We start from the raw sequence: 57671 nt of genomic DNA on the forward strand, positions 1-57671 counted from the left end.
CGATGGGATCAGTGCGATGCAAATGCTACGTCAGTTAGGCTACGACAGGCCTATAATCGCCATGTCTGCCGAAGAAGTTACAGAGACAGGTTTTGATGTTTTGCTAAAAAAACCACTGCAATGGCAGGAAGTACAACAGCAACTGACAAAGTTTAAAGCTATTCCCTCATTAGAATTAGAACTGCCCCAAGAGCTGAAAGAGGCTTATCTGGCTCATGCTAAACAGTTATTGCAGCAACTGGTCATACTTGCAGAGCAGCAGAATTGGATTGATTTTATGGCCATTGTGCATCAACTTAAAGGCAGTGCCGCCAGCTTTGATTTAGTCGCTCTGAGTCAACTGGCCGATCAGTTACAAAATGAATGGAAGACTATCCCTGCAGAACAAAGGACAGAGCGCGCCATCTATTTTCTGGAGCAGTGCAAGGCATGCAAACTAAAGTAAAAGTACGGGAACAAAAAATATTGTTGGTTGACGATCTGGATTACAACCGACAATTGTTACGCAACAATCTGACAGCATTGTTTTCCCAACAAAACTTAAAATACAAAGCTTTTAGTTATTTCCAGGCACATAACGCATCTTCTGCTCTACTAACGTTCAGCCAGCAGAATCCAGATTTAGTGTTTCTGGATATAGAATTGCCCGATGGCTCAGGCCTTGAGTTACTCAAGCGTTTTAAAGAACAAAAACCCGATTGTTTTGTCGTGATGGTCAGCGGAGTAAGCACTTTGGATAATGTTAAAACCAGCATAGCTTCTGGTGCTGCTTCTTTTATCGTTAAGCCTTTTACCGCAGATAAAATTTTGGCAGTATTAAAACAATTTGACCGCTATTACGACAAGTTACTAAAGACAGCAGGCTAAATCAGTGGAAAAGAAAACCCTGAATAATCAGGGTTTTTCCATTTGAATCACCACACGACGGTTTTTGGCGCGGCCTAATGAGCTTTCATTCGAAGCCACATGACGTTTTTCTCCCAAACCTTCAGTGCGTATTCTGGTTTCTTCCAGACCAAAACTGACCAGTTTGGTTTTGATGGCTTCAGCGCGTTTTATCGACAACTGCTCGTTCATCCAACGACCACCAAAAGAATCACTGTAGGCCTGAATATCAATACTCTCGATGCTCTGGTCATACTTTAAATACTGAGCTATTTGCTCCAGACGCTTTTTAGAGGCTTTGGTCAGCTCATCGCCACCCGATTCATAGGTCAATACGGTAAAGGCAATATCGTCAAAGGTGTAGGGTAATAAGGCGCTGACACACTGGCTAAACTGATCCATCGCTTCGATAAAATGCACAGGATTCAAAGACACACTGACTCTGTCATAGGGGCTATACCAATCGGAGAAATAAAAGGTTGGGCTATAACCTTGTTCCAGCTCCGTCAGCATAATCCAGCTTTCCGCTTTGCCTAAATCACCATCAAACTGTTTCAGCATTTTCATGCTGCTAATGGCTTTCGCCTGCTCGCCCGGACGCCAGACCGGTGGCACTGACAGCACTTCTGCCAGAGCATAGTGATCAGGTAAACGCAGCATATTCAGCTCGAACTGCATATTCAGCTCTTTGCCGGCCATGCTTCTGAAAAAAGCTTCGCCAAAATGAGGAATAGGGTGACTCAATTCACACAACAGAGGCGAATTTTGCTTTAAAGCCCAGGTGGACTGGTCCAATGTAGCCGAATACTGACGCAATCCTGCTTCTACCTGAGTGGCAGAAAGCAAAAACAGCACCAGCCAAAGCTTATATCGCATAGGTTTCCCTTTTTTCATCTCAACACCCGTTGTTTTTCAACTTCAACCAGGACAAACAAGGTACTCAAACAAGACGCTTCGCAATTTATTTGGCATAATACCTGCCAATCTTATCAGGACACAGGTCTTATGACTCAAGCTTTACATCCGTTAGCACAACGTTTTCGTGGCTACTTCCCTGTTGTTATCGACGTAGAAACCGCAGGCTTTAATGCAAAAACAGATGCATTGTTAGAAATCGCTGCAACTTTGTTGACTATAGACGAAAAAGGCATGCTTGTTCCAAGCCAAACTTTGCATTTTCATATTGAACCTTTTGAGGGTGCCAACATGGAAGCAAGCTCCCTGGCTTTTAATGGTATAGACCCCTACAACCCGCTTCGTGGCGCGGTTTCAGAGCGGGAAGCCCTGACTGAAATTTGCCGTGCAGTACGTAAAGCGCAGAAGGATGCCGACTGCCAGCGTGCTGTCGTAGTCGCTCATAATGCTGCTTTTGATCAGGGCTTTTTAAATGCAGCTATTGATCGAATTAAATTAAAACGCTCACCTTTTCACGCTTTTGTGTCTTTTGATACCACCACTTTGTCAGCCCTGGCTTTAGGTCAGACCGTTCTGGCAAAAGCTTGTAAACAAGCAGGTATTGATTTTGACAACAAAGAAGCGCACAGCGCTTTGTATGACACTGAACGTACCGCTGAGCTGTTTTGCTACATAGTCAACCGCTGGCATCAACTCGGGGGTTGGCCGCCACCTATGCTGATGGATGATTGTGAAACTGAAGAAAGTACGGAATCTGACCCGGCTTAATCCACTTTCCTCTTTAGAAAAACAAAAGGCAGCCTGGGCTGCCTTTTTGCTTCAAACGCCAAGTTATTCAGCGCTTTCGCTATTGTACTTAGCTGCAGTTTCATTAATGAGCGGCTGTAATTCACCACGCTGGAACATTTCCAGAATAATGTCACAACCACCAATCAACTCACCTTCAACCCATAACTGTGGGAAAGTAGGCCAGTTGGCGTATTTTGGTAACTCAGCACGGATATCCGGGTTTTGCAGGATGTCGACAAACGCAAAAGGTTGGCCACAAGCAATCAGGGCTTGAGACGCCTGAGCTGAAAAACCGCAACTCGGGAATTTTGGCGATCCTTTCATAAAAAGGATGATTGGGTTATCAGCCAACTGTTGTTTAATTTTCTCAATGGTTTCCATCTTCAGCCTCTGGCACTACTGGGTTTAAAAATTTGTCTTATTTTACGCTTTGTTCGTTCATTTCGCACTTGAGTTTTTACAATATGCCCCAAGAATATGGGGAGCAGACACTTGTATTGCAATGAGTTCAGGCTACGAAATTTACGACTAAAACTTGAGTAATTTAGTCGGGTTTTGTAGTCTACGCGATGCAGACTTCATAAACAACGCCTACGGAGAACTACAATGGCTTTCGAATTACCAGCATTACCTTTCGCAAAAGACGCATTATTACCTCACATCTCTCCTGAAACTCTGGATTATCACCATGGCAAACACCATAACGCCTATGTTGTGAAGCTGAATTCATTAGTTGAAGGTACTGAATTTGCAGGCAAGTCTTTAGAAGATATCATCCGCACTTCTCAGGGTCCGGTATTTAACAACGCAGCCCAGATTTGGAACCACACCTTTTACTGGAACTGCTTATCACCAAATGGTGGCGGTGAACCAACTGGCGCTTTAGCTGCTGCAATTACTGCACAGTGGGGCTCTTTTGCTGCATTCCAGACTGCTTTTAATGACAAAGCCGTCAACAACTTCGGTTCAAGCTGGACCTGGTTAGTGAAAAAAGCAGACGGTTCTTTAGATATCGTCAACACCAGCAACGCTGGCACGCCACTGACTGATAGCTCAGTGACAGCACTGATGACTGTGGATCTGTGGGAACATGCTTACTACATCGATTTCCGCAATGCACGTCCAACTTACTTAAATGCTTTCTGGGCATTAATCAACTGGGAATTTGCTGCGAAAAACTTCGCTGCTTAATTTGCTGTTGCTGTAAATCTTTAAGCCCGGTTCGCCGGGCTTTTTATTTGTCCCCAATTGAAAACCAAACTATATCCAGGCTCAACTCTGCTGTTCTGTTCACTCATCGCTACAAAAAAAATTCATATTTTTCTGTGAATTAGTTGAGCGAAGCGCTTTTTTACTGTCTAACCTTACATCAGTGGCTTTATTTGCATTCAGTTCCCACAGACCAGTTTCGGAGGTGCACTATGGGCATTTTTGAGCACTACAAATCTAGATACGAAGCAGCCAAAGAAGAGGAATACAGCATCCAGGAATATCTGGAGCTCTGTAAAAAAGACAAAAGTTGTTATGCAAGCGCTGCCGAGCGTTTGTTAATGGCCATAGGTCAGCCTGAGTTAATTGACACAGCACAGGACTCTAAACTCAGCCGCCTGTTTTCCAATCGCGTCATTGGCCGTTATCCGGCTTTTGCCGAGTTTTATGGCATGGAAGATGCGATAGAGCAAATTGTCTCCTACCTGAAACACTCGGCTCAGGGCCTGGAAGAGCGTAAACAAATTTTATACCTGTTAGGCCCAGTGGGTGGCGGTAAGTCGTCCTTAGCTGAAAAGCTAAAATCACTGATGCAGCAGGTTCCTGTGTATTACATCAAAGGCTCACCTGTTTACGACAGCCCTTTGTGTCTGTTTGATGTCAACGAAGATGGCAATATCCTGGAGCAGGAATACGGCATTCCCAAACGTTACCTGAAAACCATTATGTCGCCATGGGCCAGTAAACGCCTGCATGAATTCAACGGTGATATCAGCCAGTTTAAAGTGGTAAAAAAATACCCTTCGATTCTGGATCAAATCTGTATTGCGAAAACTGAGCCTGGTGATGAAAACAATCAGGACATCGCGTCTTTAGTAGGTAAAGTGGATATCCGTCAGTTGGAGCACTTTGCCCAAAACGACCCGGATGCCTACAGCTACTCAGGCGCCTTATGCCGCGCCAATCAGGGCCTGATGGAGTTTGTTGAGATGTTTAAAGCACCTATTAAAGTGCTGCATCCACTGTTAACTGCAACTCAGGAAGGCAATTACAACGGCACCGAAGGCCTGGCAGCTCTGCCCTTTGAAGGCATTATTCTGGCGCACAGCAACGAGTCGGAATGGCAGACCTTTCGCAACAACAAAAACAACGAGGCCTTTTTAGACAGGGTTTATATTGTCAAAGTGCCTTATTGCCTGCGGGTGTCTGAAGAAGTCAAAATTTACGAAAAACTGCTGGAGCACAGTGAATTAAAAGTCGCACCTTGCTCTCCTGCGACCTTAACTTCTCTGGCACAGTTCGCCGTATTGTCGCGTTTAAAAGCGCCGGAGAACTCCAGTTTGTATTCCAAAATGCGGGTTTATGACGGCGAAAGCTTAAAAGATACAGACCCTAAAGCTAAGTCTTATCAGGAGTACCGTGATTACGCTGGTGTGGATGAAGGAATGTCGGGTTTATCCACCCGTTTTGCTTTCAAAATTTTATCCCGTGTTTTTAACTTTGACTCCACCGAAGTGGCCGCTAACCCTGTGCATTTGTTTTATGTGCTGGAACAGCAAATAGAACGGGAGCAATTCCCGTCCGATGTGTCAGAGCGTTATCTGGAGCATTTAAAAGGCTATTTAATTCCGAAATACATAGAGTTTATCGGCAAAGAAATTCAGACTGCCTATTTAGAGTCTTACTCTGAATATGGCCAGAATATTTTTGACCGTTATGTCATTTATGCTGACTTCTGGATCCAGGATCAGGAATACCGTGACCCGGAAACCGGTCAGCTATTTGACAGAGCTGCGCTGAATGCTGAGCTTGAGAAAATTGAAAAGCCTGCAGGGATCAGCAATCCAAAAGATTTCCGCAATGAAATCGTCAATTTTGTGCTGCGGGCCAAAGCCAAAAATAATGGCAAAAACCCAACCTGGACCAGCTATGAAAAACTTCGCACTGTGATAGAGAAAAAGATGTTCTCCAGCACCGAAGAGCTGTTGCCTGTGATTTCCTTTAATGCCAAAACCTCCACAGACGATCAGAAAAAACATGATGATTTTGTCGACCGGATGATGGAGAAAGGCTATACCCGTAAACAAGTGCGCTTACTCAGCGAGTGGTATTTACGGGTTCGCAAATCGCAGTAAGGTCAGAGCCTTGGAGGTTGTATGGCGCATTTTATTGACCGACGCTTAAATGGCAAAAACAAAAGTGCTGTCAACCGACAGCGCTTTATTCGCCGCTACAAGCAGCAAATTAAACAAGCTGTGTCCGATGCCATCAGCAAACGCAGTGTCACTGATATCAACAACGGTGAAAAAGTCTCTATTCCCGGCAAAGACATTACCGAACCTTTTTTCCATCAGGGTCAGGGCGGCCACAGAGCACGTGTACACCCGGGTAATGACCAATTCAGCCCTGGCGATAAAATCAAACGACCTCAAGGTGGACAAGGAGGTGGTTCAGGTCAAGGCGATGCCAGTGCAGATGGTGAAGGCGAAGACGAATTTGTATTTTCGATTTCCAAAGACGAATACCTGGATTTATTATTTGAAGATTTAGAACTGCCCAATCTGAAAAAAAATCAGTTGGATAAGCTGGTGCAGTACAAAAATGTGCGGGCTGGTTTTCGCTCTGAAGGCGTGCCCACCAATATAGATATAGTGCGATCCTTACAAGGCTCTCTAGCCCGTCGTGTCGCTATGACGGCCGGTAAAAAACGCGAATTGCATGAACTGGAGGCAAAATTAGCCTTAGTCGAAGCAGAACCAGTGCCGGATCAGCATCAACTAATGGCACTGCGCGAACAAATTGAGCTGCTTGAAAAACGCATAGGCGCAGTACCTTTTATCGACAGCTTTGATTTACGCTTTCGCAATTTTCAGAAGCGCCCTGAACCTACTAGTAAGGCGGTGATGTTTTGCCTGATGGATGTATCGGGTTCAATGGATCAGGCGACGAAAGACATGGCCAAACGTTTTTATATCCTGCTCTATATGTTTTTAAGCCGCAGCTATAAAAATGTCGAAGTGGTGTATATCCGCCACCATACACAAGCGAAGGAAGTCGACGAACAAGAGTTTTTTTACTCGCAGGAAACAGGCGGCACTATAGTGTCCAGTGCACTCAAAATGATGGCTGATATTGTCAAAGACAGGTATAACCCGGCCGAGTGGAATATCTACGCAGCGCAAGCCTCAGACGGCGATAACTGGGCTGATGACAGTCCGCAATGTGCCGATTTATTGGCGCAGCAGATATTGCCTTTTGTGCGTTATTACGCCTATATCGAAATTACCCCACGGCCCCACCAAAGCCTGTGGCTGGAGTACGAAAAATTGCAGCAAAGTTTTGATAACTTTGCCATTCAGCCGATACGGCAAGTAGCAGACATCTATCCTGTATTTCGCGAACTTTTCAAAAAACAGGCCGCTTAGCTACTGACTTCAGGGAGTTGCTTATGTCTTCTGTTGAACAAAAACAACCTTTATCCGACGGCCCGGACTGGAGCTTTGAATTATTAGGCCAGTATCAGGCAGAAATTGAACGGGTTGCCAAACTCTATAAGCTGGACACCTACCCCAACCAGATTGAGGTTATTACCGCCGAACAAATGATGGACGCTTATTCCAGTGTCGGCATGCCTATTGGTTATAACCACTGGTCGTACGGCAAAAAATTTATCCAAACCGAACAGAACTACAAACGTGGTTTTATGGGGCTGGCGTATGAGATTGTGATTAACTCCAATCCTTGTATTGCGTATCTGATGGAAGAAAACACTATGACAATGCAGGCGCTGGTGATGGCGCATGCCTGTTATGGTCATAACTCTTTTTTTAAAAACAATTACTTATTTCGTACCTGGACTGATGCGTCGTCCATTATCGATTATCTGGTGTTCGCCAAACAGTATTTAAGTCACTGTGAAGAAAAATACGGTATCAGTGAAGTGGAAGATATGCTGGATTCTTGCCATGCGCTGATGAATTACGGTGTCGACAGATACAAAAGACCACAAAAAATCTCGATGGACGAAGAGCAAAAACGCCAGAAAGACCGTGAAGCTTATCTACAGTCACAGGTGAATCAGCTGTGGAAAACCATTCCGAATAAAGGCGATTTATCTGCAGAGCATGAGTACCGTTTTCCATCTGAACCACAGGAAAACATTTTGTACTTTATTGAAAAAAATGCCCCACTGCTCAAACCCTGGCAACGTGAGGTAGTGCGTATAGTACGGAAAATTTCGCAGTATTTTTACCCGCAAAAACAAACACAAGTCATGAATGAAGGCTGGGCAACCTTCTGGCACTACACCATATTGCAGCATATGTATCAGGAGAACTTAGTCACCGACAAGTTTATTCTGGAAGTGCTGCATAACCACACCAATGTAGTGTTTCAACCTGAATACCACAGCAAATATTATTCAGGTATTAACCCTTATGCGCTGGGCTATGCCATGTTTACCGACTTGCGCCGTATTTGCGAGCACCCAACCGAAGAAGACAAAGAATGGTTTCCGGATATTGCAGGCTCAGACTGGTTGGAAACTTTGCATTTTGCCATGCAAAACTTTAAAGATGAGAGTTTTATCAGCCAGTATTTATCACCCAAAATTATCCGGGACTTTCATTTATTCGCCATTACAGACGATGACAAAGAAAGCACATTGGAAGTGGCCGCTATCCATAACGCTGAAGGCTACCAGCAAATCCGCCAGACCTTGTCAGCTCAGTATAACTTAAGCAATATTGAACCCAATATTCAGGTGTACAGTGCGGATATCACAGGGGATCGTAGCCTAACCTTACGATTTATTCCGAATCAGCGTATTCCGCTGTCAGACAATTTCCAGCAGGTACTGAAGCATGTGCACCGGTTGTGGGGCTTTAATGTGCAACTGGAGCAATTAAACGAAGATGGTAGCGTGAAACTATTAGGGAGCTGCCCGCTTAGATTGTAAAGATGCAGGGCAGCTGTGGTTTTATTCAGCTTTGGTAATACAGTTGCGGCCAGCGGCTTTGGACTGATACAAAGCTTTATCCGCGGCTTCCAGCCAATCACGATACTCGCCCATGTCTTCGCGGTATTCTGCCACGCCTATACTGACGGTCACCCTCAATATTTGCTGATTATATTCCACCGCCATCGCTTCAACATTTTTGCGCAGACGTTCAGCAAAAAACATCGCCTGCTCAACAGTGGTATCGAGCAGCAATACGGCAAACTCTTCGCCACCATAACGACCAGCCACATCAGTGCTACGCAGATTTTTTTTCACAGCAGCTGCCACATGTTGGATCACCGCATCACCAGCGGCATGACCAAAGGTATCGTTCACCCGCTTAAAGTGGTCAATGTCGCACATCAGTAAAGTGCTGTGATGGCCGCTGCGTTTTATGCGTTTGTATTCATTGATCAGCGCTTCTTCCCAGAAGCCTCTGTTATTTAAACTGGTCAGGAAATCTGTTTTGGACAAAGTACGTAATTGCCCATTCATCGACTCCAATTCTATGCGACTGACAGCAACATCAGTCACATCATAAATAATCAGACAAAGGTGGGTCACTCTGCCCATAGTATCGGTTAGCGGGAATATGGTGCTGTTTTGATACATATATTCAGCAGAACCAGTAATAGGCCGGTAGTTACGGAATTTGAAAATATAGGGCCTCTGCTCCCAGATGGTAAAAGCACGGTTTTTCAATAAAATCACCGGATCGCATTTGCGTCGCAACCAGTCTTCATCAATTTCGGAAAATAAATCAAACAGGTATCTGTCACGCACCTGACGAGGCGTCAGACCGCTATGGTTCTCCATAAAGCCGTTCCACACCTGAATGCGGTAATCAGCAGATAACACCACCAGACCAACGTCAACCGTCTGGAACATGTCCATCAACCAGTGGATTTCGGATACATCTACGTTGTTTTGTGACATTTAATCTTCCAGAAGGAATTCGACTTTATAATTCAGCGTTTTAATACTGTCTTCGGTAAATAACAGTAATAAATCGCAGCTGATATTATAGTTTTCAATACCATAGCTGATTTCTATCGCTAAAGTACGACGCCAGCGTCTGGCATTGGCTTTAATCAGTTCACTGACAGGGGCATGCTGCCCTAATACCACAGGGTGGCCCTGACTAAAGGTCATATCAATTTGTTCGGCTAGTCCTTTTAATACAGCACCAATCAGAATATTGGCGATGTCCATTAATAGCTCCAGCTCTACCTTAGTGGTCAGCTCGCCGTTGTATTGCATCAGCCTCGCTATATCAACAAAACTGGAGTCATTGAGTATCAACAAAGCTTCACCGGCAACACCACCACCAATAAAACCCTGGCAAACAGCCGAGGTGTTTTCCTTCTGTTCCACAGAAGCGATAGCCATATGCAGTTCACTGACTTCAATGACGTTTACATTAGGAATAGGCAGTTTGACAAAGACCTTCAGCAGGCGCGCTAATAAATCACCAGCCTGGCCCATAGCTACATTACTCAGCTCCTGAAATACATCACGTAAATCGTTGGATAATACAAAAGATCCGGTATTTTTTACTGCTGCGACTTTGGGCTCGGTTTTGGCTTGTTCTTGCTGCTGAATAGTTTTTTGTTCAACCAAACCCAGTACATGATTTAGCTTTTGTTGGTCGACAGGTTTTTTTATAAAGTCTAAAGCGCCATAAGATAAAACCCGCTCGCGGGCTTCAGGCTGAATATCACCAGATACTACTATAGTTTTGACCGAAAGCTGTTGTTGCTGAATAGCAGCAAGCACCTGATAACCATCCAGTATCGGCATATTTAAATCAAGGAAAAGTAAGTCGATTGGCTGGCGCTGCAAAATGTCCAAAGCCTCACCGCCATGACCAGCAAACTGGATATTTTGCTGCCACTCTGCTGGTAAAGCTCTTGCCATTTGTTTACGTGCAAGGTTGGAATCGTCACATATCAAAACTGCTGCTACCATTTACGGCTCACTTCACGTATTGTTATTTTCCAGTGTAGTCAGAAAGATGGCTCTGCGCTAACCCTGTGTAGTATCTGACAAAAAATAAGCAACACCTACTATTTTTTTCACTTTCAGCCGTATTACCAATCTGGGAGACATTTGAATGTCGTCAAATCTGATAAAAACCATCGTTTTTAGTTTAGCCCTGAGTCCAGCAGCCTGGGCTGTTGATTTAAATGCACAGTTGCCAAGCCGTTTATCCGAAGTAAAAGCCGGCAATAAGGCTGTCGAATTGCAAGGCCATCAGGTGCAGTTACAGCAACAGGCTCCAGATTTTCAGGTGGTGGACGAGAAGTTTAAAACTATCAAATTAAGCGATTTTAAAGGCAAAACTGTATTGATCAGCGTGGTGCCCAGTGTCGATACCGGCATTTGCTCGCTGCAAACCAAAAGATTTAATCAGGAAGTCAGCAAAGTGTCTGACAATGTGGTGATGATGACAATCTCTACCGACCTGCCCTTTGCACAAAAACGCTATTGCGCTCAGGAAAAAGTCGATCAGTTACTGGTGTTATCTGATGCGGTGTGGCGCGATTTTGGCAGTAATTACGGCTTATTAATTAAAGATATGGGCATTCTGGCTCGCGCCGTATTAATTATTGATGCGAAAGGGAATTTGGCCTATCAGCAGTTGGTTCCAGCCCTGGCACAAGAACCGGATTACGCACATAGCATGGCAGCCCTTGCGCAAATAACCGGCAAAAAATCTTAAATTCCCCTCTTGAAAACTCTCTAAGCGCACATATTAAGTAAGCAGGTGGCCATCCGGCACCTGCTTACATTGCTCGTTCATTTGAAGAGCAGAACAAATAAATCGCCTTAGAGGATTTTAAAAATGCATACAGTAGATTTCACCCCACTTTACCGTTCATTTATTGGTTTTGATCATTTAGCTAACCTGATGGACGCCGCTGCACGCAATGAGAAGCAGCCTGCTTATCCACCTTACAATATCGAAGTGACAGGTGAAGATCAGTATCGTATTACCATGGCTATAGCCGGCTTTGATGAAAACGAGCTGTCGATTGAAACTGAACACAACACTTTGCTGGTTCGTGGTCAGAAAGCCGATAAAACTGAAGGTCGCCGTTTCCTGCATCAGGGCATAGCAGAGCGTAACTTTGAACGTAAGTTCCAGCTGTCTGATTATATTAAAGTGACCGGCGCTCAGATGAGCCATGGCCTGTTGCATATTGAGCTGGTACGTGAAGTACCTGAAGCGTTAAAACCACGCAAAATCAGCATCAACCAACAGTCGACGGTTAAGGTTGAACCTCAACTGCTGAATGAGCATTTAGCCCAGGTGAGTAATGCTTAAGCCTGACAAGGCTTTTACTCATTAGCCTGAAGACGCTGAATAAACTCAAGCAGAACCGAATTCACCAGTTCTGCATCTGTAACGGGCCCCATGTGGCCCGTTTTTACTGTTTGGAACTCGACGCAAGGCAAAGCACCAGCCAGCATTGTCGCCAAACATTGCGCTGATAACTGGCTTTGCTCGCCACTTAACAGCAATACAGGACAGTGGATAGCTGTGGCGTAATCGGCAAGTGTTGCGGGCTCTCCACTTAAAGCTTCAAAATCAGCAGCCACTTTCCCCACTTGCGTTGTGAGTTTTTGTTGCATGACATCCGGCAAATGACTGAAGTACCCATCACCTTGCCAATAATCAATAAAAAGCTCTGCTGCGTCTTTTGGGTTTACATTCAGCATCTGCTGGCTTAACTGCTGCACCTGCTGATACAGAGCAGGTTCAGAGGCATTAAACAAATGAAAAGCCACAGGTTCAAACAATACTAAGGCTTTAAATAATTCTGGCCTTATGCGTGCCATATGCAAAGCGACTGCACCACCAAAGGAGTGGCCCATCAAAATCACAGAACCTGCAGGTTTTCCTTCGAGCAAAGGCCACAACTGGCTGACCTCATCAGCAAGTTGCATAGGTCTGGGGTAACTGCCTGTATTACTGCCATAACCCAACAGATCAGGATTCAGCACCTGATAATCGGCTTTCAGAGCCAGCTTCAAGCCCTGCCATTGGCGTCCACTGGAAAGCGAACTGTGCAGCATCAGAACCGTAGTTTGCATCTGTTACTTCGCCAGTAAAAACACTGCACCCACAATAAGTGCAGCGAAAGTCGAAATCATGCCTAAGAAACGAGGCACCGAAGTACCGCTGCTGCGCCACAAACCTATTGCATGCAGTACTCGTCCAGCTAAAGTTAAACCAGCCACCAGATGCAGTTGCCAGGCAGGGCTTTGTTGTAATTCCAGTAGCGCAACAAGAATAAGTAAAAACGGCACATATTCAGCAAAGTTGCCGTGCATCCGCACCGTCTGTAACAGCTGCGGTTCTTTACCTGTTCCCAGGCCAATTCTATGCTTAAAACGCTGGCGGATCACAAAACCAGCCAAGACAACATACAACAGTGCCAGAATAGCTGCGTAAAAAGAGGTAATAGCTAAAGTCACATTTATGCCCTTAAAGTTGTTGCAGAACTATCGACTGAAATATCCTGCGGAAGAGACTGAAGCTCATTGAATCCTTAGATCCACAGAAATCGCTACAGATTCCAATAAAAAGCCCACTCTAGGTGGGCTTCGATGAAACTGGAGTGGGTTAACCAAGCAAGGCTTCAAGTTTTGCACTGACTTGCTCAACTGGCAAGGTACCAACCATATAGTGGTACTGAGTGCGGCCCTGTTCGGCCTCTTGACGGTAATAACCAACCAGCAGTTCAGTCTGCTCGTGATAAATACCTAAACGCTTACGCACAGTTTCTTCTTTGTCGTCTTCACGGATCACTAAATCTTCGCCGGTCAGATCATCTTTACCATCCACTTTTGGCGGATTGTAGCTGACATGATAGACACGTCCTGAAGCAGGGTGCACACGACGGCCGCTCATACGCTCAACAATCACGTCATCCGGCACATCAAATTCAATCACATGATCAACCACCACGCCGTTAGCTTTCATGGCGTCAGCTTGTGGAATAGTGCGCGGAAAACCATCCAGTAAGAAGCCTTTAGCACAATCTTCTTTACTGATACGTTCTTTCACTAAACCAATAATTAAGTCATCAGACACAAGCTGGCCTGCATCCATCACCTGCTTGGCAGCCAGACCTAAAGCACTACCCTCTTTGATGGCAGCACGCAGCATGTCACCAGTCGAAATTTGTGGGATCCCATACTTGTTCATCAGAAACTGCGCCTGAGTTCCTTTACCAGCACCCGGGGCACCCAACAAAATAATACGCATACAAAGATCCTCAATTAACCTGGGATTGTTCCATTTGTTATAGGGGATGAATCTTTACATAATGTGCTTCATCAGACAAGAAGTTTGTCTGCTTGTCTTACCTGATCGACCGCAGTCAAGCCTACTTTGGTAGGATAACTTGCTACAACAGCCTATTGGGACATCTATAGAGCGGAAATACGACTAAAAGGAAAAAAAGTTGAATAAAGACAGTATGCTATTCGACTAAAGTGGTGCATTTTCACTGCGTTGCAGAGCAACTCCTACAACAAGGCGGCTGAGGTTAAATTGTGTAACTGCTGAAATAACAACCAGAGCAAAAATAAAGTAAATTATTGATTTATATAGATTAAAATCTACACAACATTTAAAACAATTAGCATAAATTGATTGAGATCAATAAAACAAAGAATTTTATAAAGAAAAGCTTCGGAAGCACACAAAGCACTCCGAAGCCCATTTTTTATCAGGCTTTAAATTGCAGGTTGTTCAGCAGTTGCCGTTCACCTTGTTGCAGTACTTCAGCTTTATCACTGACCATCACCAGAATAGCTTTATGGCTACTAATGCTGCGTCCCTGGTATTTGTCATCATGAAACTCCGCTTCATACTCCAATGAGTTCTCTTTGGGTACCACAAACACTGTCATCAGGCCTTGTTCTGTCTCCACAACCAGATGCAAAGAACGGGTGCCACGGAAGTTACAGAAGTTCGCATAAACTACAGCATGGCCATTTTCAACAAGGCTGGCATCAAACTCAGCCAATTTGGCGTTCACGTCGGACAGAGACAAAGCTGTATTCATATGCTGGATATAGGGTTCCTCGTGGTACACATGAGCAAGGGAGTTTTCGCCGAGGCTTTGCGAGCCATACAGAAAAAACGACCAGTTCAGTGCAAAACCTGCTAAAAACGCGACAGAAGCAGCTAACGCAACCAGATTCTGATAAAAACGCTTCTGCTGTTGTTGTTTGTGCTTGTGCTGTTGCATCAATAATGCATTTTCCAGAGTTTTTGGCACTGGTGGGCTTAACAACAGTTTGATGTGCTGATCCAACTCCAGTACATCCTGATGAAATTGCTGACTATCGGAGTCCTGCTGCAACTGCTGTTGTTGTTCAGAGGTCAAATGATAGGGATCAGTCAGCAAACGACGGCGAACTTCTAACTCATCCATTTTTTTGCTCCCTGACGCTTTCCTGGTTTAACAAATCCCGTAATTGTTTACGGGCGCGGAACAAACGGGTGTTTACTGTATTGAGATTCAGAGACAACAATTGCGCAATTTCGTCACCGCTAAAACCGCCGATAATTTGCAGGATCAAGGGTTCACTGTATTCAGGTTCCAGGCTCTCAATTTGCTTCAACAACTGCTGCTGTGAGTACAATTGCTCAGGACTCACCTGATGTTCGTCCAGCAGCAATTCCTGCTCTACTTCCTGATATTGAAACTGTTTACGTTCAAAACGTCGGGCATTTTCATTACGTAAAATAGTAAATAACCAGGCTTTGGCCGACGCTTCGTTTTGCAGCAAATCAATACTTTTCCAGGCTCGTAAATAAGTGTCTTGCACCAAGTCTTCAGCAACATCAGCACTACGGCAAATCCAGCAGCTGTAGCGGTATAAATCCGCATGATATAAACGCACCAGTTGCATATAACTGTGCTGGCGCTGCTCTTTCTCCGGCGTCTGCTTTTTTTCAGCCGCTTTATCAGTTGACCACCACTTCACATTCGTTGTCCTTGTAGGCAAGAGCGCCGTATCCGGTTTGGTTTCCGGTTGTGGCTGCTCACTATAGGACATAGACCGAAGAAAACTCAAGCTACAGTCTCCTGTGTTGTTGTCACTAAAACAGCTTTGCGACCTAGCCAATAATCCAGACTTAACCAACGCCCTGCCCCATAGACAACCAGCATCAGTAGCATTACAAAATAAGTCGCAGCAAATTCAATACCGTTATTGAGCACCACCAATTTGCCGCTGGAGATAAGCCAATCGTAGTCAGGCTGTTGCTGCAAAACCTCATTCGCTTTGGCGAGCTTCTTCGGGGCTGCCATCACAGCGTCATTTCGAAAAATAGTACCGTCGGCCAGCCAACTTGACGCATCGGCTATCGCCAGCCAGCCGTTTTTTGCATGCACTGTCAGCATAGCCACCAGCATAGTCATACTTAATCCCAAAGCAGTCAGTCGGGTGAATAACCCCAATAGCAAAGCTAAACCACCACCAAGTTCCAACAGAATCACTAAAGACAACATCAGCGCAGGAGCTGGTAAACCCAAACCCCAATCCGGGTTGGCGAACCAGCTTAAGGTACTGTCAAAGTTTTGCAGCTTAGTCCAGCCAGCCTGCATCATCACAGGGGTCAGATACAGCCGCAGCAATAACAAAGAAATAAAGTCCAGTAGCTGTAGTTGGGTCACTAGTTTTTGATAAAAGAGGATACTTTGTTGTATCACAATCAGGCTCCGCATCATGCTGTTGTGATAAGAGACAGGGGAATAGCGGGAAATCTTTCCTTTGTATATAAAAAATTACCCGGAGCAATTTTTAACAACGCGAAGCGTTGGCCAGAAAGGGTGAGCGCCATGGATGGCTGCGAATAAAAAATCGTCTGGAACGATTTTTAACAGCTTTAGCTGGCCCGAAAGGGTGAGCACCATGGATGGTGGCGAATAAAAAAGCCCCTGCAATAAGCAGAGGCTTTTTAAACTCAGAGTAAAACTTAAGCTTTTTTCGATAAATCCAGCAGCAGTGCGTTTAAGCGGCTGACAAAAGTCGCAGGATTTTTCAGGCTGCCACGCTCGGCTAATAAGGCCTGATCAAACAGTACTTCAGCCCATTGTTTAAACTGAATTTCGTCCTGCACATCGGCAATATGTTTCACCAATGCATGATCCGGGTTCAGTTCAAAAATAGGTTTCACGTCCGGCACTTTCTGGCCAACAGATTCCATCAGCTTCATCATCTGCGTGCTCATATCAAACTCGTCAGTGACAATACAAGCTGGGCTGTCTGTTAAGCGATGACTGGTTTTCACGGCTTTGACCTGATCACCTAAAGCTGTTTTAAAGCGTTGTGTCACAGCAGCAAATTGCTTTTCTGTTTCTTCCTGAGCTTTTTTGGTTTCTTCGTCATCCAGCTTGCTGATATCCAGGCCACCTTTGGCTATAGAACGCAGCTTTTTGCCTTCAAAATCAGTCAGGTGCTGCATTAACCACTCGTCAACACGATCGGATAACAACAGCACTTCGATGCCTTTCTTACGCAATACTTCTAAATGTGGACTATGTTTAGCGGCTTCGAAGCTATCAGCAACGATAAAATAAATTTCGTCCTGACCTTCTTTCATCCGGCTGGCATAAGCCTCTAAGCTGACCGTCTGATCGGCATTGTCGTTATGAGTCGAAGCAAAACGCAGCAGCTTAGCTATGCTGTCTTTATTGCCTGCATCTTCGGCCGGACCTTCTTTCATCACCTGACCAAACTCGTTCCAGAACGTCTGGTACTCGCTTTGATCTTCAGCTTTGGCCATTTTTTCCAGCATTTTTAAGACGCGAGAGGTACAGCCTTTGCGTAAACTTTGCGTCACCTTGGTATCCTGCAGAATTTCACGGGATACGTTCAGTGGTAAATCGCTGGAATCCAACACACCTTTAATAAAACGCAGGTAACTTGGCATAAACTGTTCAGCGTCATCCATAATAAATACACGCTGCACATACAATTTTAAGCCATGACGGGCTTCACGGTTCCACATATCAAAAGGTGCTTTTTTCGGCACAAACAATAAACTGGTGTAGTTGGTATTGCCTTCTACTTTGTTGTGAGTCCAGCTTAATGGCTCACTCCAGTCGTGCGAAATATGCTTGTAGAATTCCTGATATTCATTTTCAGTCACTTCAGATTTATCTCGCATCCAAAGCGCTGTAGCTTTGTTGACTGCTTTCCAGAACCCTGCAGTGGCAGGGATTTTTTCGCCCTCTTCGCCGTCTTGCTCTGGTGTACCTTCCTGATACATTTCAACCGGAATGCTGATATGGTCAGAGTACTTAGTGACAATAGACTCGACTTTCCACTGGTTTAAAAACTCAGTTTCTTCATCGCGTAAATGCAGAATGATTTCTGTACCACGGCTTGGTTTAACGATAGGCTCGATAGTGTATTCACCCTCGCCTGTCGATTCCCACTCAACAGCAGAATCAGCTGGCGCACCGGCTTTACGGGTTTTGACTGTCACTTTGTCTGCGACGATAAAAGCAGAATAGAAACCTACACCAAACTGACCAATCAGTTGAGAGTCTTTGCTTTGATCGCCTGAGAGCTGACCGAAAAATTCTTTAGTGCCGGATTTAGCGATAGTGCCTAAATGGCTAATCACTTCATCTTGCGTCATACCAATACCGTTGTCGCTGATAGTAATGGTCTTCGCTGCGTCATCCAGACTGATACGAACTCGTAACTCGCCGTCATTGTCATACAGGCTGCTGTCTGACAAAGCTAAAAAGCGCAGTTTATCAGCCGCGTCTGAGGCGTTGGATACCAGCTCGCGCAGGAAAATTTCTTTATTGGAATACAGCGAATGGATCATCAGCTGCAGAAGTTGTTTGACCTCGGCCTGAAAGCCGTGCTTTTGTTTTTGTACTGTTTCAGTCATATACAGCTCCTTATCTTTCGTGGAATGACTTTAAATGCAAAAGCGCCTATGCAAGGGCGTAGCGCCTTTCGAATTGTGCTGGCAAGGATATGGGTTTAATACCCACAAATATCAAGGGGAAAATAGCGGCAAATCAAAGAACAAAATGGAGGATCAGGCAATTGGAGAAAGAATAAGCTGTTATTTGGTAATGCAAGAGCTCAGCCAACAAGGTAACAGCTGCAAGGAACGAAGAGTCTGACCAAAGACATTGGAGTTGCAGCGCGACGGCAAGGGAAGTAGTCCCTAACATACATAGCTTACTATGCGATTAGGGCGACAGAGCGCAGCCAACAAAGCTGCGGCTTCAAGGGCGCAGCCAACAAAGCTGCGGCTTCAAGGGCGCAGGTCAGATGGGTTTGCGGCCACTAAAGGCGTGCGACAAGGTTGTCCCGTCCACATACTCTAAATCCCCCCCCACAGGCACACCGTGGGCGATACGGGAGACATTAACCTGATACTTTTTACACTGCTCGGCAATGTAATAAGCAGTGGCATCGCCTTCTACAGTCGGATTGGTTGCTAATATCACTTCCTGCACTGAACCTGTACCCAGCTGCTTTTGCAGTAAATCCAGACCCAATTCAGAGGGACCTATGCCATCAAGTGGCGACAACTGGCCCTGCAAGACAAAATAACGACCTTTAAACTGGCCTGTTTGCTCTATGGCAAACTGATCAGAAGACGAAGCAACAATACAAAGGCTTTGACTGTCGCTGCGTCTTGGGTCTGAGCAAATAGCACATAAATCAGTTTCGCAAAAAGTACGGCACTGCTGGCAATGCCCTACTTTATCCATCGCCACAGCCAAAGCCTTCGACAACTGCACAGCCCCAGAGCGGTTGCGTTCCAGCAACTGCAGGGCAATACGTTGTGCCGACTTAGGACCAACGCCTGGCAATATACGCAATGCGTCGATCAGTTGCTGCAACAATGGGCTAAATTTGCTCATAGTGGATCAAATCACCACTTAAAACGGCATCTTAAAACCAGGAGGTAATTGCATACCACCGGTCACAGAAGCCATTTTAGCTTTGTTATTTTCTTCAACACGGCGTACCGCATCGTTGATAGCTGCAGCAACTAAGTCTTCAACCATTTCTTTGTCATCCTGCATCAGACTGTCGTCGATGCTGACACGGCGTACATTGTGGTTGCCTGTCATGGTGACTTTCACCAAACCTGCACCCGACTCGCCTGTGACTTCCAGATTAGCCAATTCCTGCTGGGCCTTTTGCATTTTATCCTGCATGGCTTGCGCCTGCTTCATGATATTGCCTAAACCGCCACCACCACCTTTGAACATAACTGTACTCTCTTTAAAAATGACTCGATTAAACTGGCGACAAGATAATGACTTGAGCCCCAAAATACAAGACGAATTAGTTGACGATAATACTATCGGCGACTATTTCCGCCCCAAACTCTTTTTGCAGTTGAACCACCCATGGATCCTGCTGCAGCAACTGCTCTACATAAACCAGACGTTCCTGCTCAATACGCTGCTGAATAGCCACAGGGCAAGTCTCTACCCAAGGCTGATACTGAATATCCAGCTGAACCGCTTTATGAAAGGCCTGACTCAGCTCTTTGACAATTTCAGCACGGAATTTTTCTTTGTCCAGATGCTGCTGGCTTTGACAGACCAGCAACTGCACAGTGTCTCCTGCCCAACTAATGCAACTGTGCAGCAGATACAAACGCAATAATCCACCTAAATTCAGGCTATCGACTAAAGCAGCCCACTCATCGACCTGAGCGGCAAGGCGCACTGAGAAGTTCTCGGCGGTAATCACACCATCAAAACGATACTGTGCTTTCGCTTCTGGCGCCGCTGCAACTGATTGTGGTTCTGGCACAGGTTCAGATTGATGTTGCTGCTGAAATTCCTGCCAGGCCCAGTCGGCCGCAAAATCGGCATCCTCTGTTGGTATATCTGAAGGATCAGATTCATCCGGATAAGGGGACATTGCCGGTTCTGACTGTTCTGGCAGTTCTGGCAGTTCTGGCAGTTCTGGCAGTTCTGGCAGTTCTGGCAGTTCTGGCGCGGCAGCAGGTATAACCGGACTGTGCTGAATAACAGCAGGAGAGCGCTGAGGCTCATTGGCTTGCTGCGATACCAGTGGCTGCGCTTGCTGCGATACCAGTGGCTGCGCTTGCTGCTGTAACACAGGCTGCTGTTGTAATACGGGCTGCTGAACTGCAGCTGGAGCAGCTTGTGCTCTTTGTATAGCAGCAGGCTCTGCAGCCTTGGCTACAGCAGCAACTGGTTCAGACTTTTTTTCGCTCTGAGTCTCCACTGCCCTATCAGCGCTCACGTTATCCGCTTTAATACCGCGGCGCGCCAGAATAGAAGCGGCTATACCAGCGGGAGCTGATGTCTGTGCAACAGCAGCCACAGCTTCTGTTGCAACATGCTGCTCTGGGGGGATTTCGACTGCGACTTCAGGCTCTGATGGCAATGACTCTGCCATTTGAGGCACAAGCTCAGGCTCTTTAGCTGGAGCTGCCGTTTCAGGCAAATTAAACTTAGCTTTGAGTTCAGCCGCATGCGAGACAGGAGTTGAAGCGCGCATCGCAGGAGAAGTGTCAGCAGCACCTGGCACAAAAGCCACAGCACGTAATAACGCCATTTCCAGACCAATACGTGGCTCTGGTGCAAAGGCTAATTCTTTTTTACCGGAAATCAGTAACTGATAAAACAGCTGTAACTGCTCAGGGCTTTGCTGCTCTGCTAATTGCTGCACAAAAGCACTGTGATCTGTGACTAAATCAGCCGCCTGCCAGTTAAACTGACTTAAAGCCGCTAAATGCAGTAAGGCCAGCATATCATCCAGCACATGGGCAAAATGACTGTGTTGCTGCACTAATTGATCCAGATGCTGTTTCAGCGCAGCTAAATCGCGGTTAATTACAGCCGCTAATAAAAGCTCAGCCCACTGCTGCTCCAGATACCCCAGCATATCACGCACCAGAGGCACTGTGATATTGGAATTACTTTGGGCAATGGCTTGGTCAGTCAGGCTTAACGAATCGCGTAAACTGCCTTTGGCAGCGCGGGCTAACAAAGCTAAAGCATCTTCGGCGGCCGGAATACCTTCCTGCGCCAATACATAAGATAAGTGCTGTTTAATTTGTTCCGGGCTTAACGCCTTTAAGCTGAACTGCAAACAACGGGATAACACTGTGACAGGCAGCTTTTGTGGGTCAGTAGTCGCCAGCAGAAACTTCACATGTGGCGGCGGTTCTTCCAGAGTTTTCAAAAGTGCATTAAAGCTGTGGCGCGACAGCATATGCACTTCGTCTATTAAGTAGACTTTATAACGGCCGCGGCTTGGCGCGTATTGCACGTTATCGAGTAAATCTCGGGTGTCTTCTACTTTAGTGCGGGAGGCAGCGTCAATTTCTAACAAATCAACAAAAAAGCCTTGATCAATTTCAACGCAAGCGCTGCAGACTCCACAAGGTGTGGAGGTCACACCTGTTTCGCAGTTTAAACTTTTGGCAAAAATACGGGCTATGGTGGTTTTACCGACACCACGGGTGCCGGTAAACAAATAGGCATGATGTAATCTGTTGTGATTCAGCGCATTGGTCAGCGCTGTTTTCACATGATCCTGGCCGACCAGTTGACCAAAATGTTGCGGTCGCCATTTTCTCGCCAGTACCTGATAACTCATGCGACCTGTGTCCACCTATGTCTTCTTGCCAGTACTTGATAACTCATGCCACCTGCGCCTGTGTTTTATTGTAATTAATCGCCTGCAAATTCAACCAGACTGTAAAGGTTTAACCCAAGCTTTTCTAAACGCGCTTGTCCGCCTAAGTCCGGCAGATTTACTACAAAAGCGGCGTCTGTCGCTTTGCCACCTAAGCGCTCTACTAAACTGGTTGTAGCAGCAATAGTACCACCTGTAGCCAATAAGTCATCCACTAACAGCACCTTATCTCCGGCCACTATAGCGTCTTTATGAATTTCCAGCGTGTCTTCACCGTATTCCAGCTGATAAGACTGGGCAATACGTTCACGTGGCAATTTTCCCGGTTTACGCACTGGCACAAAAGGTAATCCCATCGCATAAGCTAAAGGTGCACCAAAAATAAAACCGCGGGATTCAGTACCAACAATCTTAGTAAAACCTTTGCCCTGATACTGCTGTTTGAAGGCATCAATCACCTTCGCAAACGCATCGGCATCCAGCATCAGACTGGTGACGTCACGAAATAAAATACCTGGCTTTGGATAGTCAGGCACAGCTTTGATCACCTGACTTAATAAAGCGGAAAGAGATTCTGTAGTCATTCTCAGAGCCCTGATTTTAAAATAATAAATAACGTCGGGCAAAAACAGCACGACTTAAAATAGATAAAAAAACCGCCACAAGGCGGTTTTTTTATCACTCGCAATAGCTTAGCTGAAAAAGCGAACCCAGCTGATAATTGGAGGAAGGCATAAGCACGCCAAAAAGGCGACAATCAGTAAAACTAACTGGACTATGCCAAAAGATTCTTTAAAATTTTCGTCTGCCATAATGCGAACTCATTCACTCAAAAGGTGGGACATGGTAATGAATTTTAGCCAGCTTGAAAAGCATGCACTATGCCTTTCTCTGCAAAATTTAGCAGTATTTGCTCTGCACCTGACAATAACTGAGTAGGATCCAGTTGTGGCACGTAAGGCGATAACTGCTCCACCAGTTCAGTCAGGGTCAAACCTGGCTGTTGTGCCAATACCTGCAACAACAAAGTCGTCAGTTGATTTAACGCGATAAATTTTACTTCGTCATCAGAATTGCGATGGATCAGTAAAAAACTGGCTTCGGCTTCTGTGGGCTGAAACTCAACACAAATTTTATGCACTGGATACTGATAGGCCTGAACTGATGCAAGCTCAGACAACTGCAGTGCCTGCTGTTTTAGATCCATCACTGCAAGGCCTGCTTCCCCCTTACGAGTTGCCAATTCCAGCTCCAGCCACTCGTAATGTGCCAATTCCAACATAAAAACAGGGTCATCGGCCTGAGCCTCGTAGTGGTCCTGCAAAAAATCTAAAAAACTCATGGCAATGGATAAAAAGAATGGACTCTCACAGCGATAGCCGGCGAAAAACAGCTGTAAACGCTGCTCCCATACCTGCTCTGTGTACAAAGATTTCAACACAGGAAAAGCACTGCTGACAAAACCCGAAACATTGTTAAACAATAACTCCCGATACACATCCAGGCGCTCCTGATCGACATCTGCAGGCTTCTCGTTTTGTTGTGGAGAGCGTAAATAAGCAACGAACTGATGTTGAACCTGTTGAAATTTCATATCAGGCCCTTAACTTCATAGGATCATTCGGCTGCAGGCGACGAATATGCGCCAGCTCTAGTTGCAGTTGCTGCATATCCGGAATATTAAAATCCCGTTCCAGCAAAGTCGGAAACAGACCATGATGCTGATAAGCTTCAGATAATAAAGCCCAGACCGGATCAGACACATCAGCACCGTGGGTATCAATCAATAAGCTGTCATGTTGGCGGTAATGCCCAGCGACATGACCATAGGCAATACGTTGTGTTGGCAGTCCTTTTAAGAACGCCAGAGCATCATAGCTGTGATTGACAGAATTAACGTAAATGTTATTCACATCTAACAGCAGCTTACAGTCGGCCAACTCTAACACCGCATTGGTAAATTCAAGCTCCGTTAATTCCTGGCCAGGCGCTGCATAATAAGAGACGTTTTCGACGACCAACGGCTGCTCAAGAATATCCTGCACCATACGTATACGGTCAGCCACATAAACAGCGGCTTCTTCGGTGAAAGGAATAGGTAATAAATCGTACAGATGCCCTGCTGCAGAACAATAGCTTAAGTGCTCACTGTAGAGCTTAATCTGATGCTCTTTTAAAAAGGCTTTGATTTGACGAACAAAATCCAGATCTAATGGATCAGGGCTACCTAAAGACAAAGACAAACCATGACAGATAAAAGGATAACGTTCAGTGAGCTGGCGAAATTTTTTCTGGTAGGTACCGCCATAAGGTAACCAGTTTTCTGGCGCCACTTCAAAAAAATCGATACTTGCTTGTTGCTGCTCTAATACAGCACTCAACATTTCTCGTCTCAGGCCTAAGCCCACGTGAGAAGCAGCTAAACCAAAATCAGACATAAAGTCTCCTGAAAGCAGTCAGCCTGCGAGTGCAGGCTGACTATCTGTAGTACTACGCAGCGCCACCGCACTTGCCTTCCCCACATTTAGCTTCTTTAGTTTTTTCTTTGTCTTTAGCGTCTTTTTTATCGCCGCCACATTTACCTTCACCACATTTAGCTTCTTTGTCTTTCGCTTTGTCTTCACCGCACTTGGCTTCTTTATCTTTGGCTTTGTCAGCACCACAAGAAGCTTCAGCGGACGCTAACTGGTAACCCGCATTCAGCTGTTCAGCAGAAAAAGGATTCGCATTTGCGCTTAAGCTCAGCGTAGCTAAAGAACCCAGCACTAAAGCACTGACGGCAACAGCAGTAGTTTTATTTGATTTCATAACGATGTTCCTTGTGGTTGCATTAAGTTGCATTGAGTAGACCTGCCCGGACACAAAAAAATTTCAGCACTTCGCTTTTTATTGATATAAATCAGGATAAGCAAAGACTCGCTGCTGCAGACTATAGTAATAAACGGGGAGTCGCAGATGCAAACTAAAGATCAGAAGCCGCTGAAAATCAAACTGGAGGCTGAACTCGCTCAACTAAGTCATGACATAATCACTGTCGTCACAGCGTCAAATCAGGAGGATTACAGCCAATTACGCCTTCTGTTGCTGACTCAGCCTCAAAGCCTTTGGCCTGAGCTTCTTGAAGGAAAAAGTTGTGGCATTCTCAAACAAAAGCAGCACCGACTGGAACAAGTACTGGCTGCTTTAGGTCAGTTTCAGATGGGGCTATTTGGCCTCTGTGCCCAATGCGACAGCGCCATAAGCCCTGAAGCACTGAACCATGACCCGGCAACTTTGCTTTGTGATCAATGCCTGAGTCAGAAAAGAAACGGAGTTAACATCAGCTAATCCACTTTAGTCATATTCAAAGCCCAGCCATACAAGCCTTCTGACGTATAAAAGGGCTCGATCTGAACCTGCTGCCATTCTAATGCCGACAACTGAGCTTTAAGTTGCAGTACTTGAGATTCAGACCAACAGCAGTCTTTCTGCTCAGTTAATCTAAGCTTGTAACTCACTAATGATTGCTCCAAAGCTGTCATTTTTAACAACGCACCTGGCTGTAAGTTAGTGAGTAATGGAATAAAGTCGGCAGCAAAAGCGTTAAACCAGGCTTCATTGTTGCTGTTTATACAGTGTTGATAGAACTGCTGCACTTTTGCAATCAACTGCTGATTCAAAGCAGAAAAATGCACATCTGTTTTTAGCATCACTGCTTGTTTTATTTTTTGCTCAGCATACTCAAGTACTGAACAAGCGTCCTGAGTTAAAGTCAGCTGCACTAACACCATATCCAACAACTTAAGGCTGTTGTCTGTATCTTTAGATATAAAAGAGTTTGCATGATGTACCATGGCCTGAAAATGCCCGCCAGGTTTGAGTACCCGAAAAACTTGCTGAAATGCAGGCATAACCTGAGCATACTCAAAACCGAATTGGCTGACTGCTAAAGTAAAATAATCGGCTACAAAAGGCAGTTGTTCCGTTTGTGCTTTTGGATAAAAATTAATTTTTTGAAGAAGAGCAACCAATTCAGGCTGAGATGAAAAATGCCTGACCGGATTTATATCTGCCGCATCCGTCGCGTAAACTTCACCTTGTACACTATGTTCATTCAGATAACTCTGGGCTGCAACGGCTAAAGAACCATTGCCAGTTGCAATATCAAGAATTTTACCCGCTGAATAATACCGGCTAAAACAGGACAGCCAAAACTGTTCAACCTCATCTTTGTAACCCGTGCTGTGGTGATCAACAAAACTATTCAGACTATGTGTGGTTTGCCAATACTGATCCCAATGGTGCATTGAGTTGATCCTCGTTGAGCTTTTGCCAAATCTTGGTTAAAAAAAAAGCGGAACCTAAGTTCCGCTTTTTATCAACTTAACTTATTAGAAGTTTTGTTGGAACTTCACATATGCAATGCGACCGTAGGCATCGTATAAGTTGAAGTTGTAGCTACGACCGTCGAATGGGATCAACTCAGGTTCTTTTGCAAACACGTTCTGAGCACCGATAGAGATTTTAGTGCCAGTGCTGAAAGAGTAACCAGCTTGAACGTCATGAGTTACCCACGTAGGAACGTGACCAGTTTTACTGAATCCGCCACCTGCAATAGGTTCAACATCAATGTACTGGTCGCCGATTAAGTTCAGGTTCCACGCGAAGTCAAAGTCGTTCAGTGAGTAAGTGTGGTTCAGAGTCGCACGACGCTGAGGTTCACCCATATCTTTCACTGTGTTACGACCACCATCAACTACGCTGTCAATACGGTGAGTAACTTGTAACGCTTGGTTGATACGACCATAAGAGCCAAAATCAAAGTTAGTGTTTACGTTTAAGTCAACACCGCTGATAGCCCATTCACCTTCGTTAGCATAACCCTGAGTGATCAGGTCGATGCCGCCGTTTGCTAAACGAGAAACACCTAAGCCAGCTGGGATTGGGTCGCCAGTTTGCTCACGAGTTAACAGAGTTTCTGCACCGAAGAAACGGATCAGGTTTTTGATTTTGATTTTGATATCATAGTAGTCAACAGAGAAGTTTAACCAGTCTGTTGGTTGATACGCAGCACCGATAGACAGCTGCTCAGATTCTTCTGAACTGATAGCTGGGTTCGCCATAGTGACAGCGCTAACCTGAACATCACAACCAGCGGCTAAGCCGAAGTTGATACAAGTTGGATCATCGCTGACAGTTGGGTTATCAGACGATGGTTTCTGAGTCAGGATATCCAGTGTTGGAGCACGGAAACCTTCACCATAAGAAGCACGTAATACTAAATCTTCCAGCGCATCCCAACGGAAAGATACTTTTGGAGAGAAGTCATTACCGTAGTCTGAGTATTTATCGTAACGACCTGCAACAGTCATCTCCAGACCTTCCAGCAATGGAACTAAAGTCTCAAGATAAGCTGATTTCAGATCACGGTCGCCACCAGCTGAGTTACCAGAAGAACCACCTACTACACCAGCTTCAGACAATGCGTCATATAAGTCAGCGTAAGTTTCTTTACGGTATTCAGCACCAACTACAGCCTGGATAGTACCAGCAGACAGTTCAACTACATCAAACGCAGCAGAAGCAAAAGCTTCTTCCTGGTCAAATTTACCGATACGGCTGGTTGTTACGTTAAAGCCACTTAACATTTTTGCGTAAGCTTCACGATCAGCATCTGTAGTGAAACGCTCACCAAACGGGTCATTTACCATGTAGTCGCCGCTGTCGATTGCAGCACGGGCAGCTGAACCTAACAGGTAACCACGACCAATTTCATAGGTTTTAGATTGGTTTTTACGTACACCAAAATCTAAGTCAACTTCACCAACAGTACCAGCTGCGCCTACTAAGAAGTCAGTAGTCCAGTTATCTACTTCGTTATCACGGTTGCCGATAGCAGCAAAACGGTGACGGAACTGAACTTCTGTATTGGCACCATTTGCCGCATCATAGAATGGGCTTAATGGGTTAGTTGGGTTGTTTGGGCTATCAGCAGACATAAATGCAGCTTCGCCAGCATCGTTTAATGATGGAGCATAACGACCAAACGACTTAGTTTTAGCAACTAATGTATGAGAGAAAATTTTCCAATCATCGTTGATTTGGTATTCAGCTTTTACGAAACCTGAAGTGTTGCTTGTTGAAGCTTCGTTCGCGTTAGTTGCGTTGAAGTTATAAGCACACAGACCGCTTGGTAAAGTGTAAAAGTTTTCGATGCCATTACACTCAGCTTCAGAAACAATTGATGTAAAACCAGCTGGTGATAACCAGTTATTACCGAAGCTTGAAGCACCTGGTTGAACCCATTTGTAATCACGTTCGAAAATGATGTCACGGCTGTTCCATGATACACCACCGATTACAGAAGCTTTGTCACTTGAAGAACCAAATACTGCAGAACCTTCTTCACGGTCGCCGCCATCATCTGGCAGACTGACTGTTGAAGCGCCCATACGGAATTCAGCACCGTTAAAATCTTTACGGGTGATGATGTTGATAACACCACCGATAGCGTCAGAACCGTATACTGCTGATGCACCGTCAGACAGAATTTCAATACGCTCTACCGCAGCCATAGGGATAGAGTTTAAGTCCTGAGAGTTACCAGTTGATGGTGATTTTGGTAAACGACGACCGTCAACTAAGATCAGTGAACGTTCAGCGCCTAAACCACGTAAGTCAACCTGGGAAATACCCTGAGCTGAACTACCTGATTGTGGGCGGAAAGAACCTGATGAGTTAAATGTAGTATTACGCAGTAAGTCAGATACAGAAGTTTGACCTGAGAAATCGATAGCAGCACGGTCGATTACAGTTACAGGTACAGCGCCTTCTAAATCAGTACGTTTGATACGAGAACCAGTAACTTCAATACGTTCTACGTCTTTTGCTTCTTCAGCGTCCTGTGCATTAACAGCACCAGTGAAAACAGCTGCAGAGGCGGCACCAAAAGCAACGGCTAAACGAACTGCTTTTGACAATTTATTATTTGTAAACATGTTTTTTCTCCCTGGACCACTATCTAGTGATTCTATTTTTACGATGACCAACCTTTGCGGCGATTGGAACTCCGAACTTTTCGCAATCGAGGTGGACCCCGAAAACAACGACCCGATAATAAACGCAATTTTTCAGCGTGGTCAACAGCTTTTACGGAACAAATTTGATCTGCTGTTGTCAACGAGTCCGACACCCCCCTATTTTTAAGCTATAAAATGGGGCTCCGCCTGATACATTTTTAGGTTTTGTTCCTGTTAAGCCCCATAAAAACTGATTTTTCATTCAAATTCTGGTTACTTTTCAATCAAAATCAGTTTCCCCGTTAAATCTTCGGATTTTTTTGTAAACTTTACTCTACAAGCTATAAGTCAATTTTTTTCATTTATTCGTTGTGTAAAGACTGCAACTTCACGGGCAATATCAATATTGCGCTTGGGTTGTAGCTGACTTATTATGAAACCCTGTTTTTTTATCCAGATGTTTTAATGCTTACTGATGCTTTAAAAACCCAAATTCGTGAAATTCACCAGCAGCTAAAAAGCAATCTGACGAATTACCAACCCCGCCCTGGTCAGAATAAAATGGTGGCTGAAATTGCCAATACCCTGGCTGGTAGCTACCACAGCTATGACAGAACACTATTGGTAGAAGCCGGCACTGGCACGGGTAAATCTTTGGCCTATTTAATGGCTGCTATTCCTTTTGCGTTAAAGCAGAAAAAAACATTGGTGATAGCGACAGCGACCGTGGCTTTGCAAGAACAGCTGGTGCAAAAAGATTTACCCTTCTTCCTGAAATACAGCGGTCTTAAATTTGAATTCTGTTTGGTTAAAGGCAGGCAAAGGTATGCCTGTGTCGAAAAAATTCGCCAGCAATTACAACAGCCTGATTTATTACCTCTATTCCAAAGTACGGCGCCAGCTTCTTTATTACAGCAATTGCTTAATAACTGGCAGCAACGCCATTGGCTGGGTGACAGAGACAGCTTAAAAGAGCCAATTGCAGATGAGCATTGGTATACCATAGCTTCTGATCCTGCTCATTGCAGCAAAGCCAACCCTGTACATCATCAATGCCCTTTTCATTTAGCCAGAGCGGAAATAGAAGGCAGCACTGTATTAGTGGTCAATCATGCATTGTTACTGGCTGATTTGGATGCAGGCTCGCAAATACTTCCACAGCCTGCTGATTGTATTTATGTCATAGATGAAGCCCATCATTTACCCGACAGCGGTCGTGATTTCTTTTCAGCCCATGCCCCGCTGAGTTTCCCGGCTCAGTATCTGGAAAAGCTAAAAAAGACCACTCAGCAACTGGCTGGTGTATTGCCGCAGCACGGCGCTATGACCGAAGTATTAAAACTGGATGAGCTGGCAAGCGACTTTTTGAAACAGCTCAAACCTGTGCAACATCAGATTGAACTGAATCAGCAGCACTGGTTTGCCAAAGAGCCGCATTACCGTTTTGCAGATGCCGCACTGCCGGAGACGTTTGCCTCCAATGCAGACCAATTGGCCGAATTGAGTGGCAAAGCGTTATCCGCTATAGAGAAACTGCAACAGTTTTTATCTGAAGCGGCCACTGAACATAAAGTAGCGACTAAGCTGGTATTGCCACTGCAGTTTGAACTCACAGCGATAGAGCATAGATTTGAGCATCAATCGGAACTGTGGCGTTTGTATTCAGTCCCGCAGCAAAAACATGTGAATCAGGCACGCTGGGTGGCTATGGATCAAAAAGAGCTTCAGCAAAGCAGCGCTTATGCCAGCCCTTTGTCGGTGAGTTTTTTACTGGACGATTTATTATTTAGTCAGGCCTTTGCCACCATACTCTGTTCTGCCACCTTAACGACCCTGAATAGTTTTGACTATATCAAACAGGAGTTGGGACTTTCCCAGCACCCGGGTTTGCAAACACTCAAAGTCGACTCACCCTTTGATTACCAAAACAAAGCCAGCCTGCTGTTACCAAAAATGCAGACTGACCCCAGCAGTGATGCCTTTACCGATGAGCTAATAGCAAAACTGCCACAGTACATGGATAAAAAAGCCGGTAATCTGCTGCTGTTTGCGTCTTATTGGCAGATGCAAAAAGTCGTAGAGGCTTTGAGAGCTAACGGCTGGTCTTTTTTAGTGCAGGGCGAAGCGTCCCGTCAGTCGTTGTTAGAACTTCATGCTATGAAGGTACAAGCAGGCGAAGGCAGTATTTTATGTGGTACCCAGAGTTTTTCTGAAGGTTTGGATTTACCCGGTGCTTTGCTGACGAATCTGGTGATCACTAAATTGCCTTTTGCCGTGCCCTCTTCGCCTCTGGAAGAAGCTTTATCTGAAGCTATTACCAAACGCGGTGGAAATCCGTTTTTGCAAATGACAGTGCCAGCCACAGCACGAAAACTGGTGCAGGCCTGTGGTAGACTGCTGCGTCAGGAAATGGATCATGGCCGAATTGTGATTTTAGACAGACGCTTAGTGACCAAAACTTACGGCAAGGCCATGCTCAAAGCTTTGCCTCCCTTTTCACAAACTATTGAAGAGTAAAGATGGAATTAGGTTTAGACCTCTGGGTAGTCGCCGCTTTATGTGCTGTCGCTTTAGTCGCAGGTTTTATTGATGCAGTGGCTGGGGGCGGAGGTTTATTGACAGTCCCAGCACTACTGACCGCAGGTTTACCGCCACATCTGGTGTTAGGCACCAATAAACTGGCCGCCACTTTTGGTTCCATTACCGCTTCAGTTACTTATTACAGACGCCAACTTTTCGACCCTGCGTTTTGGCGCACAGCGCTGATATTCACTGCTATTGGTGCCATTTGTGGCACTTTAGTGGTGGATTTAATCAGCAAAGAATGGCTGGAACGTATTATTCCATTTTTTATCGTCATCGCTGCCTTATATAGCCTGGTGGTAAAAATGCAGCCAGACGATCAATTGACCTTACCAGAGCAAACGCCTAAACATTTCTGGCAGCAAAGAGCTCAGGGTTTTACTTTAGGTTTTTACGATGGACTAGCAGGCCCCGGCACAGGTTCGTTTTGGATGGTGTCGACCATGGCACTATATAAAATCAATCTGCTGTTAACCAGCGGCGTAGCGCGTTCGATGAACTGCGTCAGTAATATCTTTGCATTAGTCACCTTTGCCTGGCTCGGACATATTTATTGGGCTTTGGGTTTAGCCATGGGCGCTTGTTTAATGCTCGGCTCCTATTTTGGTGCCCGTTCAGCCATTCGTTTTGGCAGTAAGTTTATCCGGCCGATATTTTTAACTATGGTGCTAGCTATTACCATCCGCTTGTTATGGCAAGCCTGGAGCAATGGATGAAAGACTTATTGGCTGCTTTGGAGCAACAACTCAAACAGCTGACTCAACAAGCCAAAGTGATTGACGGTAAACAAAGCAGTTGGCAACAAAAAGCCTGGTTTGATAGTGACTTATTTCAATCCCATTCGCCTTTTTTAACCGACTATGTGCTGGAAGCTGAAGCCATGCTTAAACGCCTGAAAGCAAGCACAGAACAGCGTACCAGTTCAGCTCAGGCATTAGCGGCTAAACTCAGCGCCCAAATTCAGGCGTTAAGCCGCGCTTTTCAAACCAAAGACTTACGTTATTTACCCGGCAAAGGAAAAAAACGCCCCACTTCACCTAATGCTTCAGAACAAGCTCAGGCTATGGTTGGGCAATTACGCCGATCTACTCAGGAGTTGTATCAACAGCTCTCTGAATACCAGGGCTTTGAAAGGCGTTTGCTGGATATGCTGGAGCTGGAGCAGCGCCAGTTGTCCGGTGGTTCAGCGGATACCAGTGCCGACAGAGTACTGGCTATTCATGCCCGTTTAGGTCGTTGTCGCAAAGCCTTAAGCGAATTAGAGGTAGAAATTCAGTGGTCAGAACAAAACCGCCGGGGCTGATCTATCACCCTATTTACAGTCAGCTCGAACTGCCCTTTAAACACCGTTATCCGATAGGTAAATATCAGGCTTTGTATCAGGCCTTGTTAGAGCTGGGTGTGCCGGCTGATCAATTCACTTCATCTCAAATCGCCAGCGTTGAACAGTTATTGTCAGTACATCAGGCTTTTTATACTGAACAGCTAATCTCCGGTCAGCTTGATAGCAAGGCTATGCGCCGTATAGGTTTTCCCTGGTCTGAACAATTAGTGACCCGCTCTTTAACTTCGGTTGGTGGCACAGTGCAAACGGTTCAGCTTGCACTACAGCAAGGTTTAGCTTTGCATTTGAGTGGCGGTTATCACCATGCTTTTGCCGGCGAAGGTAGTGGATTTTGTTTATTTAATGATTTAGCTGTAGCCGCACGCTATGCCTTAACTCAAGGCGTAGACAAGGTGCTGATTTTTGATTGTGATGTACATCAGGGCGATGGCACTGCCGCTATTTTTTCTGATGAGCCCGCTATTATTACCGCCTCTTTGCATGGCGAAAAGAATTTTCCATCCCGCAAACAGCAGTCTAGTTGGGATTTAGGTTTGCCCACAGCCTGCACCGACGACGAGTATCTGGCCGCAGTAAAACAAAGTCTGGATTATTTGTTACGCATTCATCAGCCGGATTTAGTGATTTACGATGCGGGTATCGACATTCATCAGCAGGACGATTTAGGGCTTTTGCATATCAGCACAGCGGGAGTGGCAGAACGGGACTGGTATGTACTCAACGAATGTCATAAGAGAAACATTCCGGTAGCAGCTGTGATAGGCGGAGGTTATCAGCGTGACCTATCCGCTTTAACCCAAATCCATCTACAGCTGTTTTACGCTGCCTTTCAAATCAGCGGTTTGTCCTTACCAAATACAAACCGCTGGTTTCATGCCCTTGGGGCTTGAAATAAATGCATTGTATTTCGATTAAAGACGGGCGGGTACAAGACCCGCCCCTACAATTTAAATCTGCTGGGAACCAGCGAAATAAAACCCCAGCTGTTTACGCACCGCCAAAGGCAGGTCAGGTAAATCCGATTTTGGCAGTAAGAAAGTAGCCATATGGAATAAGTCGGTAAAAATACGGTTTTTCTCAGTAGTGCGTTTTAAATAATCATGGCCTGAAGAACCGCCGGTGCCAATCTTGGTTCCGAGCATACGCTGTACCATCATGGCGTGTTTGTAGCGCCAAATCGTCATATTTTCATCGATTTCAGTCAGGCAGGTTAATACCTGAAATGGCAGGTTAAACACAGGTTCTTCCTGATACAAGGTAATAAACAAAGCGGCTAACATAGCGCGCTGGCTTAAGCGGAAACTACCCTGTTGTTGCAGTTCAGCGTATTTGTCTTTATCCAGCAAAGCGGCAAACTTGGCTCTGGTATTGATGATTTCTTTCAGCTGCATTTCGCGTTCATGTTCAGCAATCTGCTCTATGGACAGCACTGTGCTTTCATCTTCGTTCAGCATTTTTTCTGTCGCACTTTGATACATCTGCCAGAAGCTGAAATCGCCAAATTGTAAAAATGGCATACGCTCCAGCCACTTTTCCACTTGTTCAAATAAACTTGGCTGAGTTTCCAGCCCTTCTAAAAAGATCCGGTCTTTTTCATTTAAGCGGCTGTAAAAAGAATTCTTATCAAAGTCAATGCGGTATTCGCTTTTTAGACCCAGGCCAATTTCCAGCATTTTAAATTGCACGCTCTGAAAACCAGAAGCCGGCACTAAATAGTCGCGAAACGACATAAAATCCTGAGGAGTCATGGTTTCCATCACGCCAATTTGTTGGTTCATCAGCTGCTGAATGGTAATAACCCGCTTCAGTTTATGCACCACACCCGTCAGTTGCTGATCTTTGACTTCATCTGCGGCAAACACAGCAAGCACAGCTTTGAGTTCATGCAGTACTTGTTTAAACCACAATTCGTACACCTGATGCACCACAATAAATAAGGTTTCATCATGGGCTTCGTTGGCATACTTTGCACTTTCAGGCGCCTGGGCAGTTAAAATTTTGTCCAGTTGCAGGTAGTCACCGTAGTAACAAGGGGTTGTATTCTTTTGCATTTTTTAATCTTAGGCCACAGCCTGTTGTTTTGACCGCGCCATTCTATCAGCACGACCTGAAGTTAACATCTGCTGGTAGCGTTTTATAACTGAACTGATTATGCTTAGGCTCAGTTTAAGTAACCTATTAAGAGCGGTCGGGGCATAAAGCTCAGGCACACAAGGAGTAACAGATGAAGTTAGATGACGATATCCATAACTATTACGAAAAACTTCTGCTGGACCATTTAGTTGAGTTACGTCTGGATGATGAATACGACACCGAATATCTGGCCGATTTGTGCTGCATAGTGCTCAATCAGTTGCCACCTAAATATATTCGTTATGAAGTAGATATGGCATTTTACCTGCCTCAGACCGAACGTTTTGAAATGGTGATGAAAGTACGTGAAGCTGTTACGAAAGCCAAAGGTTTCTTAGACACTCAACGTGACAAAAACTAAAGCTCCGGTTTTATCTGATGCCCCCCTTGAGGTGCAGTTGGCTGTGGAACTGATCCTGTTGCTGGAGCAACAGGATTTGCCCGCGGAAGCAGTGTTGGCAGCCCTGGCTATAGTACAACGCGATTTCCAGAAAAAACTGACAACTTTTGCTTCGCAAGCCAATTAAATCCCCATATATCCTGAGGCATTATGCTGACCCATTCCATTACCTTGTATCTTGCCACTGTATTGATTTGGGGCTCGACTTTTTATGCTATTAAATTCCAACTCGGCGATGTGCCGGAAATGTGGTCTATCGCCTATCGTTTTGGTCTGGCGGCTTTGTTACTTTGGCTCTGGTGTCTGTGGCGCAAACTGCCACTGACATTTAGTCGTCGCCAGCATGGCTGGATGGCACTGCAAGGCCTGTTTTTATTTTGCTTAAATTACCTGCTGATTTATCTGGCCACCTCTGATTTAACCAGTGGCCTGATTGCTGTGGTGTTTTCCAGCATAGTATTGATGAACATCCTCAACGGAGCTTTGTTTTTTGGCCGTCCCATTGAAATCAAAACCCTGCTGGGTGCTTTATTGGGCATCCTGGGTATAGCTTTTGTATTCTGGCCAGAACTGGCAGGATTGGAGAGCAACGGCTCGGCATTTTGGGGTTTAGTGCTGAGTATTGCCGGCACTTATATCGCCTCCCTTGGCAATATGCTGTCGTCCAAAAACCAGCAACAGCAGTTGCCTGTAATTCAGAGCAATGTGTTTGGTATGACCTATGGTGCAGGGATGATGGCGATGCTGGCCTTAGTACAAGGCATCATGCCAGTGTTTGATAGCAGTGTTAGTTTTAATCTGTCTTTGTTGTACTTGTCATTATTTGGCTCAGTGCTGGCCTTTGGCGCTTACCTGACGTTGGTTGGTCGTATTGGTCCAGCCAAAGCTGCTTACACCATGGTGTTATTCCCTATTGTCGCTTTAGGGATATCCACAGTGTTTGAAAATTATCACTGGAGCTGGTCAGCACTTATTGGTGTTTGTATCGTCGCTTTGGGTAATTTAATTATTTTATTACCGGCAGAGAAACTTAAGCGTCTTGTAAGGCTTTCTTAAACGGTAACAGTACTTTGTGTTGTCAGCGCTATTAAATCTGGCTATACCTAAGGCAGTGTTTCTTTATCAGAGAACGCAAAACATGCGATGGATTGTTAGTCTTTTTTTCTTCTGTGTCAGTTTTGCGCTTCAAAGCCAAAGCTTGCGGATCATCACTGTGGTCGAGCCTCCGGCCGCCTATCTGGATAGTCATGGCCAACTGACAGGTTTTTCTGTCGAAGTGGTACAGGCCATTCAACGTAGTCTGGATGACAAAACTGTAATTGAAGTGCTGCCTGAAGCCCGCGCTATTCATATTGCCCGCACAGAGCCGAATGTGATTTTGTTCAGTTTTTCCAGAACACCAAAAAGAGAAGACGAGTTTTATTGGCTTGGTCAGTTGAGTGTCAAAGCCTGGTCTGTTTATGCGCTAAGCTCAAATCCTGTGCAAATTCGGTCACTGGAAGAACTACGCAAGGTGAAGGCTATAGGTGTGGTACGGGGAGATATACGCGAAGAATGGCTGCTTGAACAAGGTTTTAGTAACTTACATCCTTCTGTAAATCATCAGCAAAACATCCACAGGTTACGCTCTGGCCGGTTGGATTTGATAGCTTATGAAAGTCAGGGTATTCAGCATTTATTATGGGAAGAAGGGTTGCAGACATCAGATGTGAAATCTGTTTTTAACTTAAAAACTTCCGATGTATATTTGCTGATGTCCAAATCCGGTACTGATCCAAAACTAATGCAAAGCTGGAGGACTGCGGCTGAAAAATTCAGACGTAGTGGCCAACAACAGTTTATTGCTGAAAAATGGCAGATGATTTTAAAGCACTATCACAATATCAACACACAAGCTGTTGAGGGTATTTTGTATTTCGAATAACCGCATCCCCGTCGTACTTGAAGCTGCAGCTTTGTTGACTTCACGCCTTCGCCCCAGTCACATAGATGAACTATGCTCCTGGGGTCTCAGTCACTTGTCGCCTCCCTGCAACATCAATTACTTAGGGTATGTAAAACTATATTGAGTTCACAATTACATTTGACCCATATAGTCTTTTTTACCTACTTCCACACCGTTGTGACGCAGCAAGGCGTAACTGGTGGTGACGTGGAAATAAAACTGTGGCAAACCATACTGGGCTAAATACTGCGAGCCAGTAAAACGTTTTTCTTTTGGAGTGCCAGGGCGTAATACAATTTCTTTGTCTGCAGCATTGGCAAATTGCTCTGCAGTTAAGGTGTCCAGAAAAGCCAGGGTTTTATCCAGACGTTGCTGCAGCTCGGCAAAAGTCTGTTCGTTGTCTTCATAACCCGGAACATCCACACCAGCTAAACGAGCCGACACACTTTTGGCAAAATCAGCAGCAATTTGCACCTGACGCGCCAGTGGAAACATATCTGGGTATAAACGCGATTGCAGTAGCACAGCATCAGCCAGTTCTTTCTGTTGGCTGAATTTTTCAGCTTTGGCTAACAAGTCTTTTAAGCTAGTAAGAAACTGTTTAAATACCGGAACTGACGCGCTGTAAAAAGATAAACTCATGCTCTTTGCCTCATTCAAGCCATCTTGCCCTTTGCAAGAATCTGCTCTTTGAAATGGGGATGCGTAAGAGGATTACAAGGCTTCGAGCTGCTGAAACAATAAATCACAGCTGTGTTTTAACTGCAGTAACTGCTCTAAAGGCAAACCTGACTGCTGAAAAATCGCCATCGGAATATGGCTGGCCTGAGTTTTTAATGCCTTGCCTTGTTCAGTCAGTCGAATTTGCACCACACGCTCATCCTGCGCACTGCGGGTGCGACTGACTAAGCCTTTGCTTTCCAGCCGTTTTAATAAAGGAGTTAAAGTGCCGGAATCCAGATACAGCTTTTCCCCCAACTCTTTAACGTTGACTTCAGGCTGTTGCCACAACACCAGCATCGCCAGATACTGAGGATAGGTTAAATCCAAAGGTTCCAGCAGCAGCCGATAACTGCGTACCAGCTTGTGGCTAGCGCTGTACAATGAAAAACACAGCTGCTTTTCCAGTACTAAATAATCTTCGTTGTCTGCACTCATAGCTTTGCCGGACTCAATTGAATTGTGTGCAATATACTTGAGTTTATCTTTAAAATCGAGCCTGTGGATTTAACCAAAAATCAGTTGCCAGAAGCTTGGCTTGCGGTGTTTATGGTATTTTTTTCTCAGTTCATCCATGTTCACCAGTTGTTGTTGTGCACCAGCTAAGTCATTTTTCTCTAGCAACAATTGAGTTTTATCGACCTCAACGGCCAGTTCTTTTAATCCTTGCTGATACAGCTCAGCTTTTTCAGGCTGAAATTTACCTTGCTGCGCTTGTTGCAACTGTCCCTCAAAACTAGCTAAGGCAGCTGTCATTTGCTCAACGGACTGAGCTTCATTCGCTTGCTTAAAACTCAGCGCCATCTGCTTCATGGTTTTTTCCATATCCACATCATTTGCCGACACCGAAGTGCAGACCAACAAACTACTTAGCAGCACAGACATTACAACTTTCATCAGAAATCCTCTTAAAAATTCAGGCCTATTATAAGCAAGTTCAGCCCTTGTGCTGTGCATTTCTGAGCTATGATGCTGCAACTTAAGGTCAGACAGAGGAAAAACACCGATGAGACTGCCGATCTATCAGGTCGATGCTTTTACCGATCAGCTTTTTAAAGGCAACTATGCCGCTGTGGTCCCTTTGCCACACGCCATCAGTGGCGAGTTGATGCAACAGATAGCGACAGAAAACAACCTGTCAGAAACCGCTTTTGTGTTGGAGCTTGGGAAGGATCATTATCAGATCCGCTGGTTTTCTCCTGTCACTGAAATTGATTTTTGTGGTCACGCCACCTTAGCCGCAGCTTTTGTATTATTTGACCAAAGCGATAGGTCAGAACTTCGCTTTACGACTTTAGAAGTCGGTGACTTAGTCGTCAGTAAACAAGCGAATGATTGGATCCAAATGGATTTTCCAAAACGCCCGGCCAGTCCTATCACAGCACCAGAAGCATTACTTGCAGGACTATCCATAGAGCCAACTTTGCTGCTTAGAAGCGCTCAGGCTTATTTTGCGATTTACGATAATGAGCAACAGGTAAAACAGTTAACGACAGAGAGCGAGCAGCTAAAAAAGCTGGCACCTTATGATGTAGTGGCAACAGCACCTGGCACAAGCTATGACTTTGTTTCCCGTTATTTCTGGCCAGCCAATGGCGGAGATGAAGACCCGGTGACAGGTTCAATTCACGCAGGTTTAGTACCGTACTGGGCAGAGCACTTGGGGAAAAACCAGTTGATGGCGTATCAGGCATCCAGCCGTGGTGGCGTATTACGCTGTGAATTAACAGAGGACAGAGTACTGGTGTCGGGTCAGGCGAAGTTGTACCTGCAGGGTGAAATTTACCTGCCGTAAGCACTTTGATACTACATAGAAACAGCAGGACAGACGATCTGTCCTGCAGATCTTCGCTTTAAATAGCTGGCAAAATACTGCTTGCTAAGCCTATCAGAGCACCAAACACACCACCCCACACCACCAGCCAACCTAAATGCTGACGGATCATCTGTTGCACTATGTCTTTCACCATCTCTGGGGTCAGCTCGGCTAAACGACCTTCGACTACTGCAGCAATTTTAGGTTGCAGCAGATCAATAGTATCCCCCTGATGTAGCTGATTTTTAATTTGCTGTTGTATTTCTGGGCTATCGGCAAGCTCTACTAAAGAACGGCTCAGGTTTTCAATAAAAGGCTCTTTCAGCGGCACTAACATTTGAGCTCCACCAAACATCGCCAGCATGCCACCCAAAGACGATTTTTGTACTGTCTCAAGCAAGGCATCAAAGGCAGGTGATAAGTCGATCGCTTCAATCACCGGAGCCAGTTTTAAACCTACAGCGTCTTGCTCATGTTGCTCAGCAAGCAAACGTTGCAGGTTTTCTTTACTGAAGAACTGCCCCATGATCAGATCATAAATACCTTGTTTAAATTCACTAAACCGCGCTGGAATAACACCTGAGCCATAGAGCAAAGGCACTTTTTCAAACAGCATATGAATAGCCAGCCAGTTGGTCACGGCGCCGGAAAAAGCAAACAAGCCCATAGCCCACAACCAGGGGATTGCGAAAAACCAGCCACAGGCCATCACAATCAAAGACAACAGATTGGTCAAAAGACTTTTATTCATCAGAACTCCAAACAAATAGCGGAAATGGCGGCGATTGTAATCAGTGTACAGGAGAACAACAAGAGAGCAGATGACAAAGCCCTTCGCTCTGCAGTTTTAGCTGCAGAGACCGTAGAAGCATGACTTACACCTGAAAAGCAGCGGCCATTTGCTGTAATGAACTGGCCAGTTTAGCTTGCTCAGACACAGTAGCAGACAGTTGCCGGCCCCCTTCAGCCGCCTGCTCTGTCTGATCGCTGATGTGTTGCACACTCAGTGCAATTTGCTCTGCAACTGTGGCTTGTTCCTCAACAGAAGCGCTGATTTGAATCGCCATGGCGCGGATTTGTTCAATAGACTGGAATATACCAGACACCGCCTGACTGACTAATTCGCTTTGTTCCAGGCTCGAGCTGGCAAGTTGTTCGCTTTGTTGCATAGAGCTTGTGACAGCTGACATATCCAGTTGAAACTGGCTGACCATGCCCTGAATTTCAGCGGTAGATTGTTGAGTGCGCTGTGCTAAAGAGCGAACTTCATCGGCTACTACAGCAAAACCCCGGCCTTGATCGCCAGCCCTGGCAGCTTCAATGGCTGCGTTTAACGCCAGTAAGTTGGTTTGCTCAGCAATAGCACGGATCACAGACACCACTTCATTAATTTTCTGGCTACTTTGATTCAGTTGATTCACCTGAACGGCAACATGATTGAGCGTACTGACCACCTGAACCACGGCCTGATGGCTTTGGCCTACCCGTTCATTCACATTGGCTGTTAGTTGATGAGTATCTTCTGCCGCAGCTGAGCTCTGATGAACATGAGAGGCCACATCTTTCACCGATACACTCAGTTCTTCAACAGCACTGGCCACTGTTAAGGTTTCTTCGTTTTGTTTGTGTAAAGCATCCGAATTGTGATCCACAGTAGCTGCTGTTTGCTCAGCCACGGCAGAAAGTTGAACACTGGCATGTAGCAGTTGATCCACAGTACCGCGAAACTGCTGCAGCATCTGATTTAATGCCAACGCAATCTGACTGAATTCATCACTGCCCCATTGTGGCGCCGTCACCCTTAAGTCTTTTTGTTGTGCTGATTGCTGCATAACCTGCACTAGCGTATTCACTTGCATCACCAAACCCCTGATCACTTGCCAGGCTAAAAAGATCACTGCAATCAGCACCAGCAGATTTAGCACCACTAACCATAAAAAGCTCTGATAACTGTGCTGATAACTCTGTTTGGCTAACTGTAAAATTTGTTCTGTCAGTTGCTGTTCCATCAGTTTTAACTGATTAATGCGGTTGCTGGACAATTCAAACCATTGCTTAGGCATTGCAATAAGCTGTTGCTGCATGGCCTGTTGGCGGATAGCCAGCATTTCACTGAATTTTGGTTGCTGGTCTTTCAGCCACTGCTTTTGTTCGTCTGTGGCAAACTGCTGAAATTGTGAAAAGAACAGCTGCTGCTGTGCAATATTGCTCAGATACGAAATATAAGTTTCCGCAGTAAAACTGCCTTTGGTCAAAGCAGCATTGAGTTGGGCCCGTTCCAGTCCTGCCCGTTCTTTCGCTTCACTCCAACTGTAAAGCGAGTTCAGTGGACCATTTAGCTGCATATCCGTATTAAACTTCAATACAGACTGCGCTATAGATAGCAGTTGTTGATTTAACTCACTGTAATACCGGATCATTACTGCTGCGGTCAGGCTCTTACTGCTGACCTCGGCACGGCTTTGTGATAACCCACCCAGCTTGGTTTCAATATTCTGCAGCAGAGCCAATTGCTCAGCACTTTGGAAACTTTGCTGGCCTTGTTTTAACTGCTGTAAAAACAACTGAAGTTGCTGATCCACTAAACTACGCTGCTGACTAAGTTCCGCCGGTAAATCTAAAGTCTGACTATTCAGGAAACCAGCGCTTAACCCCCGCTCCTTTTGCAGCTCATGCACCAGATCGACAGCTTTGACCAGTACAGTCATTTGTTCCGTGACGGCATTACTTTGACGGGTTTGTTGGTAACGATCGATAGCCTGCTGGCTGACAAACCAGAGTAGCAATATAAATAGCGGCAACACTAACACCAACAACCTGAATTGGATTTTTAGACTCAGCAACATTATGTATCTCCCTTTTGCTCATTATTCCTTTGCTTTCCACTGCACTATTCCGCCAAAACAAGGATTTATTGTTCTTAATCAAAGTATTACCTGACCGAAAACTAAGTATAGTCAGCTGTTTTCAATTCTGTGTTTCATCTTGAAGGTTTTTGTTTCATCTGCAACAGCTCCAGCCAGAAATCAGGTTTTCCCTGTTGATGTAAAGCGGGCAAAACAGGATTATGAAGTTTAAGTACAACAGACTGGCTGTAACGATGGGGTTCAAAGACGTGACGGGTCACCGGATGTTGCTGCATAAATGCAAGCAACTCTCCTGAGTCATGCATAGTTTTTAGCCCTTGTTCCAGGCGTCTGGCAAGAGTTTCGTCGTCCGGATTAACATAAAAATGTACAGGTAAAGAGTAATACAGCAGCACTGAGGTAAAAAAACTTAGTCCCTGATAGTCCGGCTGCAGATTGGCGAGCTCAGCATCACCTTCTATCACACTGCGAGGGAAATAATCACAACGGCCCTTGTGCAGCATATCCAGTATCGAATCAAACTTTTGCACTGTATGAACTTTAAGCCCTGCATATTGCAACACCTGAACATCAGGCCATTTCTCTCCCTGACAAGCGGTAAATTGGCGTAAGTCGTTGACAGTTTTTACCTGTTGAAACTGCTGCAACTGACTGTTTTTAATGATCATACCGCGTAAACCAAGACCCCCATACAAAATAGTGGCAGGGACAAGCCGCAGATGCTGTTCTATTTCTGTGGTCGGGGTTAACCAGTGCACATCAATGCGATTTTTCTTCAGCATCAGTTTCCACAAAGACCCTGACGCAGGCACAGGTTCAAATACCAAATGCGCAGGACCATAGTCAGCTGCTGTCTTTTGTAGCACCAGATCAAGTAAATCAAAGTAATACGAAGTGCTGGCTTCCAGCCTGGATTGTGGCGTGGCCACATGAATTGCGGTGCTGGCGCTTACGCTGAATAAGCAGGCAAGACTAAATAAACTAAAACAAAGCAGTAATGAACGCATCGGATAATCCCCGGAGAACCATCCTTGAAATCATCAGTCCGTCAGTAATTAACTACATTCAAATTTATCATTTTTATCATTTACCCGCAAGTCAGCATTTGATCTAATGTTTTATCAGATTCATATTTAACTTAGCTTGGGATCACAGCAATACTCTCCAGTAACAATACAATGGCCCCTGTCAGAACAACGATGAGCCCAAGCCATTGCCGGGTGGTTTTAATCAGTCGGTGTGGTGTTTTTTGCGATTTAGGTTCTATCATCAGGTTTGAACAGAGGTCAGTGAAAACAACTCAGATGATAATAATTCCTATTTGCAAGTTAGGCAATATTTTATGCTTCATTACCCTTTTTAAATAACTGCAATAGCTGCGCAATTAACTGTACACCCAATAGCAGTTGCTGCTCTGTGGTATTGGCTAAACCTATCACCAAACCAGTACGCTTTTCTCCTGAAAACACATAACGGCTTAACGGCTGCACTCTGTAGCCTTGCTTTAACAATTCTGCCGTCAGTTGTTGATCAGCTAATTCATAAGGAAACTCAATGCTGATATGCAAACCAGCATAACGGGCATGTAACTTCGCTTCTGGTAAAAACTCTGCAATAAGCTGCAGGCAATACTGCTGTTTGTGCTGATACAGCTGCCTCATCTTGCGTAAATGCCGGCCAAAATGGCCCTCCAACATAAAATCTGCTGTGACCGCCTGAGGCAATAAAGCCACATCGCCGTAAACAGCCTGCAATAAAGCGGCGGCTTTTAGCATCCACTGTTTTGGCAGCACCAGATAGCCCAAACGCAGAGCCGGAAACAAGGTTTTGCTAAAGGACCCAACGTAAATCACACCCTGCCCTTGTGCTAACCCCTGCAAACTGGCAATCGGCCTGTGTTTAAACTGAAACTCGCTGTCGTAATCATCTTCTACCAAAATACAGTGTTGCTGCCGTGCCCATTCCAATAAATGCAGCCGCTCCGTCAGCGGCATAATGCCCCCCATAGGGTATTGATGGGCAGGGGTTACAAACAAAGCTTTACAACCTTTCAGTTGATTGAGCGCTGAAATCGCAAGGCCATGATCTGAACTGGCATCAATATAATGGATCTCTGCTTCTGCAAGCTGTAAGGCCTGGCGCAAACGTGGATAACCCGGCGATTCCATAGCCACTTTGTCACCGGCTTTACTGGCCAGCTTTGCCGCGATAAATAACGCAGCCTGAGCTCCGGGAGTGATCAGAATACAGTCTTCATCACAGACCACCTGACGCGACTGGCGTAAATAGTCTTTCAGCGCTAAACGCAGTGGCATATACCCCATAGCATCGGCCATACCAGCCAAAGCGGCTCTACCACTATGGCGCTGAGTCAGCTTTTGCCACAACACAAAAGGAAAGGCGGATAAATCTGGCACGCCAGTTTGCAGCAGTCCCGAAGCTGGTCCGGATTTTAGGCTAATGTCATAGTCAAACAGCACCATTTCTGTTTGAGCAGCAACTGTAGTCTCTGTACTGGCCTGAAAAAACTGATCAGGGGCTGTGGCTATAATCTGATAACCCCGTCCCTGCTGCCCTAGCAGATAACCTTCAGCCACCAACTGCTGCAATACCTGATTCACTGTATTGCGGCTCAGTCCCAAATCTGCCGCCAACTGCCTGCTGGACGGCAATAACGCGTCAGTTGGCCATTGTGCAGTTAATAGCTTTTCACGCAGCGCCTGATACAGCTGCTGTTGCAAAGTGCCCTGACCGGACAGAAAAAAACTTCCAAGTTCAATACGCAAACTGGATCTCTCACTTTGACAAAACTGGCACTTTATATAGAACCAGTTTAACGATAAAACAGCAGCAGACACAAGCACTGAGGAGTGTATATGCTGAGTTATCAAGTGGAATCCGGATTTGATTTAGAAGAAATGCTGGCTTTGTATAAAGCCTCAGGCATAAACAGACCCATAGAAGACAAAAGCCGGATGGCGACGATACTCGCCAGCGCCAATTTGCTGGTCACAGCACGGCAAAATGGCAAGCTGGTGGGCCTGGCGCGCTGCATGACAGACAAAGCCTGGGTGGTGTATATTTGCGATTTGCTGGTGGATAAAAACCTGCAACAACAAGGCATTGGTAAAGAGTTACTGCATCAGGTGCAGCAGATCACTGGCCCTGAAGTGCAGCAGTTATTACACAGCGCTGAAAGTGCAATGGGCTACTACCCTAAAGTGGGTTATCAGTTATGCCACAATGCCTTTGTGGTCAAAAGAGAACGCTAAACAACTATGTATTTACCTAAATATTTTCAAAGCGAAGATCCAGAGCAGATCCGTGCTTTTTTGCAGCAGAATTATTTCGGTTTACTGTTAAGCAACAGCCCGGATTTGTTTTACACCCCTTTGCCATTTTTGTTTGACTGGCAAGAAGGCCAATTGAATGCACACTGCCATATAGCCCGCAACAATCCGCAGTTAAAGCAGCTCAATGAACAGCAGGTACAAATTGTCATTATGGGACCTCACGCTTTTGTCGCAGGCGACTGTTACGGCGAAAAGCAGGCCGTTTCAACCTGGAACTACAGTCTGGTTGAGCTCAAAGGCACGGCATTTACGCTGAACAACGAGCAAACTCTGGCCTTAGCGCGCAGGCAGGAGAGCTTTTCTGCGCCTGATATGCAGCAGTCTGCCGACTATCAGCAAAAGCTGGTCAATGGGATCTGTGGGGTTCGGATAGAAATCAGTAGTTGGCTTGGTAAAATGAAGCTGTCACAAAATAAACCAGAGGCCCAACGACAAAAAGTAGGAGACTACTTGCAGTCGACAGAACAACCGCAAAAAGTCTGGCAACTGATGCAACAGCTAGGCCTTTATCAGAGCAATTAAAACAGCTTTTTAAGCAACTTTTTAAGCAACTATGCGTTTCCCAAAACCCACTAATTTTTTATAAAACTCAGACGCTTAGTTTGAGTTTTTCATATAGGATAGTTACTGGTTTTGGGAGTGGTGGTGATGTCCGAGCTGGTCAGTTGGTCCCGTATAAAAAATTTACCCGGCCCGGCTTGGGTATTGTTGCTGGGCAACTTTTTTGTCCGTGGCAGCTATTTTATGGTCTGGCCTTTTATCTCTGTATTGCTCTACCAAAAGTTTAAGCTCAGTGCGACCGAAATAGGCCTCTGGTTAACCAGTGCAGCTTTGCTTGCGGTAGTGCTTGGCTTTTATGCAGGTTATTTATCTGACCGCTTTGGCCGTTATCCGTTATTGCTGGCAGCAGCCGTACTGGGCACCTTTGCCTTTAGCTGCTTCGCTTTAGTCCAAAGCAAAGAAGGTTTTATTTGCTGTATTTTCTTATCTACTTTGCCACGGGCCTTGTGGGATGCGCCCAGCAAAGCCTGGCTGGGTGACTCTTTACCAGACCCCAAAGATCGTGAACTGGCGTTGCAAGGCTTGTACTTTATGGTCAATGCCGGAGCGGCTATTGGCCCTTTATTAGGCCTATCCGCCGGTCTGACAGGTAATCCACTGACCTTTTTTATTACCGCTTTGTCTTATTTTGCTTTAGGTGTAGCCGTATTATTTTTCCGCCAAAAACCTGCACAGTCATTGCAAAGCTATAACCCGATGCGGTTTGGCCAAACTCTGTTTTTATTAAAAAAAGACCAACTGTTTTTACTAGTGATTGTGGCCAATATTTTGGTGACTTTTATCTATGCCCACTGCGACTCCAGCCTTATTCAATACCTGACAAGAGCAGAAGTTCCAGAATTGGTGGCACTGATATCAGCGATGATTATTCTGAACTCGACCGTGATAGTGTTATTCCAGTTCCCATTGCTGCGTCTGATGGCAAGCTGGCCTGTGGTATCCCGTATTTATGTTGGGTTGTTGTTACTGGCGGTATCACAACTTGGTTTTGCGCTGAATCCACCAGAATGGTTTTGGGGCTGGATAGCGGCCGTATTTGTATTAAGTCTTGGCGAAGCTATTTTATTTGCCAATATGAATGTGCATTTGGATCAATTGGCTCCAGCCTCTTTACGTGGCAGCTACTTTGGCGCCGCCAGCTTGTATGCCATAGGCTATTCGTTGTCACCCGTATTAGGGGGCGTGATCTTAGACTTATGGGGAGGCCCCGCACTTTTTGCCATAAGTTTTAGCTTATGTCTGGCGGTATTTATCAGCTATCAATACAGCAACAAGCTTAAACGACCCGACTTTATTCAGCTCGAGCAGGAATGGCAAGACCAGGCAAAACAAGGGACAGTCGCGGGTTCATAGTTATCCCTTGTTCCGCCTGAGCACTAACAGATAAGCATCGTGCTTTTAAAATCAGTTGTAACCCAGTTCAGCACAATGATCGGTTGTAGGATCAAAGCGTTTTGCTTTGACTGGTTCACAGTCATCGTCACGCCAGATTAAGCTCAGCGCCCTGCGTTCTTGCTGGGTTAAATCGTCGTTTCTGTTACTGGCGCTGTATCCAAAGGGTTGCGCACTTTGCTGTTGTTTGATTGCACTCATAAGATGCACTCCTGTCTTCTTTTGGTTGACACTGCCGGGTAAGATTCGGACTTCCCAACAGCAGGCGAATTTGAAGCTTAACCCGCTAAATATGAGCGCTAGCTGAACTGAGTGCTTATTTTTCAACCAACCAGCATTAGTCTGATCTCCACCCAAAATGCTTTTAAGCAGCAGTAAGCTGCCATTCAGTTAATAAAGTTAAACTGCCGCCTTTACGTCGCCGGATAACATCCGGTGTAGGTTTTAAAAGAGGGATCACAACAATGAAAATTAAATTAACTCTGGCCATATTCGTATTGGCAAGCACAGTGGCAACAAGCTTTGCTCAAGCAGGTGAATTTGTCCCAGCCGCAGGTTTTGGTTCTCAGTACGGCGATTTAGGCGGTAAGTTTATGTACCGTGAAGATAATATGGCCGTTTATGTCGGGGCTGGTGTAGGTGGTGCTGCTATAGGTTTTCATGTAGCACCATCGGCAAGAAGCCAGCATGTATTTGGTGCTCAGTATGCGTCTGCATCCGATGTATTTGATGGTGATGGCTTAATTTTGGCGACTTACGATTATCACTTTAGCGGTTTTAGTGGCCGTGGCTGGACTTTAGGCGGTGGTTTAGGCACTGCCGATTACGATGGTGGCCGTCGTGATGGCGAAAGTAAAACTGTTGCGGTCTTTAACGCCGGTTATAAATTCTGATTTCTTGTTCGACTAGCACACTCGTCACACAAGTTTAATTCAGATCAAAGGCAGCCATTTGGCTGCCTTTCTTTATACCACTATAAAAACAACCTGGTGTATTCAGCAGGCATCTGCTGCAAAGCTTTGATTTTCACATCTTTATAAAAGACTTCAGCCGCTTCACTTTGCAGCTGAATTTTACCTTCTATCAAAGGCTTGGTTTGCCCCTCGGGCGTCACATAGCGGGAGTTCTTAAGCACCATCACCACATGACCGTTGACTATATGCAGGCTCTGGCCTTCAAAGCTAATGAGCTCTACTGTATTCCACTGTCCTGCTGGTTTTTCATGATTGTCTTTACGCAGCACAAATCCCTGCAGCTCTTCCCCTTTGCCTACCTTGAGAAATGGCTGAGTTTCATCAGCTACAGCATTCATAATTGACTCAGGCATAAAAGCTCGGATATCAATAGCCGAACCTGCTTGTTGCCAGTAGTCGCCGTTATGACCTTCCATGATCTGGAATTCCTGCGACATCATCCAGGAGCGGAAATACTCCTGACCATGTTCGCCAATAGCGTGATACAAAATGCCGCTGTCTTTGAGTTTATTCAGCCGAGGTGGCCACTTTTTATCGCCCCAGCGAAATTGCAATTTTAAGTGGTAGTTTTTGTAGGAATTTTTACTGGTGACAGCACCATAGATTTCACCGCTGACCCGAAGTACAGCTTCGTTGTTTTCTTGCTGCATCGTAAAAACTTTGTATTTGTCATTGCCTGTATTTAGGCCAATTGGCGCTATCGGCTTACCCTGTTCGTCTTTTGGCACTGAACCATCATAAGACTCTTTATGTTTATAACTTAAGTAGGTATCCCACTGACTCAGATTTTTATCCAGCAGAGGCTGCCAGTCGGCTGCCAGCGCTGAATAACTACAAAAGGCGATAGAAAAACACAGCAGTTTAAGTTTCATTGCTTTTATCCAATAATGAATGATTTCAATTGGATACCAGTTTAAATCAGAATTGTAAAGCGCTTACATTGGAATGTAGGAGTAAAGCATATTACGTTTTTTCGTAACCTGCTCTCTCCCCCATTTTGAGTTTATACCCAAGTAACTTGGAATTGCAGGGAGGCGACAAGAGCGTGAGACACCAGGAGCATAGTTTACCTATGTGACTGGGGCGAGAGCACGCTGCCAACAAAGCTGCATCTTCAAGTACGACGGGTATATTACCAGTTCAGCCTTTGTGCGTCTTTGGCTATCCCAGGTTTTAAAGGTTCGGCTTTCAGTTGTGGCACTGCTTTTTCCTGCAGCTGTTTTTGCAACAGGCTGATGGCATAAGATAACTGTGCGTCCTGACCGCTAAAACTGGCGTATGGCAGATTATCGACCAGCACGTCCGGACTGACTCCACGGCCTTCGATGATCCAGCGCCCTTCTTTATCAAACTGTGCGGTTTCAGCCACACGAGCCACGCCCATATCAGCTAATAAATTACGACCAGATAACCAGACTCCGGCACCAGCGGTTTGCTGTCCTACAACTGGGCCTAAACCTAAGCTTTTCACACCAGCAGCAAAGGTTTCGCCATCTGAATAAGTCAGTGGGTCGGTCAATACCACCAACTGGCCACGGAAGCTTTGCTGCATATTGCCATAAGCTTTGCCCTGAGTGGGTTGCCAGAAGGCCCAAACCCGGCGTAACAGTTTTTCAATCACCCAGCTGTCGATATTGCCGCCTCTGTTACGGCGAACATCAATAATCAAACCGGGTTTATCTACGTTGGCATAGAACTCACGGGCAAAGTTGCTGATGTCATTTGGCGTCATGGCATACAAATGCAAGTAGCCCAGTTGTTGTTTGCCCTGCATCTCTACCTGATGCTTTTTCTGCTGCACCCAGTGCTGATATCTTAACGATTGCTCTTGCTGCGGACTAACAGGCACAACCACTTTTTTAAAGGCTTTGCCATCCCGTTCTAACTGTAACAGCACTTGCTGGCCTTGTTGTTGCTGTAAACCCTGGTGTAAATCCAGTACTGAAGCCACAGCTTTGCCGTTGACCACCAGCAAGATATCGCCCACTTTAAGCTCTGCTCCTGCGCTATTCAGTGGACTGGCTAAAGAAGGTAAATCCGGGTCTGTCTGATAAATAGTCTGCAACACCAGTTTGCCATTGCGGCTGATAAATTCTCCGCCCAGGCTGGCTGCCTTGCTGCTTTCACTGGCTTTGGCATAATCGCCACCCCGTACTTGCGAGTGCAATACAGACAACTCGCCAATCAACTGCGCCAGCAAATCATCCAGCTCAAATCTGTCTGTCACTCTGTCGAGCAACGGCTGATAGCGTCTTTTGGTGCTGCCCCAGTCCACACCACGCATGGCAGGGTCAAATAAAAATTCACGGTGCATCAGCCAGGCGTCATGGAACATTTGTTGCCATTCAGCTTTGGGTGTCACTGTCAGGCTTATTTTATCAATAGCCCAGGGCTCAGCCTCTTCCCCTTCCGGCGCTTTGGCTGTGGCAGAACCTAAGAAAAATCTATACTTGCCAGGTTCAGTTTCATACTGCAAATACAGCGACTTGCCATCAGCACTGCTTTGCAAGTGACGAACCTTGCCAGCAAAACTCAATAACTTTTTATTCTCTGGCTCAATTTTTAATGCCCGTACAGCAGCTGCGTCGCCACTGTATTCAAATTCCTGCAAATACAAGTAATCGGCTCCGGCCTGCAGCTTTTGATAATTACCAGCTGCCACAGGCACTTGCCATAACTGACCAGGTAAATCACTAAGTGCAGTCGCTTTGCTTTGCCCTTCCAGGCCAGCTGTCAGTTCAGTTTCGGCAGCAAAAGGAAATTGAGCTGAGCTATCCAGCGCATAGGCAAAGATCTGCGCTCTTTTATCAAAAGCCGGTCCCATATTGCGATCGCCCCATGGGCCACCTGGGGTTGGTTTTAATTCGCGCTCAGACAAAAAATACAACCAGTCACCATCAGGGTGAAATGCCGGGCTAAACGAATTGTATTTATCTGTAGTGAGCAATTTGGCTTGTTGCTCTTTCACTGAATACAGGCCAATTTGCTGACGGCCTACGCCATCTTTTTCTGTGGTAAAAGCCAGCAAGCTGCTGTTTTTATTCCAGCTCAGGTCGCTATAAGGGCTTAAACCAGAACCACTTTTATACACCAGCTGATTACTGCCGCTTTTGACATCCAATACCCATAACTGGCCTTGTTTATCATCATGCGCCAGATAACGCCCATCTGGTGATAAGGTTAAATTCCAGCGAAAACCGCGGCCGTCTTTCGTCAGCTGTTTACCTTGATCTGAACCATCAGCAGCGTATTGCCAAATTTCAGGCTCGCCGGACTGGTCAGAAATTAAATACACCCATTTACCATCCTGACTGACCACAGCGCTGCGGGCACGGGCCGTTTCAGGTACCGCCAGTTCGACAATACGTTGAGGAGCACGGGACAATACCTGCACTTTGCTGCGAAGCGTCAAAGCCAGTTTTTCTTTAGAGAATCCAACGGAGCTGGAGGTTAGGTACTTCAGAGGTTCGCTTAATAAACGCTGACGCTGTTGGGGTGAGTCTGTGACTAAAACAGGGGCTTGAGTGCTGCTTTGGCCTGAGGCTAAATCCAGTAATTTGATATCAGCGCCTGACTGGTAAATCACTTTACCTTGATCGATTCGGGCAGAGCGCACAGCAAAATCCTGCACAGTGCTTAGCTCTTTCAGTTGAGTCGATACAGGATCGTAGGACCATAAATTCGCATTGCCGCCAGCATCACTCACCAACACCAGTTGGCCTTGCCAGATCATAGGGTTGCGCAAAGATCCCTGATGGTCTGCTAATAAACGTTCTGCTTCAAGCTCTGAACCCAGTTTCCAGCGCCATAACTGACCTTTAGCGCCGCCCTGATACTGACGGGCATTGTCACCAGTTAACTGCAAACCATAACGGATAAAATAGACATAGCCGTTTTGTTCATCCAGCACAGCTTCCACGGCATCCAAAAGCGGTAAAGTTTCAGTGTGTTGAGTTTCCAGATCCAGCAACTTCAGCACCCAGCTGTTCACAGGCCCTGTCATTGCATCAGTGCTGTACAGCAATTTGCCGTCCAGACTCCAGCCCTGCAGTTTCACTTTGGCATTTAAGGCTGTTAAACGTTTAGGAGCACCGCCCGCTAAAGCTAAATAATAAATATCCGGGGTATCGTCATAAGCCGCCACATAAACCACAGCTTTGCCGTCAGGCGTAAACAATGCCTGAGTTTCCTCAGCAGCATGAGTGGTCAAACGTTTGGCTTCACTGCCATTAACGGAGCTTAGCCATAAATCACCTTCGGCAGTAAAGACCAGTTGGTTCTGCTGTATCGAAGGTGAGCGGTAATATGCAGCATCAGCATAACTGCTGGCAAAAAGAGCAGCAGTCAGACAAGCGACTAAAGTGAGTTTCATGGTAGCCCCGGATGTTTTTTCTTTTACTATCGTTTTTATCTGTTTTTACATTAACAGCTTCAACAAAGAAAAACAGAGGGTACCGCCTCAGAAATCAGGCGGTTAGTCCCACTCAAACACTAAATTTTTGCACTGCGCCGAGCGTGCGCTGGATATCTGAGGCACTGATATCCAAATGGGTCACCCAACGCACTCTTTGGTAGTACTGATCAGCTTTATTGTAATTACTGCTGGTCAATTTAATGCCCTGCTCCGAGAGATAAGCCAGTAAAGGCCCGGCCACTTCTACAGCTATATCGGTAAATAAAATATTGGTATTGACGGATACCAGCTCCAACTTGCCTTTGAGCAGCGGATGTTCGGCTGCTATACGCTGTAAGCCTTCTGCCAATTGCTGTGCATGCTGATGATCCTCTGCCAGGCGCTCTATATTATTTTGCAGTGCATATAAACCAGCAGCAGCCAGCACTCCAGCCTGACGCATGCCGCCACCCAACATTTTACGCAACCGTCTTGCCTGCAGAATAAAAGCATGGCTACCCAGCAGTAAAGAGCCCACCGGAGCACCTAAACCTTTGGATAAACACAAAGACACTGAATCAAAACCAGCGCAGAGTTGTCTGGCTTTTTGAATTGGATTTGAACCATCAGCTGTCGCTAGAGCCACAGCCGCATTCATCAGTCTGGCACCATCAATATGACAATTTAACCCCAGCTCTTTCGCCAAAGCCGCCACAGAGTTCATATAAGACAAGGGCAGTACTTTTCCACCTGTAGTGTTTTCCATCACAATCAATTTAGTGCGGGCAAAATGTGGATCGTCCGGTTTTACCGCGGCTCGAATATGCTCAAGCGCCAAAGTACCGTCTGGCTGGTGTTCAATAGGTTGTGGCTGAATAGAACCTAACACCGCCATACCACCGCCTTCCCAGCGATAGGTATGCCACTGCTGCCCTACTATGGCTTCATCACCCCGCTGACAATGCGCCATCAGTGCTATTAAGTTGGTTTGAGTGCCGCTGGGCGCAAATAACGCGGCTTCAAAACCTAAAAGTTCTGCGGCATAACGCTGTAACTCATTGACCGTCGGGTCGTCCTGGAATACATCGTCTCCCAAAGGCGCTGCCAGCATAGCGGCTTTCATTGCTGCTGTAGGTTGGGTGACTGTGTCACTGCGAAAATCTGTCATCGATAATCTCCATTGAAGTTAACCTCATCAGAGCGCAGAAGCGAATTCTGTTCAAGTACAAAACGACAGTTTGAATAAGAACTGCGAGATAAAAACACAGTGAGGTCACTCAAAAAGCAGCCGCAACAAAAAGCCCGGTAAAAACCGGGCTCTGTACTAACAAATGGCGTCAGACTCTGACTTTATTCTACTGCCTGTTCACGGTGAATAGGTGATAAACCTCTGGCGCGATAATCTACAGCATCGTCCAGTTCAAAACCTGTAGCGACCCAGTTTTTAGCTTCTTCAGCGCTAAATTTCTGTGCTGACCACTCTGTCGCAGACTCCAGGTTAAAACCCGCGATTTTCCAAAGGCCTGCGGCTTCTGAATTAAAACCACTGGCTTTCCACTGCTGAGCGACTTCTGCTGTAAAACCACTGGCTTGCCAGCTTTGTATTTCGGTCTGGGTCATATTGCTCCAGTCATCCGGCACAGAGCTACAACCTGCCAGCGCAAAACCTAACACAGCCACTAACAACAACTTCTTCATGCCATTTCCCCTTGTATCCGCGACTACCACAATTGAGCCCGCAACTGCCCCTGTAAAAGCGCCACATAGTAATGCATGACCAAAGTTTTGCCCAGTAGATCAGGGCCTGAAATTTAAAGCGCCAGCTTCAATGCAATACCAGATAAGACCAAGGCCACCAAACCATCAAACAGCCGCCAGCGCAGCGGCGAGCTCAGCCAGACCTTAAGTTTCGGGGCTAAGCCAGTTAAAGCACTAAACCAGCAAAAAGAGGCCAGACAAGCCCCTACAGTAAACCAGAAAGGTTGCGTCTGCACAGAACCAACACTGCCAATCAGTATCACAGTATCGAGATAAACATGAGGGTTTAATAAAGTAATAGCCAAAGCAGTCAGCGCAGTTTTTTGCCAGCTTTGTACCTGCACTGCAGAGCTTGAGTGCAAAGCAGCTTGCCCACGCCATGCCCGTTGTGCAGCACCAAAGGCCAACCACAGCAACATCGCCACTCCGGCCCAGGTCAATACTGGCACCAGCGGCGGTAGCCACAGTTGAATAAGCTGCACACTGTAGACTCCAGTCACAATTAAAGCCGCATCACATAAAATACAGACCAGAGCTATCACCAGCCTGTTCGCGCCCGCCATACTTTGGCTGAGTACCCAGATATTCTGTGCGCCAATTGCCACTATTAAACTTAAACCCACGGTAAAACCGGTAAAAAACGACAACATAAGATTCGCCCTAAAAGAAACAGTGGTACAAGTTTAACGAACCGGCTTATCATGAATCCAACGAATAAATTTTATGCAACATGAGAAAAACTGATGATTGATTACCGCTTATTGCAGGCACTGTCTGCCGTGGTTGAACAAGGTGGTTTTGAACGGGCTGCTTTGGTATTGCATTTAACTCAGTCAGCCATCAGCCGTCGTATTAAACAATTGGAATCTGTGTTGGGTCAGCCGGTGTTATTACGCAGTAGCCCACCTAAACCAACTGCCGCAGGACAACGTTTGTTAAACCACTTGCAGCAAGTACGGCAAATGGAAACAGCTTTAGGATTAACAGACGACCCACAAGATTTGGTGGTGCGCCTGGCGACCAATGCGGACTCTTTAGCCACCTGGTTACCTGAAGCTTTAGTCTTGCCAGAGCAGCAGGCAGTGCGTTTTGATCTGGTGGTGGAAGATCAGTCCGTTGGTTTAAAACGCATGAAACAAGGCGATGTGATGGCGTGCATTTGTGCCAGTCCTCAGCCGGTCAATGGTGGTGCTGTGATGGCATTGGGCGCACTGCGATACCGGGCTGTAGCAAGTCCGGCTTTTATTCAGCGTTATCAATTAAAACAGCAGTTTAAACAGAGGATCAGTCAGGCGCCTTGTCTGGTATTTAATCAGGATGATCAGTTGCAACATCAGTACCTGCAGCATGTAGCACAAGCTGTACCTCAGCGTTTTCATTTGTGCCCTTCGTCAGAAGGTTTTTTAAAAGCCACATTGGCGGGATTAGGTTTTGGTTTATTGCCAGAACTACAAATGCAGTCGCAGCTGGAAAGTGGTGATCTGGTGGATTTAAGCCCTGGTTATGCGCTGGATACCCAGTTGTACTGGCACTATTGGCAAAGCGAAAGCCCGCTGATGTATCAGTTACGACAGAATGTATTGCAGGTGGCAAAGCGGTTTTTATATCAAGCGGTTGGAAAGTAATTCAGATTAGTTTGTAAAGGCAGGGTTTATCCCTGCCCGTCTCACATACAAAGCTATCTAAAAGCGAGCAGCGCTGTCAACAACACTGCGGCTTCAAGAACCAAGGGTATTTACTGCTTAGGTAACTCTTTCACACCCATATTAAACAAAGTAAAACCATAGATATCCGCAGCTAACTCGATTTGCTTGGATACCGGCACACCAGCGCCGTGACCTGCATTGGTTTCAATACGGATCATCTGTGGGTTAGGACCTGTTGCTTTGGCCTGTAGCTCAGCTGCAAACTTAAAGGAATGTGCTGGCACTACGCGGTCATCGT

At 45.7% G+C, this 57671-nt stretch carries 59 protein-coding genes (2 of these 59 cut by a window edge); 24 read left to right on the plus strand and 35 right to left on the minus strand.

Annotated elements, in window-relative coordinates:
* Together OM978_RS14360 and OM978_RS14365 are read left to right on the plus strand one after the other, a co-directional pair.
* Window positions 1–445: the 3' portion of a response regulator gene (locus tag OM978_RS14360; RefSeq protein WP_264342901.1), read on the plus strand. 170 nt of this gene lie to the left of the window's left edge; 445 of the gene's 615 nt are visible here — the last part of the coding sequence; its start codon lies beyond the left edge, outside the window; its stop codon occupies window positions 443–445.
* Complete coding sequence (locus OM978_RS14365; RefSeq protein ID WP_264342902.1) at window positions 430–867, plus strand: response regulator; 438 nt, start codon at window positions 430–432, stop codon at window positions 865–867. The genes OM978_RS14360 and OM978_RS14365 overlap by 16 nt, the downstream gene beginning before the upstream one ends.
* Window positions 868–894: 27 nt before the next feature.
* Here the strand turns inward: OM978_RS14365 and OM978_RS14370 are convergent, their stop codons facing one another.
* Window positions 895–1761, minus strand: a complete 867-nt coding sequence (locus OM978_RS14370; RefSeq protein ID WP_264342903.1) for a flagellar protein MotY — start codon at window positions 1759–1761, stop codon at window positions 895–897.
* 129 nt (window positions 1762–1890) lie between these two features.
* Between OM978_RS14370 and rnt the strand changes: the two genes are divergently transcribed.
* Window positions 1891–2568, plus strand: coding sequence for a ribonuclease T (gene rnt / locus OM978_RS14375; protein ID WP_264342904.1), 678 nt, complete (start codon window positions 1891–1893; stop codon window positions 2566–2568).
* A gap of 63 nt (window positions 2569–2631) precedes the next feature.
* Here the strand turns inward: rnt and OM978_RS14380 are convergent, their stop codons facing one another.
* Window positions 2632–2970, minus strand: a complete 339-nt coding sequence (locus OM978_RS14380; RefSeq protein WP_264342905.1) for a Grx4 family monothiol glutaredoxin — start codon at window positions 2968–2970, stop codon at window positions 2632–2634.
* Window positions 2971–3195: 225 nt separating this feature from the next.
* Here OM978_RS14380 and OM978_RS14385 point away from each other — a divergent pair, with 225 nt between their 5' ends.
* The 4 genes from OM978_RS14385 to OM978_RS14400 all read left to right on the plus strand — a co-directional run bounded on the left by OM978_RS14385 (window position 3196) and on the right by OM978_RS14400 (window position 8755).
* Window positions 3196–3780 carry a Fe-Mn family superoxide dismutase gene (locus OM978_RS14385; RefSeq protein WP_233009457.1) on the plus strand — a complete coding sequence of 195 codons (585 nt, stop codon included), beginning with the start codon at window positions 3196–3198 and terminating at the stop codon, window positions 3778–3780.
* A gap of 230 nt (window positions 3781–4010) precedes the next feature.
* On the plus strand, window positions 4011–5933 hold the full coding sequence (locus tag OM978_RS14390) for a PrkA family serine protein kinase (RefSeq protein WP_264342907.1): 1923 nt from the start codon (window positions 4011–4013) through the stop codon (window positions 5931–5933).
* A 21-nt stretch (window positions 5934–5954) separates the two neighbouring features.
* Window positions 5955–7223 (plus strand): YeaH/YhbH family protein, encoded by a 1269-nt coding sequence (locus tag OM978_RS14395; RefSeq protein ID WP_264342908.1) that lies wholly within the window; start codon window positions 5955–5957, stop codon window positions 7221–7223.
* A gap of 23 nt (window positions 7224–7246) precedes the next feature.
* Window positions 7247–8755 (plus strand): SpoVR family protein, encoded by a 1509-nt coding sequence (locus OM978_RS14400; protein ID WP_264342910.1) that lies wholly within the window; start codon window positions 7247–7249, stop codon window positions 8753–8755.
* 21 nt (window positions 8756–8776) lie between these two features.
* Here the strand turns inward: OM978_RS14400 and OM978_RS14405 are convergent, their stop codons facing one another.
* Together OM978_RS14405 and OM978_RS14410 are read right to left on the minus strand one after the other, a co-directional pair.
* The gene (locus tag OM978_RS14405; RefSeq protein ID WP_264342911.1) at window positions 8777–9733 is read right to left on the minus strand and encodes a diguanylate cyclase; all 957 of its coding nucleotides are present in this window, start codon (window positions 9731–9733) and stop codon (window positions 8777–8779) included.
* Window positions 9734–10765: a response regulator gene (locus tag OM978_RS14410; protein ID WP_264342912.1), complete on the minus strand. Its 1032-nt coding sequence runs from the start codon at window positions 10763–10765 to the stop codon at window positions 9734–9736.
* A 145-nt stretch (window positions 10766–10910) separates the two neighbouring features.
* On the opposite strand from OM978_RS14410, the gene tpx reads away from it, so the two are divergent.
* Entirely contained in the window at window positions 10911–11519 is a 609-nt protein-coding gene (tpx, locus tag OM978_RS14415; protein ID WP_264342913.1) for a thiol peroxidase, read from the plus strand.
* A 123-nt stretch (window positions 11520–11642) separates the two neighbouring features.
* Entirely contained in the window at window positions 11643–12125 is a 483-nt protein-coding gene (locus OM978_RS14420; protein WP_264342914.1) for an Hsp20 family protein, read from the plus strand.
* Between the two features lie 14 nt (window positions 12126–12139).
* Here OM978_RS14420 and OM978_RS14425 read toward each other — a convergent pair whose 3' ends face one another.
* From OM978_RS14425 to OM978_RS14490, 14 genes are all read right to left on the minus strand, one after another.
* Window positions 12140–12895 carry an alpha/beta fold hydrolase gene (locus OM978_RS14425; RefSeq protein ID WP_264342915.1) on the minus strand — a complete coding sequence of 252 codons (756 nt, stop codon included), beginning with the start codon at window positions 12893–12895 and terminating at the stop codon, window positions 12140–12142.
* Window positions 12896–12898: 3 nt separating this feature from the next.
* The gene (locus OM978_RS14430; RefSeq protein WP_264342916.1) at window positions 12899–13279 is read right to left on the minus strand and encodes an MAPEG family protein; all 381 of its coding nucleotides are present in this window, start codon (window positions 13277–13279) and stop codon (window positions 12899–12901) included.
* Between the two features lie 148 nt (window positions 13280–13427).
* Entirely contained in the window at window positions 13428–14072 is a 645-nt protein-coding gene (gene adk / locus OM978_RS14435) for an adenylate kinase (protein ID WP_264342917.1), read from the minus strand.
* Window positions 14073–14538: 466 nt separating this feature from the next.
* Window positions 14539–15249, minus strand: coding sequence for a DUF3379 domain-containing protein (locus OM978_RS14440; RefSeq protein ID WP_264342919.1), 711 nt, complete (start codon window positions 15247–15249; stop codon window positions 14539–14541).
* Complete coding sequence (locus OM978_RS14445) at window positions 15242–15805, minus strand: sigma-70 family RNA polymerase sigma factor (protein ID WP_264342920.1); 564 nt, start codon at window positions 15803–15805, stop codon at window positions 15242–15244. The genes OM978_RS14440 and OM978_RS14445 overlap by 8 nt, the downstream gene beginning before the upstream one ends.
* A gap of 86 nt (window positions 15806–15891) precedes the next feature.
* Window positions 15892–16533: a DoxX family protein gene (locus OM978_RS14450; protein ID WP_264342921.1), complete on the minus strand. Its 642-nt coding sequence runs from the start codon at window positions 16531–16533 to the stop codon at window positions 15892–15894.
* Between the two features lie 266 nt (window positions 16534–16799).
* Complete coding sequence (gene htpG / locus OM978_RS14455) at window positions 16800–18731, minus strand: molecular chaperone HtpG (RefSeq protein ID WP_264342923.1); 1932 nt, start codon at window positions 18729–18731, stop codon at window positions 16800–16802.
* A gap of 388 nt (window positions 18732–19119) precedes the next feature.
* Entirely contained in the window at window positions 19120–19722 is a 603-nt protein-coding gene (recR, locus tag OM978_RS14460) for a recombination mediator RecR (RefSeq protein ID WP_264342925.1), read from the minus strand.
* 18 nt (window positions 19723–19740) lie between these two features.
* Window positions 19741–20076 carry a YbaB/EbfC family nucleoid-associated protein gene (locus OM978_RS14465; RefSeq protein ID WP_264342926.1) on the minus strand — a complete coding sequence of 112 codons (336 nt, stop codon included), beginning with the start codon at window positions 20074–20076 and terminating at the stop codon, window positions 19741–19743.
* Window positions 20077–20152: 76 nt separating this feature from the next.
* The gene (dnaX, locus tag OM978_RS14470; RefSeq protein WP_319633874.1) at window positions 20153–22465 is read right to left on the minus strand and encodes a DNA polymerase III subunit gamma/tau; all 2313 of its coding nucleotides are present in this window, start codon (window positions 22463–22465) and stop codon (window positions 20153–20155) included.
* Window positions 22466–22524: 59 nt separating this feature from the next.
* Window positions 22525–23073, minus strand: coding sequence for an adenine phosphoribosyltransferase (gene apt / locus OM978_RS14475; protein WP_264342927.1), 549 nt, complete (start codon window positions 23071–23073; stop codon window positions 22525–22527).
* A gap of 272 nt (window positions 23074–23345) precedes the next feature.
* The gene (locus OM978_RS14480; RefSeq protein WP_264342928.1) at window positions 23346–24083 is read right to left on the minus strand and encodes a DUF2063 domain-containing protein; all 738 of its coding nucleotides are present in this window, start codon (window positions 24081–24083) and stop codon (window positions 23346–23348) included.
* Window position 24084: 1 nt separating this feature from the next.
* Entirely contained in the window at window positions 24085–24927 is an 843-nt protein-coding gene (locus tag OM978_RS14485) for a DUF692 domain-containing protein (protein WP_264342929.1), read from the minus strand.
* A 52-nt stretch (window positions 24928–24979) separates the two neighbouring features.
* Window positions 24980–25297, minus strand: coding sequence for a hypothetical protein (locus OM978_RS14490; RefSeq protein ID WP_264342931.1), 318 nt, complete (start codon window positions 25295–25297; stop codon window positions 24980–24982).
* Window positions 25298–25444: 147 nt separating this feature from the next.
* Between OM978_RS14490 and OM978_RS14495 the strand changes: the two genes are divergently transcribed.
* Entirely contained in the window at window positions 25445–25816 is a 372-nt protein-coding gene (locus tag OM978_RS14495) for a hypothetical protein (RefSeq protein WP_264342932.1), read from the plus strand.
* On the opposite strand, the gene OM978_RS14500 is transcribed toward OM978_RS14495, so the two are convergent.
* Together OM978_RS14500 and OM978_RS14505 are read right to left on the minus strand one after the other, a co-directional pair.
* Entirely contained in the window at window positions 25813–26775 is a 963-nt protein-coding gene (locus OM978_RS14500) for a class I SAM-dependent methyltransferase (protein ID WP_264342933.1), read from the minus strand. The genes OM978_RS14495 and OM978_RS14500 overlap by 4 nt on opposite strands.
* A gap of 84 nt (window positions 26776–26859) precedes the next feature.
* Window positions 26860–29466 carry a TonB-dependent receptor plug domain-containing protein gene (locus OM978_RS14505; protein ID WP_264342934.1) on the minus strand — a complete coding sequence of 869 codons (2607 nt, stop codon included), beginning with the start codon at window positions 29464–29466 and terminating at the stop codon, window positions 26860–26862.
* Between the two features lie 486 nt (window positions 29467–29952).
* Between OM978_RS14505 and dinG the strand changes: the two genes are divergently transcribed.
* The 4 genes from dinG to OM978_RS14525 are packed head-to-tail and all read left to right on the plus strand — an operon-like array spanning window position 29953 to window position 34305.
* Window positions 29953–32004 (plus strand): ATP-dependent DNA helicase DinG, encoded by a 2052-nt coding sequence (dinG, locus tag OM978_RS14510; protein ID WP_264342936.1) that lies wholly within the window; start codon window positions 29953–29955, stop codon window positions 32002–32004.
* A 2-nt stretch (window positions 32005–32006) separates the two neighbouring features.
* Window positions 32007–32786: a sulfite exporter TauE/SafE family protein gene (locus tag OM978_RS14515; protein WP_264342937.1), complete on the plus strand. Its 780-nt coding sequence runs from the start codon at window positions 32007–32009 to the stop codon at window positions 32784–32786.
* On the plus strand, window positions 32783–33373 hold the full coding sequence (priC, locus tag OM978_RS14520; RefSeq protein ID WP_264342938.1) for a primosomal replication protein: 591 nt from the start codon (window positions 32783–32785) through the stop codon (window positions 33371–33373). Before OM978_RS14515 ends, priC begins: the two co-directional genes overlap by 4 nt.
* Complete coding sequence (locus tag OM978_RS14525; RefSeq protein WP_264342939.1) at window positions 33346–34305, plus strand: histone deacetylase; 960 nt, start codon at window positions 33346–33348, stop codon at window positions 34303–34305. The genes priC and OM978_RS14525 overlap by 28 nt, the downstream gene beginning before the upstream one ends.
* 57 nt (window positions 34306–34362) lie before the next feature.
* Here the strand turns inward: OM978_RS14525 and OM978_RS14530 are convergent, their stop codons facing one another.
* Window positions 34363–35466: a tryptophan 2,3-dioxygenase gene (locus OM978_RS14530; protein WP_264342941.1), complete on the minus strand. Its 1104-nt coding sequence runs from the start codon at window positions 35464–35466 to the stop codon at window positions 34363–34365.
* Between the two features lie 173 nt (window positions 35467–35639).
* Here OM978_RS14530 and OM978_RS14535 point away from each other — a divergent pair, with 173 nt between their 5' ends.
* The 4 genes from OM978_RS14535 (at window position 35640) to OM978_RS14550 (ending at window position 37872) form a co-directional block, all read left to right on the plus strand.
* Complete coding sequence (locus OM978_RS14535) at window positions 35640–35909, plus strand: late competence development ComFB family protein (RefSeq protein WP_264342943.1); 270 nt, start codon at window positions 35640–35642, stop codon at window positions 35907–35909.
* Window positions 35896–36075: a DUF2496 domain-containing protein gene (locus OM978_RS14540; protein WP_264342944.1), complete on the plus strand. Its 180-nt coding sequence runs from the start codon at window positions 35896–35898 to the stop codon at window positions 36073–36075. The genes OM978_RS14535 and OM978_RS14540 overlap by 14 nt, the downstream gene beginning before the upstream one ends.
* Before the next feature lie 23 nt (window positions 36076–36098).
* The gene (locus tag OM978_RS14545) at window positions 36099–37004 is read left to right on the plus strand and encodes a DMT family transporter (protein ID WP_264342945.1); all 906 of its coding nucleotides are present in this window, start codon (window positions 36099–36101) and stop codon (window positions 37002–37004) included.
* Window positions 37005–37086: 82 nt separating this feature from the next.
* Window positions 37087–37872: a substrate-binding periplasmic protein gene (locus tag OM978_RS14550; protein ID WP_264342946.1), complete on the plus strand. Its 786-nt coding sequence runs from the start codon at window positions 37087–37089 to the stop codon at window positions 37870–37872.
* 153 nt (window positions 37873–38025) lie between these two features.
* On the opposite strand, the gene OM978_RS14555 is transcribed toward OM978_RS14550, so the two are convergent.
* The 3 genes from OM978_RS14555 to OM978_RS14565 form a co-directional block, all read right to left on the minus strand.
* Window positions 38026–38535 (minus strand): DUF1993 family protein, encoded by a 510-nt coding sequence (locus tag OM978_RS14555; RefSeq protein ID WP_264342947.1) that lies wholly within the window; start codon window positions 38533–38535, stop codon window positions 38026–38028.
* A gap of 72 nt (window positions 38536–38607) precedes the next feature.
* Window positions 38608–39051: a MarR family winged helix-turn-helix transcriptional regulator gene (locus OM978_RS14560; protein ID WP_264342949.1), complete on the minus strand. Its 444-nt coding sequence runs from the start codon at window positions 39049–39051 to the stop codon at window positions 38608–38610.
* Between the two features lie 69 nt (window positions 39052–39120).
* The gene (locus tag OM978_RS14565; RefSeq protein WP_264342951.1) at window positions 39121–39510 is read right to left on the minus strand and encodes a cytochrome b562; all 390 of its coding nucleotides are present in this window, start codon (window positions 39508–39510) and stop codon (window positions 39121–39123) included.
* Window positions 39511–39619: 109 nt separating this feature from the next.
* On the opposite strand from OM978_RS14565, the gene OM978_RS14570 reads away from it, so the two are divergent.
* On the plus strand, window positions 39620–40408 hold the full coding sequence (locus OM978_RS14570) for a PhzF family phenazine biosynthesis protein (RefSeq protein WP_264342952.1): 789 nt from the start codon (window positions 39620–39622) through the stop codon (window positions 40406–40408).
* A gap of 58 nt (window positions 40409–40466) precedes the next feature.
* Here the strand turns inward: OM978_RS14570 and OM978_RS14575 are convergent, their stop codons facing one another.
* The 4 genes from OM978_RS14575 to OM978_RS14590 all read right to left on the minus strand — a co-directional run bounded on the left by OM978_RS14575 (window position 40467) and on the right by OM978_RS14590 (window position 46082).
* A complete protein-coding gene (locus tag OM978_RS14575) occupies window positions 40467–41180 on the minus strand; it encodes a DUF445 domain-containing protein (protein WP_264342953.1) in 714 nt (237 codons plus the stop codon).
* Window positions 41181–41304: 124 nt separating this feature from the next.
* Window positions 41305–43275: a methyl-accepting chemotaxis protein gene (locus OM978_RS14580; RefSeq protein ID WP_264342954.1), complete on the minus strand. Its 1971-nt coding sequence runs from the start codon at window positions 43273–43275 to the stop codon at window positions 41305–41307.
* Between the two features lie 134 nt (window positions 43276–43409).
* Window positions 43410–44303 (minus strand): substrate-binding periplasmic protein, encoded by an 894-nt coding sequence (locus OM978_RS14585; protein ID WP_264342955.1) that lies wholly within the window; start codon window positions 44301–44303, stop codon window positions 43410–43412.
* 333 nt (window positions 44304–44636) lie between these two features.
* Window positions 44637–46082, minus strand: coding sequence for a PLP-dependent aminotransferase family protein (locus OM978_RS14590; RefSeq protein WP_264342956.1), 1446 nt, complete (start codon window positions 46080–46082; stop codon window positions 44637–44639).
* Window positions 46083–46172: 90 nt separating this feature from the next.
* Here OM978_RS14590 and OM978_RS14595 point away from each other — a divergent pair, with 90 nt between their 5' ends.
* From OM978_RS14595 to OM978_RS14605, 3 genes are all read left to right on the plus strand, one after another.
* Complete coding sequence (locus OM978_RS14595) at window positions 46173–46568, plus strand: GNAT family N-acetyltransferase (RefSeq protein ID WP_264342957.1); 396 nt, start codon at window positions 46173–46175, stop codon at window positions 46566–46568.
* Between the two features lie 6 nt (window positions 46569–46574).
* On the plus strand, window positions 46575–47171 hold the full coding sequence (locus OM978_RS14600) for an FMN-binding negative transcriptional regulator (RefSeq protein ID WP_264342958.1): 597 nt from the start codon (window positions 46575–46577) through the stop codon (window positions 47169–47171).
* Between the two features lie 126 nt (window positions 47172–47297).
* Window positions 47298–48563, plus strand: coding sequence for an MDR family MFS transporter (locus OM978_RS14605; RefSeq protein WP_264342960.1), 1266 nt, complete (start codon window positions 47298–47300; stop codon window positions 48561–48563).
* Window positions 48564–48614: 51 nt separating this feature from the next.
* Here OM978_RS14605 and OM978_RS14610 read toward each other — a convergent pair whose 3' ends face one another.
* Window positions 48615–48803, minus strand: a complete 189-nt coding sequence (locus OM978_RS14610) for a hypothetical protein (RefSeq protein WP_264342961.1) — start codon at window positions 48801–48803, stop codon at window positions 48615–48617.
* A gap of 263 nt (window positions 48804–49066) precedes the next feature.
* Here OM978_RS14610 and OM978_RS14615 point away from each other — a divergent pair, with 263 nt between their 5' ends.
* The gene (locus OM978_RS14615; protein ID WP_264342963.1) at window positions 49067–49495 is read left to right on the plus strand and encodes a hypothetical protein; all 429 of its coding nucleotides are present in this window, start codon (window positions 49067–49069) and stop codon (window positions 49493–49495) included.
* Between the two features lie 80 nt (window positions 49496–49575).
* Here the strand turns inward: OM978_RS14615 and OM978_RS14620 are convergent, their stop codons facing one another.
* The 5 genes from OM978_RS14620 to OM978_RS14640 all read right to left on the minus strand — a co-directional run bounded on the left by OM978_RS14620 (window position 49576) and on the right by OM978_RS14640 (window position 56377).
* Window positions 49576–50448, minus strand: coding sequence for a DUF1080 domain-containing protein (locus OM978_RS14620; protein ID WP_264342964.1), 873 nt, complete (start codon window positions 50446–50448; stop codon window positions 49576–49578).
* Between the two features lie 260 nt (window positions 50449–50708).
* A complete protein-coding gene (locus OM978_RS14625) occupies window positions 50709–53948 on the minus strand; it encodes a S41 family peptidase (protein WP_264342965.1) in 3240 nt (1079 codons plus the stop codon).
* A 112-nt stretch (window positions 53949–54060) separates the two neighbouring features.
* Complete coding sequence (ltaE, locus tag OM978_RS14630) at window positions 54061–55137, minus strand: low-specificity L-threonine aldolase (RefSeq protein ID WP_264342966.1); 1077 nt, start codon at window positions 55135–55137, stop codon at window positions 54061–54063.
* Window positions 55138–55319: 182 nt separating this feature from the next.
* Window positions 55320–55667 (minus strand): membrane lipoprotein lipid attachment site-containing protein, encoded by a 348-nt coding sequence (locus tag OM978_RS14635; RefSeq protein ID WP_264342968.1) that lies wholly within the window; start codon window positions 55665–55667, stop codon window positions 55320–55322.
* Between the two features lie 113 nt (window positions 55668–55780).
* Entirely contained in the window at window positions 55781–56377 is a 597-nt protein-coding gene (locus OM978_RS14640; RefSeq protein WP_264342970.1) for a LysE/ArgO family amino acid transporter, read from the minus strand.
* A 93-nt stretch (window positions 56378–56470) separates the two neighbouring features.
* Here OM978_RS14640 and OM978_RS14645 point away from each other — a divergent pair, with 93 nt between their 5' ends.
* Entirely contained in the window at window positions 56471–57352 is an 882-nt protein-coding gene (locus OM978_RS14645; RefSeq protein WP_264342972.1) for a LysR family transcriptional regulator ArgP, read from the plus strand.
* A 110-nt stretch (window positions 57353–57462) separates the two neighbouring features.
* Here the strand turns inward: OM978_RS14645 and OM978_RS14650 are convergent, their stop codons facing one another.
* A protein-coding gene (locus OM978_RS14650; RefSeq protein WP_264342974.1) for a prolyl oligopeptidase family serine peptidase crosses the window boundary here: on the minus strand, window positions 57463–57671 show its 3' end. It continues 1957 nt past the right edge of the window; only the last 209 of its 2166 coding nucleotides appear in the window; its start codon lies off the right edge, out of view; the stop codon is at window positions 57463–57465.

Origin of the sequence: Rheinheimera sp. MM224, from assembly GCF_947090785.1 — a bacterium.
In the GTDB taxonomy this organism is placed as follows: Bacteria; Pseudomonadota; Gammaproteobacteria; order Enterobacterales; family Alteromonadaceae; genus Pararheinheimera.

Coding starts and splice junctions, on each gene's coding strand:
- OM978_RS14365 (WP_264342902.1), top strand. CDS start 430: ATGCAAACTAAAGTAAAAGTACGGGAACAAAAAATATTGTTGGTTGAC.
- OM978_RS14370 (WP_264342903.1), bottom strand. CDS start 1,761: ATGCGATATAAGCTTTGGCTGGTGCTGTTTTTGCTTTCTGCCACTCAG.
- rnt (WP_264342904.1), top strand. CDS start 1,891: ATGACTCAAGCTTTACATCCGTTAGCACAACGTTTTCGTGGCTACTTC.
- OM978_RS14380 (WP_264342905.1), bottom strand. CDS start 2,970: ATGGAAACCATTGAGAAAATTAAACAACAGTTGGCTGATAACCCAATC.
- OM978_RS14385 (WP_233009457.1), top strand. CDS start 3,196: ATGGCTTTCGAATTACCAGCATTACCTTTCGCAAAAGACGCATTATTA.
- OM978_RS14390 (WP_264342907.1), top strand. CDS start 4,011: ATGGGCATTTTTGAGCACTACAAATCTAGATACGAAGCAGCCAAAGAA.
- OM978_RS14395 (WP_264342908.1), top strand. CDS start 5,955: ATGGCGCATTTTATTGACCGACGCTTAAATGGCAAAAACAAAAGTGCT.
- OM978_RS14400 (WP_264342910.1), top strand. CDS start 7,247: ATGTCTTCTGTTGAACAAAAACAACCTTTATCCGACGGCCCGGACTGG.
- OM978_RS14405 (WP_264342911.1), bottom strand. CDS start 9,733: ATGTCACAAAACAACGTAGATGTATCCGAAATCCACTGGTTGATGGAC.
- OM978_RS14410 (WP_264342912.1), bottom strand. CDS start 10,765: ATGGTAGCAGCAGTTTTGATATGTGACGATTCCAACCTTGCACGTAAA.
- tpx (WP_264342913.1), top strand. CDS start 10,911: ATGTCGTCAAATCTGATAAAAACCATCGTTTTTAGTTTAGCCCTGAGT.
- OM978_RS14420 (WP_264342914.1), top strand. CDS start 11,643: ATGCATACAGTAGATTTCACCCCACTTTACCGTTCATTTATTGGTTTT.
- OM978_RS14425 (WP_264342915.1), bottom strand. CDS start 12,895: ATGCAAACTACGGTTCTGATGCTGCACAGTTCGCTTTCCAGTGGACGC.
- adk (WP_264342917.1), bottom strand. CDS start 14,072: ATGCGTATTATTTTGTTGGGTGCCCCGGGTGCTGGTAAAGGAACTCAG.
- OM978_RS14440 (WP_264342919.1), bottom strand. CDS start 15,249: ATGGATGAGTTAGAAGTTCGCCGTCGTTTGCTGACTGATCCCTATCAT.
- htpG (WP_264342923.1), bottom strand. CDS start 18,731: ATGACTGAAACAGTACAAAAACAAAAGCACGGCTTTCAGGCCGAGGTC.
- recR (WP_264342925.1), bottom strand. CDS start 19,722: ATGAGCAAATTTAGCCCATTGTTGCAGCAACTGATCGACGCATTGCGT.
- OM978_RS14465 (WP_264342926.1), bottom strand. CDS start 20,076: ATGTTCAAAGGTGGTGGTGGCGGTTTAGGCAATATCATGAAGCAGGCG.
- apt (WP_264342927.1), bottom strand. CDS start 23,073: ATGACTACAGAATCTCTTTCCGCTTTATTAAGTCAGGTGATCAAAGCT.
- OM978_RS14480 (WP_264342928.1), bottom strand. CDS start 24,083: ATGAAATTTCAACAGGTTCAACATCAGTTCGTTGCTTATTTACGCTCT.
- OM978_RS14485 (WP_264342929.1), bottom strand. CDS start 24,927: ATGTCTGATTTTGGTTTAGCTGCTTCTCACGTGGGCTTAGGCCTGAGA.
- OM978_RS14490 (WP_264342931.1), bottom strand. CDS start 25,297: ATGAAATCAAATAAAACTACTGCTGTTGCCGTCAGTGCTTTAGTGCTG.
- OM978_RS14495 (WP_264342932.1), top strand. CDS start 25,445: ATGCAAACTAAAGATCAGAAGCCGCTGAAAATCAAACTGGAGGCTGAA.
- OM978_RS14500 (WP_264342933.1), bottom strand. CDS start 26,775: ATGCACCATTGGGATCAGTATTGGCAAACCACACATAGTCTGAATAGT.
- OM978_RS14505 (WP_264342934.1), bottom strand. CDS start 29,466: ATGTTTACAAATAATAAATTGTCAAAAGCAGTTCGTTTAGCCGTTGCT.
- dinG (WP_264342936.1), top strand. CDS start 29,953: ATGCTTACTGATGCTTTAAAAACCCAAATTCGTGAAATTCACCAGCAG.
- OM978_RS14515 (WP_264342937.1), top strand. CDS start 32,007: ATGGAATTAGGTTTAGACCTCTGGGTAGTCGCCGCTTTATGTGCTGTC.
- priC (WP_264342938.1), top strand. CDS start 32,783: ATGAAAGACTTATTGGCTGCTTTGGAGCAACAACTCAAACAGCTGACT.
- OM978_RS14530 (WP_264342941.1), bottom strand. CDS start 35,466: ATGCAAAAGAATACAACCCCTTGTTACTACGGTGACTACCTGCAACTG.
- OM978_RS14535 (WP_264342943.1), top strand. CDS start 35,640: ATGAAGTTAGATGACGATATCCATAACTATTACGAAAAACTTCTGCTG.
- OM978_RS14545 (WP_264342945.1), top strand. CDS start 36,099: ATGCTGACCCATTCCATTACCTTGTATCTTGCCACTGTATTGATTTGG.
- OM978_RS14550 (WP_264342946.1), top strand. CDS start 37,087: ATGCGATGGATTGTTAGTCTTTTTTTCTTCTGTGTCAGTTTTGCGCTT.
- OM978_RS14555 (WP_264342947.1), bottom strand. CDS start 38,535: ATGAGTTTATCTTTTTACAGCGCGTCAGTTCCGGTATTTAAACAGTTT.
- OM978_RS14560 (WP_264342949.1), bottom strand. CDS start 39,051: ATGAGTGCAGACAACGAAGATTATTTAGTACTGGAAAAGCAGCTGTGT.
- OM978_RS14565 (WP_264342951.1), bottom strand. CDS start 39,510: ATGAAAGTTGTAATGTCTGTGCTGCTAAGTAGTTTGTTGGTCTGCACT.
- OM978_RS14570 (WP_264342952.1), top strand. CDS start 39,620: ATGAGACTGCCGATCTATCAGGTCGATGCTTTTACCGATCAGCTTTTT.
- OM978_RS14575 (WP_264342953.1), bottom strand. CDS start 41,180: ATGAATAAAAGTCTTTTGACCAATCTGTTGTCTTTGATTGTGATGGCC.
- OM978_RS14580 (WP_264342954.1), bottom strand. CDS start 43,275: ATGTTGCTGAGTCTAAAAATCCAATTCAGGTTGTTGGTGTTAGTGTTG.
- OM978_RS14585 (WP_264342955.1), bottom strand. CDS start 44,303: ATGCGTTCATTACTGCTTTGTTTTAGTTTATTTAGTCTTGCCTGCTTA.
- OM978_RS14595 (WP_264342957.1), top strand. CDS start 46,173: ATGCTGAGTTATCAAGTGGAATCCGGATTTGATTTAGAAGAAATGCTG.
- OM978_RS14600 (WP_264342958.1), top strand. CDS start 46,575: ATGTATTTACCTAAATATTTTCAAAGCGAAGATCCAGAGCAGATCCGT.
- OM978_RS14605 (WP_264342960.1), top strand. CDS start 47,298: ATGTCCGAGCTGGTCAGTTGGTCCCGTATAAAAAATTTACCCGGCCCG.
- OM978_RS14610 (WP_264342961.1), bottom strand. CDS start 48,803: ATGAGTGCAATCAAACAACAGCAAAGTGCGCAACCCTTTGGATACAGC.
- OM978_RS14615 (WP_264342963.1), top strand. CDS start 49,067: ATGAAAATTAAATTAACTCTGGCCATATTCGTATTGGCAAGCACAGTG.
- OM978_RS14620 (WP_264342964.1), bottom strand. CDS start 50,448: ATGAAACTTAAACTGCTGTGTTTTTCTATCGCCTTTTGTAGTTATTCA.
- OM978_RS14625 (WP_264342965.1), bottom strand. CDS start 53,948: ATGAAACTCACTTTAGTCGCTTGTCTGACTGCTGCTCTTTTTGCCAGC.
- ltaE (WP_264342966.1), bottom strand. CDS start 55,137: ATGACAGATTTTCGCAGTGACACAGTCACCCAACCTACAGCAGCAATG.
- OM978_RS14635 (WP_264342968.1), bottom strand. CDS start 55,667: ATGAAGAAGTTGTTGTTAGTGGCTGTGTTAGGTTTTGCGCTGGCAGGT.
- OM978_RS14640 (WP_264342970.1), bottom strand. CDS start 56,377: ATGTTGTCGTTTTTTACCGGTTTTACCGTGGGTTTAAGTTTAATAGTG.
- OM978_RS14645 (WP_264342972.1), top strand. CDS start 56,471: ATGATTGATTACCGCTTATTGCAGGCACTGTCTGCCGTGGTTGAACAA.